This window comes from Streptomyces microflavus (assembly GCF_014650075.1).
GTDB lineage: Bacteria > Actinomycetota > Actinomycetes > Streptomycetales > Streptomycetaceae > Streptomyces > Streptomyces microflavus.
The window spans coordinates 1,111,130-1,151,546 of sequence record NZ_BMUG01000001.1 but is presented as its reverse complement, the minus strand read 5'-3'; the positions used below and the strand labels follow the sequence as shown (position 1 = coordinate 1,151,546).

Annotated in this window: 37 protein-coding genes (1 of these 37 only partly in view); 11 read left to right on the top strand and 26 right to left on the bottom strand. The window is 71.4% G+C overall.

Going from position 1 to position 40,417, the window contains the following annotated elements; genetic code table 11:
• From IE264_RS05035 to hisD, 10 genes are all read right to left on the bottom strand, one after another.
• The coding region (locus tag IE264_RS05035) for an ATP-binding protein (RefSeq protein ID WP_229887380.1) at positions 1-1,356 on the bottom strand (1,356 nt) is incomplete at its 3' end.
• A 166-nt stretch (positions 1,357-1,522) separates the two neighbouring features.
• On the bottom strand, positions 1,523-2,449 hold the full coding sequence (gene bdeA, locus IE264_RS05030) for a bis(hydroxyethyl) terephthalate hydrolase (protein ID WP_032759472.1): 927 nt from the start codon (positions 2,447-2,449) through the stop codon (positions 1,523-1,525).
• A gap of 201 nt (positions 2,450-2,650) precedes the next feature.
• Positions 2,651-3,406 (bottom strand): imidazole glycerol phosphate synthase subunit HisF, encoded by a 756-nt coding sequence (gene hisF, locus IE264_RS05025; protein WP_015607959.1) that lies wholly within the window; start codon positions 3,404-3,406, stop codon positions 2,651-2,653.
• Positions 3,403-3,816, bottom strand: coding sequence for a RidA family protein (locus tag IE264_RS05020; protein ID WP_015607960.1), 414 nt, complete (start codon positions 3,814-3,816; stop codon positions 3,403-3,405). The genes hisF and IE264_RS05020 overlap by 4 nt, the downstream gene beginning before the upstream one ends.
• Positions 3,813-4,538: a bifunctional 1-(5-phosphoribosyl)-5-((5-phosphoribosylamino)methylideneamino)imidazole-4-carboxamide isomerase/phosphoribosylanthranilate isomerase PriA gene (priA, locus tag IE264_RS05015; protein WP_032759473.1), complete on the bottom strand. Its 726-nt coding sequence runs from the start codon at positions 4,536-4,538 to the stop codon at positions 3,813-3,815. The genes IE264_RS05020 and priA overlap by 4 nt, the downstream gene beginning before the upstream one ends.
• Positions 4,538-5,182 carry an imidazole glycerol phosphate synthase subunit HisH gene (gene hisH / locus IE264_RS05010; protein WP_015607962.1) on the bottom strand — a complete coding sequence of 215 codons (645 nt, stop codon included), beginning with the start codon at positions 5,180-5,182 and terminating at the stop codon, positions 4,538-4,540. Before hisH ends, priA begins: the two co-directional genes overlap by 1 nt.
• 13 nt (positions 5,183-5,195) lie before the next feature.
• Positions 5,196-5,363, bottom strand: a complete 168-nt coding sequence (locus tag IE264_RS05005; RefSeq protein ID WP_003969742.1) for a CG2302 family histidine operon protein — start codon at positions 5,361-5,363, stop codon at positions 5,196-5,198.
• Positions 5,360-5,956, bottom strand: a complete 597-nt coding sequence (gene hisB, locus IE264_RS05000; RefSeq protein WP_015607963.1) for an imidazoleglycerol-phosphate dehydratase HisB — start codon at positions 5,954-5,956, stop codon at positions 5,360-5,362. The genes IE264_RS05005 and hisB overlap by 4 nt, the downstream gene beginning before the upstream one ends.
• The gene (locus IE264_RS04995; RefSeq protein ID WP_032759474.1) at positions 5,953-7,083 is read right to left on the bottom strand and encodes a histidinol-phosphate transaminase; all 1,131 of its coding nucleotides are present in this window, start codon (positions 7,081-7,083) and stop codon (positions 5,953-5,955) included. The genes hisB and IE264_RS04995 overlap by 4 nt, the downstream gene beginning before the upstream one ends.
• Entirely contained in the window at positions 7,080-8,402 is a 1,323-nt protein-coding gene (gene hisD / locus IE264_RS04990; RefSeq protein WP_032759475.1) for a histidinol dehydrogenase, read from the bottom strand. Before hisD ends, IE264_RS04995 begins: the two co-directional genes overlap by 4 nt.
• A gap of 159 nt (positions 8,403-8,561) precedes the next feature.
• Between hisD and IE264_RS04985 the strand changes: the two genes are divergently transcribed.
• The 4 genes from IE264_RS04985 (at position 8,562) to ybaK (ending at position 12,714) form a co-directional block, all read left to right on the top strand.
• Positions 8,562-10,163, top strand: a complete 1,602-nt coding sequence (locus tag IE264_RS04985) for a hypothetical protein (protein WP_015607966.1) — start codon at positions 8,562-8,564, stop codon at positions 10,161-10,163.
• A 222-nt stretch (positions 10,164-10,385) separates the two neighbouring features.
• Positions 10,386-11,426: a hypothetical protein gene (locus IE264_RS04980; RefSeq protein ID WP_032759476.1), complete on the top strand. Its 1,041-nt coding sequence runs from the start codon at positions 10,386-10,388 to the stop codon at positions 11,424-11,426.
• Between the two features lie 5 nt (positions 11,427-11,431).
• Positions 11,432-12,196: an LON peptidase substrate-binding domain-containing protein gene (locus IE264_RS04975; protein WP_031122046.1), complete on the top strand. Its 765-nt coding sequence runs from the start codon at positions 11,432-11,434 to the stop codon at positions 12,194-12,196.
• Between the two features lie 17 nt (positions 12,197-12,213).
• The gene (gene ybaK / locus IE264_RS04970; protein ID WP_032759477.1) at positions 12,214-12,714 is read left to right on the top strand and encodes a Cys-tRNA(Pro) deacylase; all 501 of its coding nucleotides are present in this window, start codon (positions 12,214-12,216) and stop codon (positions 12,712-12,714) included.
• Positions 12,715-12,850: 136 nt separating this feature from the next.
• Here ybaK and IE264_RS04965 read toward each other — a convergent pair whose 3' ends face one another.
• The 4 genes from IE264_RS04965 to IE264_RS04950 all read right to left on the bottom strand — a co-directional run bounded on the left by IE264_RS04965 (position 12,851) and on the right by IE264_RS04950 (position 17,018).
• On the bottom strand, positions 12,851-13,630 hold the full coding sequence (locus IE264_RS04965; RefSeq protein WP_032759478.1) for a hypothetical protein: 780 nt from the start codon (positions 13,628-13,630) through the stop codon (positions 12,851-12,853).
• Between the two features lie 60 nt (positions 13,631-13,690).
• Positions 13,691-14,536: an ABC transporter permease gene (locus IE264_RS04960; protein ID WP_032759479.1), complete on the bottom strand. Its 846-nt coding sequence runs from the start codon at positions 14,534-14,536 to the stop codon at positions 13,691-13,693.
• 103 nt (positions 14,537-14,639) lie between these two features.
• Positions 14,640-15,623, bottom strand: a complete 984-nt coding sequence (locus tag IE264_RS04955; protein WP_031122050.1) for an ABC transporter ATP-binding protein — start codon at positions 15,621-15,623, stop codon at positions 14,640-14,642.
• Between the two features lie 129 nt (positions 15,624-15,752).
• Complete coding sequence (locus IE264_RS04950) at positions 15,753-17,018, bottom strand: NYN domain-containing protein (protein ID WP_015607974.1); 1,266 nt, start codon at positions 17,016-17,018, stop codon at positions 15,753-15,755.
• Positions 17,019-17,308: 290 nt separating this feature from the next.
• On the opposite strand from IE264_RS04950, the gene IE264_RS04945 reads away from it, so the two are divergent.
• Positions 17,309-17,488, top strand: a complete 180-nt coding sequence (locus IE264_RS04945; RefSeq protein ID WP_031122052.1) for a hypothetical protein — start codon at positions 17,309-17,311, stop codon at positions 17,486-17,488.
• A 90-nt stretch (positions 17,489-17,578) separates the two neighbouring features.
• Here IE264_RS04945 and dnaE read toward each other — a convergent pair whose 3' ends face one another.
• Positions 17,579-21,115, bottom strand: a complete 3,537-nt coding sequence (gene dnaE / locus IE264_RS04940; protein ID WP_015607976.1) for a DNA polymerase III subunit alpha — start codon at positions 21,113-21,115, stop codon at positions 17,579-17,581.
• Between the two features lie 214 nt (positions 21,116-21,329).
• Between dnaE and IE264_RS04935 the strand changes: the two genes are divergently transcribed.
• The 4 genes from IE264_RS04935 to IE264_RS04920 all read left to right on the top strand — a co-directional run bounded on the left by IE264_RS04935 (position 21,330) and on the right by IE264_RS04920 (position 26,167).
• Positions 21,330-22,655 (top strand): DUF2252 domain-containing protein, encoded by a 1,326-nt coding sequence (locus IE264_RS04935; protein WP_032759480.1) that lies wholly within the window; start codon positions 21,330-21,332, stop codon positions 22,653-22,655.
• Positions 22,656-22,735: 80 nt separating this feature from the next.
• Entirely contained in the window at positions 22,736-23,464 is a 729-nt protein-coding gene (locus tag IE264_RS04930) for a hypothetical protein (RefSeq protein ID WP_032759481.1), read from the top strand.
• Between the two features lie 63 nt (positions 23,465-23,527).
• The gene (locus IE264_RS04925; protein ID WP_032759482.1) at positions 23,528-24,343 is read left to right on the top strand and encodes a DsbA family protein; all 816 of its coding nucleotides are present in this window, start codon (positions 23,528-23,530) and stop codon (positions 24,341-24,343) included.
• Positions 24,344-24,475: 132 nt separating this feature from the next.
• A complete protein-coding gene (locus IE264_RS04920; protein WP_032759483.1) occupies positions 24,476-26,167 on the top strand; it encodes an alkaline phosphatase D family protein in 1,692 nt (563 codons plus the stop codon).
• 7 nt (positions 26,168-26,174) lie between these two features.
• On the opposite strand, the gene IE264_RS04915 is transcribed toward IE264_RS04920, so the two are convergent.
• Positions 26,175-26,753, bottom strand: coding sequence for a dienelactone hydrolase family protein (locus tag IE264_RS04915; RefSeq protein WP_015607981.1), 579 nt, complete (start codon positions 26,751-26,753; stop codon positions 26,175-26,177).
• Positions 26,754-26,790: 37 nt separating this feature from the next.
• On the opposite strand from IE264_RS04915, the gene IE264_RS04910 reads away from it, so the two are divergent.
• Positions 26,791-27,942 carry a mechanosensitive ion channel family protein gene (locus tag IE264_RS04910; protein WP_032759484.1) on the top strand — a complete coding sequence of 384 codons (1,152 nt, stop codon included), beginning with the start codon at positions 26,791-26,793 and terminating at the stop codon, positions 27,940-27,942.
• Between the two features lie 45 nt (positions 27,943-27,987).
• On the opposite strand, the gene IE264_RS04905 is transcribed toward IE264_RS04910, so the two are convergent.
• The 5 genes from IE264_RS04905 to IE264_RS04885 form a co-directional block, all read right to left on the bottom strand.
• Entirely contained in the window at positions 27,988-29,574 is a 1,587-nt protein-coding gene (locus tag IE264_RS04905) for a Na+/H+ antiporter (RefSeq protein WP_032759485.1), read from the bottom strand.
• 216 nt (positions 29,575-29,790) lie between these two features.
• A complete protein-coding gene (locus IE264_RS04900; RefSeq protein ID WP_032759486.1) occupies positions 29,791-30,276 on the bottom strand; it encodes a GNAT family N-acetyltransferase in 486 nt (161 codons plus the stop codon).
• Positions 30,273-31,214, bottom strand: a complete 942-nt coding sequence (locus tag IE264_RS04895) for an RluA family pseudouridine synthase (RefSeq protein ID WP_015607985.1) — start codon at positions 31,212-31,214, stop codon at positions 30,273-30,275. Before IE264_RS04895 ends, IE264_RS04900 begins: the two co-directional genes overlap by 4 nt.
• 43 nt (positions 31,215-31,257) lie before the next feature.
• Positions 31,258-31,848, bottom strand: coding sequence for a signal peptidase II (gene lspA, locus IE264_RS04890; RefSeq protein WP_015607986.1), 591 nt, complete (start codon positions 31,846-31,848; stop codon positions 31,258-31,260).
• 58 nt (positions 31,849-31,906) lie between these two features.
• Positions 31,907-32,713, bottom strand: a complete 807-nt coding sequence (locus IE264_RS04885; RefSeq protein ID WP_032759487.1) for a TraR/DksA family transcriptional regulator — start codon at positions 32,711-32,713, stop codon at positions 31,907-31,909.
• Between the two features lie 577 nt (positions 32,714-33,290).
• On the opposite strand from IE264_RS04885, the gene ileS reads away from it, so the two are divergent.
• Positions 33,291-36,434, top strand: a complete 3,144-nt coding sequence (gene ileS, locus IE264_RS04880) for an isoleucine--tRNA ligase (protein WP_032759488.1) — start codon at positions 33,291-33,293, stop codon at positions 36,432-36,434.
• Between the two features lie 318 nt (positions 36,435-36,752).
• On the opposite strand, the gene IE264_RS04875 is transcribed toward ileS, so the two are convergent.
• The 5 genes from IE264_RS04875 to pgeF all read right to left on the bottom strand — a co-directional run.
• The gene (locus tag IE264_RS04875; RefSeq protein WP_032759489.1) at positions 36,753-37,901 is read right to left on the bottom strand and encodes a DivIVA domain-containing protein; all 1,149 of its coding nucleotides are present in this window, start codon (positions 37,899-37,901) and stop codon (positions 36,753-36,755) included.
• A 49-nt stretch (positions 37,902-37,950) separates the two neighbouring features.
• The gene (locus IE264_RS04870; protein WP_006123846.1) at positions 37,951-38,235 is read right to left on the bottom strand and encodes a YggT family protein; all 285 of its coding nucleotides are present in this window, start codon (positions 38,233-38,235) and stop codon (positions 37,951-37,953) included.
• 90 nt (positions 38,236-38,325) lie between these two features.
• The gene (locus IE264_RS04865) at positions 38,326-38,955 is read right to left on the bottom strand and encodes a cell division protein SepF (protein ID WP_015607990.1); all 630 of its coding nucleotides are present in this window, start codon (positions 38,953-38,955) and stop codon (positions 38,326-38,328) included.
• A 125-nt stretch (positions 38,956-39,080) separates the two neighbouring features.
• Positions 39,081-39,800 (bottom strand): YggS family pyridoxal phosphate-dependent enzyme, encoded by a 720-nt coding sequence (locus IE264_RS04860; RefSeq protein WP_015607991.1) that lies wholly within the window; start codon positions 39,798-39,800, stop codon positions 39,081-39,083.
• A 6-nt stretch (positions 39,801-39,806) separates the two neighbouring features.
• Positions 39,807-40,417, bottom strand: the 3' portion of a protein-coding gene (gene pgeF / locus IE264_RS04855; RefSeq protein WP_078657587.1) for a peptidoglycan editing factor PgeF. Its footprint extends 130 nt past the window's final position; the window shows 611 of its 741 coding nt (coding positions 131-741); its start codon lies beyond the right edge, outside the window; it ends in the stop codon at positions 39,807-39,809.

The window sequence follows — 40,417 nt, the reverse complement described above, 5'->3', positions numbered from 1 at the left end:
CCCTTCACCGGAGCGCACCGGGCGGGCCGACGAGGTAGCACAGGAGCCGGAGTCCGGCGTCGGGCCAGGCCCTTCGCCGGAGCGCACCGGCGCGCCCTGCGGGGCGGAGTGGCCACCGCAAAGCGGCGACGCGGCAGCGGCGATGGCGCGGCCCCCGGTCTCCGCCAGCAGGGCGGCGAGCAGTTCGTGGGTGGCGCGGCGGCGGGCGGGCGGGGCGTGGTGCAGGACCGCGCGGGCGAACAGCGGGTGGCTGAAGTGGACCCGGCTGCCCGCCCGTTGGAGCAGGCCCTCGGTCGCGGTGGAGCCGAACAGGACGCCGTCCAGGAAGTCCCGGGGCAGCCCGGTCCGGGTGCCCGCGCGCAGCAGGAGCAGGGCATCCGCCCCCGCCCCGGCCGGCTCGTGCTCCTGGGCGGCGGCGGCCAGCAGGAGCAGCCCGCGGGTGTGCGCCGGAAGCCCGTCAAGGCGGTCCGCGTACGCGGTCAGCACGCCCTCGGCGCCCGGCAGCGGACAGGGCAGCGGGGTGCGCCCGGCGAGCTGGTCCGGGGTGAGGCGGCCGGTGAGCCCGGCCAGCAGGCGGGGGTTGCCGGCCGCCTCCCGGAGGAGCTCGGCGCGGACGACCGGGTCGAGTCCCTCCGTACCGCCGGAAAGCCTGTGCGGGCGACGGCCGGGGCCCTCCGTACCGCCGGAAGGCCACACGCCGCCGGCAAAGCCCTCCGCACCGCGGGGAAGTCCCACGCCACCGGCAAAGCCCTCCCCCGCGCGGCCGCCGAACCCCTCCGCACCGCCGGAAACCCCCGTGAGCCGGTCCAGCAGCGCGGCCGCCGCGTCGTCGTCCAGTGGGCCGAGGCGGAGTGCGGGCAGTCCGGCGAAGGTGGGGCCGTCGTCCGCTGCGATCAGGACGGCGACCCGGCTGCCCGCGCCCAGTCTGCGGGCCGCGGAGTTGAGGGCGGTCCGGGAGGCCGGGTCCCAGGCGTGGGCGTCGTCGGCGCAGACCAGCAGCGGGCGTTCCCGGCCCAGCTCCCGCAAGCGGGCGAGCAGCGCGTCGGGGGTGAGGCCGGAAGGGGGGCGCGGCATGGGTGGCGGGCCCGGGGCCGGGCAGAGCAGGACGTGCAGGCCGCTGTGGGGCAGGGCGCGTTCGGCGGGGGCGGCGGTGGCGTACAGCACCGGGCCCCGGGGCCGGTGCGCGGCGGCCGCCTCGCGCAGCAGCGCGGTCCGGCCGAGGCCGGGCGGTGCCGTCAGCACGAGGGCGCCGCCGTCGCCCTGCCGCAGCCGGGCCAGCATGCCGTGCAGGATGGCGAGTTCACCGCTGCGGCCGTACAGCCGGGGCGGACTGTGCACGGTCGTCGATGAGGTCACATCGGCACGGTAGGACCGTGCGAGCGGGGGCGGAAGGTGCGCGTCCGGCCGCCCGGCCGGGGCGGTGCGGGCTCCCAGCCGCGCGGCTCCGGCGCTGTGCGCGGGCACAGTGCCGGAGCCGCCGGAAGAACGGTTCCGCGCCGGTTCCGTACCGGCTGCGCGGGTTCTACGAGGAGTGCGGGCAGTTGCCCCGGTACTCCGCGATGGTGAGGCTCGGCTGCGGGATCGGGCAGAGGAACTGCTCGTAGCGGGTGTCGTTGTCGATGAATCGCTTCAGCCACGAAATGCTGTACTTCGCGATCGTGGTGTTGGACGAGTTCGGGGTGAAGTGCGAGGCGCCCCGCAGTTCCAGGTACGCCTTGTCCAGCGAGCCGGGCAGCGACTGGTAGAACGGCTCGGAGTGGGTGGCGACGGGCGCGACCGTGTCGCCGTCCGCTCCGACCACCAGGGTGGGCGTGCGCAGTTCGGGCCAGGTCTTGTCGGTGTTCCAGCCGGTCAGCGGGATCGCCGCCTTGAGGGACGTACGGCTCTTCGCCGCTTCCAGTGAGCCGCCGCCGCCCATCGAGTGGCCCATCACGCCGAGCCGGGTGGCGTCGACCCGCGTCCGTACCGAGCTGCGCTGGGTCAGGTAGTCCAGGGCGGAGAGCAATTGGCGGCCCCGGCTGTCGGGCTGGTCGACCGTGGTGTTGGTGTCGATGGTGAAGACGACGAAGCCCTGCGACGCCAGGCGCGGCCCGAGCCAGGCGATGGAGGACTGGTAGGCGGTGAAGCCGGGCGAGATGACGACCGCGCCGAAGGTGCCGTCGGCGGTGGACGTCGGGTAGTAGATGGTGCCGCCGCCGAATCCGCTCACGGCGAGCGAGGAGACGGAGGTCTGGGAGGTGGCGTACGAGCCGCGGCTCGCCTCGATGGAGGCGTTGGTGGGGGCCGGTCCGCGCTCGTAGGGGTTGGCGGCGGCCTGGGCGCCCGGGACCAGGGCGGTCATCAGGAGGCCGGCGGTGGCCGCGGCGGCGGTCAGCAGGCCTGCGAGCGTACGGGGGCGGCTCGGGCGTGGGGAGTGCTGCTGTGCGGGGAGGAGGAGGTGCTGCTGCACGGGGGGATCCTCTCGGTGGTGGCGGGAACCACACCACGCGAGGCCCACGAGCCCGTCGTCCGGGGGCTGTCGGGGGTGCACCGCGTGGCTGCCGTCGTCGTCCGTCGGCGGTCGCCACTCTCACGGTGCGTCCCGTGGTCACGCATCGGCGGTATCACCGGTCTCGGCAGACCGGTGATACCGCCTCGACTGCTCAGCCGCTCAGCGGACCGGGTGTCCCGCTTCCCTCAGCGCGCCCTTGACCTCGGAGATCCGCAGGTCGCCGAAGTGGAACACCGACGCGGCCAGCACCGCGTCGGCGCCCGCCTCGATGGCCGGGGCGAAGTCGGCGAGCCGGCCCGCGCCGCCGGAGGCGATGACGGGGACGGTGACGTGCTTGCGTACCGCCTCGATCATCTCGGTGTCGTAGCCGTCCTTCGTGCCGTCGGCGTCCATCGAGTTGAGCAGGATCTCGCCCGCGCCCAGCTCGGCGGCCCGGTGCGCCCACTCGACGGCGTCGATGCCGGTGCCCTTGCGGCCGCCGTGCGTGGTGACCTCGAAGGTGCCCTCCGGGGTGCGGCGGGCGTCGACGGAGAGCACCAGGACCTGGCGTCCGAAGCGTTCGGCGATCTCGCGGATGAGGTCGGGGCGGGCGATGGCGGCGGTGTTGACGCCGACCTTGTCCGCTCCGGCGCGCAGCAGCTTGTCGACGTCGTCGGGGGTGCGGACGCCACCGCCGACGGTGAGTGGGATGAAGACCTGCTCGGCGGTGCGGCGGACCACGTCGTAGGTCGTCTCGCGGTCGCCGCTGGAGGCGGTGATGTCCAGGAAGGTCAGCTCGTCGGCGCCCTCGGCGTCGTACAGCTTGGCCATCTCGACGGGGTCGCCCGCGTCGCGCAGGTTCTGGAAGTTGACGCCCTTGACGACCCGGCCGTTGTCGACGTCCAGGCAGGGGATGACGCGTACGGCGAGAGTCATCGGGAGCCTCCCCGGTAGGCCTCTACCTCTACCTCGACGACCAGGCTCGGGTCGACGAACCCGGACACGATGATCATGGAGGCGGCGGGGCGTACGGCGTCGAACAGCTCCTTGTGGGCGCGGCCGACGTCGTCCACGTCCCGGGCGTGCGTGATGTACATCCGGGTGCGGACGACGTCCTCACGGCCGAGTCCCACCTGCTCCAGCGCCGCGAACGCGACGTCGAAGGCGGTGACCGTCTGCTCGTACGGGGAGCCTCCGGCGATCTGGCCGTTCACCACGGAGGTGCAGCCGGCCACCAGGACGAGGCCGTTGGGGAGCTCGACGGCGCGGGAGTAGCCGAACTTGTCCTCCCAGGGGGCGCCGGTGGAGATCCGGCGTACGGAGGCCGAAGCGGTGGGCTCCGTCATGCGGCTACCGCCTTGAGCGCCTCTTCCAGCGTGAACTCCTTCGCGTACAGCGCCTTGCCGACGATGGCGCCCTCGACGCCTTCGGGGACGAGGAGGGAGATCGCGCGGAGGTCGGCGAGGGAGGAGACGCCGCCGGAGGCGACGACCGGGCGGTCGGTGACGGCGCAGACGTCCCGCAGGAGGCCCAGGTTGGGGCCTTCGAGGGTGCCGTCCTTGGCGATGTCGGTGACGACGTAGCGGGCGCAGCCCTCGGCGTCGAGGCGGGCGAGGGTCTCGTAGAGGTCGCCGCCGTCGCGGGTCCAGCCGCGGCCGCGCAGGGTGGTGCCGCGGACGTCGAGGCCGACGGCGATCTTGTCACCGTGCTCGGCGATCACCTTGGCGACCCACTCCGGGGTCTCCAGGGCGGCGGTGCCGAGGTTGACGCGGCGGCAGCCGGTGGCGAGGGCGGCGGCGAGCGAGGCGTCGTCGCGGATGCCGCCGGAGAGCTCGACCTTGATGTCCATGGCACCGGTGACCTCGGCGATCAGGTCCCGGTTGTCGCCCGTGCCGAAGGCGGCGTCCAGGTCGACGAGGTGCAGCCACTCGGCGCCGGCGCTCTGCCAGGCGAGGGCGGCCTCCAGCGGGGAGCCGTAGGAGGTCTCGGAGCCGGACTCGCCGTGCACGAGGCGGACGGCCTGGCCGTCACGGACATCGACGGCGGGGAGCAGTTCAAGCTTCGGCATTACAGCGTCTCGATCCAGTTGGTCAGCAGCTGGGCGCCGGCATCGCCGGACTTCTCGGGGTGGAACTGGGTGGCCCACAGCGCGCCGTTCTCCACGGCCGCCACGAACCGTTCGCCGTGCGTGGCCCAGGTGACCTTGGGGGCACGGATCTTGGCGTTGGTGACTTCGAGGGACCAGTCGTGCGCCGCGTAGGAGTGCACGAAGTAGTAGCGCGCGTCGGCGTCCAGGCCCGCGAAGAGCCGGGAGTCCTCGGGGGCCTCGACGGTGTTCCACCCCATGTGCGGAACGATGTCGGCCTTCAGGGGTCCGACCGTACCGGGCCATTCGTCCAGGCCCTCGGTCTCCACGCCGTGCTCGATGCCGCGCTCGAAGAGGATCTGCATCCCGACGCAGATGCCCATCACGGGGCGGCCGCCGGAGAGCCTGCGGCCCACGATCCAGTCGCCGCGGGCGCGCTTCAGCCCGTCCATGCAGGCGGAGAAGGCGCCGACGCCGGGGACGAGCAGCCCATCGGCGTTCATCGCGCGGTCGTAGTCGCGGGTGATCTCGACGTCCGCGCCGACGTGGGCGAGGGCCCGCTCGGCGGAGCGGACGTTGCCGAAGCCGTAGTCGAAGACGACGACCTTCTTCTGGTTCTCACTCATGACGTACCTGTCCTCAGTCCCACAGGCCCTGGATCCGCAGGATGCCCGCCACCAGGCACATCACGGAGCCGATCGACAGCAGCACGATGACGCCCTTGGGCATCCCCTGCTTGGCGAAGGAGTAGACGCCGCCGGCCAGGAAGAGGCCGACGACGATCAGGATGGTGTTGAGGCCGGTCACAGGGCGCCCTTCGTGGAGGGCAGGATGCCGGCGGCGCGCGGGTCGTGCTCGCTGGCGTACCGCAGGGCGCGGGCGAGCGCCTTGAACTGGCACTCGACGATGTGGTGGGCGTTGCGCCCGTACGGCACGTGGACGTGCAGGGCGATCTGCGCCTGGGCCACGAACGACTCCAGGATGTGCCGGGTCATCGTCGTGTCGTACTCGCCGATCATCGGCGCCATCTTCTCGGGCTCGGTGTGCACGAGGTAGGGGCGGCCGGAGAGGTCGACGGTGACCTGGGCGAGCGACTCGTCCAGCGGGACGGTGCAATTGCCGAAGCGGTAGATGCCGACCTTGTCGCCGAGGGCCTGCTTGAAGGCGGCGCCCAGGGCGAGGGCGGTGTCCTCGATGGTGTGGTGGCTGTCGATGTGCAGGTCGCCCTCGGTCTTGACCGTGAGGTCGAAGAGGCCGTGGCGGCCGAGCTGGTCGAGCATGTGGTCGTAGAAGCCGACCCCGGTGGCGACATCGACCTTTCCGGTGCCGTCGAGGTTGATCTCGACCAGCACGGACGTTTCCTTCGTGGTGCGTTCCACGCGGCCTACGCGGGGGCTCATGCGTCGTGCTCCTTCTTCAGTTCGCGTACCGCATCGAGGAACGCGTCGTTCTCTGCCGGGGTTCCTGCGGTGACCCGCAGCCATCCCGGTACGCCGTTGTCCCGGACCAGGACGCCCCGGTCGAGGATCTGCTGCCAGACGGCGTGGCTGTCGTCGAAGCGGCCGAACTGGACGAAGTTGGCGTCCGAGTCGGTGACCTCGTAGCCGGTGGCGCGCAGCTCGGCCACCAGCCGGTCGCGCTCGCTCTTGAGCTGCGCGACGTACCCGAGCAGCGTATCGGTGTGCTCCAGGGCGGCGAGCGCGGTGGCCTGGGTGACGGAGGAGAGGTGGTACGGCAGCCGCACGAGCTGGACCGCGTCGACCACGGCCGGGTCGGCGGCGAGGTAGCCCAGGCGCAGCCCGGCCGCGCCGAACGCCTTGGACATGGTCCGGGAGACGATCAGGTTGCGGCGGCCCTCGATCAGCGGGAGCAGCGAGGGGTGGTGGCTGAACTCGCCGTACGCCTCGTCCACGACGACGATCGAGGGCCCGGCGGCCTGGGCGGCGTCGTACAGCGCGAGGACGGTCTCCGCGTTCACCGCCGTGCCGGTCGGGTTGTTGGGCGAGGTGATGAAGACGACCTCGGGGCGGTGCTCGGCGATGGCGGCGCGGGCGGCCTCGACGTCGATCGTGAAGTCCTCGTTGCGCGGCCCGGAGATCCAGCCGGTGCCGGTGCCCCGGGAGATCAGGGCGTGCATGGAGTACGAGGGTTCGAAGCCGATCGCGGTGCGGCCGGGCCCGCCGAAGGTCTGGAGCAGCTGCTGGAGGACCTCGTTGGAGCCGTTGGCGGCCCAGACGTTGGCGGCCGTCACTTCGTGCCCGGCGGTGCGGGTGAGGTAGCGGGCCAGCTCGGTGCGGAGCTCGACGGCGTCCCGGTCGGGGTAGCGGTTGAGGCCGCGGGCGGCGGCGCGGACCCGCTCGGCGATGCGGTCGACCAGGGCCTCGGGGAGCGGGTAGGGGTTCTCGTTGGTGTTGAGGCGTACGGGGACGTCGAGCTGGGGCGCCCCGTACGGGGACTGGCCGCGCAGCTCGTCGCGGATGGGGAGCTCGTCCCACGGGTTACGGGGGGTGGTGCTGCCGTTCGTCACTGCTGCGGAACCTTCCAGCCGAACCTTGCCTTGAGCGCTGCGCCGTGGGCGGGGAGGTCCTCCGCCTCGGCGAGGGTCACGACATGGTGGGTGACCTCGGCGAGCGCGTCGCGGCTGTAGTCGACGATGTGGATGCCGCGCAGGAAGGACTGCACGGAGAGGCCCGAGGAGTGGCAGGCGCAGCCGCCGGTGGGCAGGACGTGGTTGGAGCCGGCGCAGTAGTCGCCGAGCGAGACGGGCGACCAGGGGCCGACGAAGATCGCTCCGGCGTTGCGGACCCGGTCGGCGACGGCGGCCGCGTCCGCGGTCTGGATCTCCAGGTGCTCGGCGCCGTACGCGTCGACGACCTTGAGGCCGTCCTCGATGGAGGAGACCAGGACGATCGCGGACTGGCGGCCGGCCAGGGCGGGCTCGATGCGGTCCTTGATGTGCTTGGAGGCGGCGACCTGCGGGGCCAGCTCGGCCTCGGTGGCGGCGGCCAGCTCCGCGGAGTCGGTGACCAGGACGGCGGCGGCCATCGGGTCGTGCTCGGCCTGGCTGATCAGGTCGGCGGCCACGTGCACCGGATCGGCGGTGGCGTCGGCCAGGATCGCGATCTCGGTGGGCCCGGCCTCGGCGTCGATGCCGATGCGGCCCTTGAGGAGGCGCTTGGCGGCGGCGACGTAGATGTTGCCGGGACCGGTGACCAGGTTGACCGGGAGGCAGTCCTCGGTGCCGTACGCGAACATCGCGACGGCCTGGGCGCCGCCCGCCGCGTACACCTCGTCGACGCCGAGCAGGGCGCAGGCGGCGAGGATCGTGGGGTGCGGCAGCCCGTCGAAGTCCTTCTGCGGCGGGGAGGCCACGGCGATGCCCTCGACGCCCGCCTCCTGGGCCGGGACGACGTTCATCACGACGGAGGAGGGGTAGACCGAGCGGCCGCCGGGGACGTAGAGCCCGACGCGCTCGACGGGGACCCACTTCTCGGTGACGGTGCCGCCGGGGACGACCTGGGTGGTGTGGGTGGTGCGGCGCTGCTCGCGGTGGACGAGGCGGGCGCGGCGGATCGACTCCTCGAGGGCGGCGCGGACGGCCGGGTCCAGCTCCTGGAGCGCCCGGGTCAGGGCGTCGGCGGGCACCCGGACCGACGAGATCCGGACACCGTCGAACTTCTCCCCCCACTCGATCACTGCCGCGGAGCCACGATGGCGTACGTCCTCGCAGATGGGCCGCACCGTTTCCAGGGCGGCTTCCACGTCGAACTCGGCACGGGGCAGCAGGTCGCGCAGGGCAGCACCCTCGGGGAGGGTGTCGCCGCGCAGATCGATTCGAGAGATCACACCGCAATTCTCGCAGACCGCTCAGGAGCGCCGGTCGCCCGTATCACTGGCTGATACATGTCTCGGCCAACTCCCGCTGTCACTGCTGACCGATAGCTTTCATACCGTCACACAGAGGGAAGAACAGCACTACAGCATGTGTGCACGGAGGGAGCGGCCGTGACCGAGCCGCACGAAGGCGATATCCCGGACGGCCTCAGCGCAGCGGAGCTGGGCATGTGGCAGTCCTTCCGCAACGGGACCACCTACGACTTACGCACCTACGACTCCGCCCGCAACGATCCGTTCGGCCCTCATGTGTGGGGGCCCGAGCGGAGTGTCGGTGCGCGGACGGTGGCGCGGCTGCTGCTGAGCGGGCCGCCGGCGAGACCGGGCCGGGTGGCCGCGCTCAAGCTCCGGGGGGTGCGGATCACCGGAAAGCTGGACCTGGCGGGCGGCCGGGTCTCTCCGTACGTGGAGCTGACGGGGTGCCGCTTCGAGCAGGAGGTGGTGCTCCCGGAGTGCCACTTCACGACGTTGCGGATGGTGGGCTGCCTGCTGCCCCGGCTGGAGGCGGCCCGGCTGCACACGGAGGGCGATCTGCATCTGCCGCGCTGCCGGGTCGACCGGGGCATCCGGCTCACCGACGCCCAGATCGGTACGGACCTGCTGATCAACCAGCTCAGCGCCGGGCCCGACCGGCACGGCCGGGCCTTCGTCGGGGACGGCATGTCGGTGGCGCAGGACCTCCAGGCCGAGATGATCGAGACGCACGGGGAGCTGAGCCTGCGGGGGGCGAAGGTGGGCGGTTCGCTGAGTCTGCGCGGCAGCCATCTGCGCGCCGCGGAGGACCGCCGCGCGCTGAACGCGCCGCAGCTGACGGTGGAGCGCACGCTCTACATGACCGAGGCGTGGGTGAGCGTCGACACCGGGAACCAGGGCACGACACCCCCGTACGGCGTGGTCTACGCCCCGACCCCGGCGCGCGGGACCCGGTCGCAGATCTTCGAGTGCAAGGGCGGGGTGCGGCTGGACGACGGGCGGTTCGGGGACGCGGTGGACCTGCACAAGGCCCGGTTCGCGATGACCCGGCAGGAGGAGCTGTCGCTGCGCCGGATCGTCACGCCGGAGCTGCGGTTCAACGCGGAGCGCCCCGAGGAGGGCCGGGTCGTGCTGAACGGGGCGAAGGTGGTGACCCTGATCGACCTGTCGACGAGCTGGCCGGGCCCCGGCGGTCTCGCGATGGGCGGTTTCGTCTACGAGAACCTCGTCCCGTACGGCCACTTCCCGCTCTCGCGGCGGCTGGAGTGGGTGCTGGCGGCGACCCCGGAGTACGTCCCCGAGCCGTACGAGCGGCTCGCGACGGTGCTGCGGGGCAGCGGCGAGGACGCGGACGCGCGCGAGGTGCTGCTGGCCAAGCAGCGCCGCCGCCGCGAGACGCTGCCGCCGGCCGCGAAGGCGTGGGGGTTCCTCCAGGACTGGACGGTGGCGTACGGGTACCGGCCGGGGCGGGCGGCGGTGTGGATGGCGGTGCTGTGGGCGGCGGGCACGGCGGCGTTCTCGCAGTACGACCCGGCGTCGATCAAGAACGACGAGTCCCCGCTGTGGAATCCCGCGCTCTACGCGCTGGACCTCCTCATCCCCGTGATCAACCTCGGCCAGGACGGCTACTGGCGGATGGAGGGCGGCTGGCAGTGGGCCGCGGCCGGTCTGGTGCTCGTGGGGTGGGTTCTGGCCACGACGGTGGCCGCAGGAGCCTCCCGGCTGCTGCGCAGGGGCTGACGGAAAGGGCAGCTGGAACCAGGTGCGGCCGCCCGGGACCGGCGTATCAGCGGGCGGGACGGGGCTCCTGGGCCGACAGCGACGAGGTGACGAGCAGGTCGCATTCAAGCCACCCCCGGGACGTTTCCTTTGCCCTTTCTTGACCCGGCCCGATACAACCCATTCACTCGGCACAGAAGCTTCACAGCACACCCCTGGCGCGGCCCTCACCAGCGCTTTTCAATGGTCTGCACCATGGCCTTCCTTCGTGCTCTGCTCAGTACCGCGCGCATGATCCGGCACAGCCCTCCGCTGTCCGCCGGACTGCCCGCGGATGACGCCGTGCTGCTCGACGCCCCCGACGAGCAGCTCTCCCCGGCGCTGGTGGCCGCTGCCCTGGGCGACCACGAACCGGCCGCCAAGCTGCTTGCCACCACCCGGTCCTCCGCCGACTGGGAGAACCGCGACCGCTACCTCGGCCGGCTCGTCACCTTCGCCCGCCACCGCGACGGCTGGCTCACCGACTGGCTGGCCGCCGACCCGCGCGACCCCGACGCCCTGCTGGTCAAGGCGGAACTCGCGGTCCGCCGGGCCTGGGAGTCGCCCGCCCGCGCCGAGCGGCTCCACGAGGTCGGCCCGATGATCACCGCCGCCGCCGAGGCGGACCCGCGCGACCCGGTGCCCTGGCGGCTCGCCCTGGACCACGCCCGCGGCACCCACGCCACGCACACGGCCTTCGAGTCGCTCTGGGAGCAGGCGATACGGCGCTCCGCGCACCACTACGGCTGCCATGTGGCGGCGCTGCGCTACCTCTCCGCCGCCTGGTACGGCTCGCACCGCGAGTGCTTCGACTTCGCCGAGCGGGCCGCCGAGGACTCCCTGCCCGACTCCCTGGTGCAGGCCCTCCCGGCCCGGGCGGCCTTCGCCCTGCTCCTGGACACCCAGGCGCTGGGCCGGACCACCTCCGTACTGGAGGAGCGGATCGACGCGGCGGCCGACGCGGCCATCAGGCTGTCGGCCGCCTACCGGCCCGGCGACCCGTGGCCCGCCGAGGTCCGCAACCTCCTCGTGTACGTGCTCCTCGCCCGCGGCCGCTGGGCCGAGGCGCTGGAGCAGTTCACGCTGATCGGGCAGCACGCGACGTCGTTCCCGTGGTCCTCGGTCTCCGACGACGCCCTCGGCCGGTTCCTCGACGCACGGGACGGCGCACGGCTCCAGGTGGCCTCCGCGACCCCCTTGCGCAACCGGGCAGACCGCGGACGTCCGCGTGGCCATTACGCTTGAGCGTTGTGACCACCGCCCGTCTTCCCCTTTTCCCGCTCAACGCGGTGCTGTTCCCCGGCCTCGTGCTGCCGCTCAACGTCTTCGAGGAGCGTTATCGCGCCATGATGCGGGAGCTGCTGAAGAGCGACGAGGACGAACCTCGCCGCTTCGTCGTGGTCGCGATCCGCGACGGCCGCGAGACCGCGGTGACGGGCACCGGCATGCCGGACCCCGTCGCCTCCGCACCCCCCGCCGAGCGCGCCCCCGCCGAGGGCTTCGGCCCCGACCCCATCCAGACCTTCCACCGGGTCGGCTGCATCGCCGACGCGGCGACCATCCGCGAGCGCCCGGACGGCAGCTTCGAGGTCCTGGCCACCGGCACCACCCGGGTCAGGCTGCTCTCGGTCGACGCGAGCGGCCCGTACCTGAGCGCCGAGGTCGAGGAAGTGGCCGAGGAGCCCCCCGCCGAGGACGAGGCCGACGAGGCCGGGGCCCTCGCGGAGGGCGTCCTGCGGGCGTTCCGCGCCTACCAGAAGCGTCTGGCCGGAGCGACCGAACGCTCGCTCGCCACCGGCTCCGAGCTGCCCGACGACCCCTCCGTCGTCTCCTACCTGGTCGCGGCGGCCACCGTCCTGGACGTCCCCACCAAACAGCGGCTGCTCCAGGCCCCGGACACCGCGACCCGCCTGCGCGAGGAGCTGACGCTGCTGCGCCGGGAGACCGCGGTCATCCGCCACCTCCCGTCGCTGCCCGCGCCGGACCTGACCCGCGCCCCCACCCACCCCAACTGAACAAGGACTCCCCACCGGTGGCGAAGAAGCCGAAGAAGCAGTCGGGCGGCACCCCCGCCACGGTCGCCCTGACCGCGGCGGGCACCGCCTTCACGGTCCACGCCTACGACCACGACCCGGCCTCCCCCTCCTACGGCGAGGAGGCCGCCGAGGCCCTGGGTGTCTCCCCCGACCGGGTCTTCAAGACCCTGGTCGCGGACGTCGACGGCGAACTGACGGTCGCGGTCGTCTCCGTGGCCGGCTCCCTGGACCTCAAGGCCCTGGCGGCCGCGGTGGGCGGCAAACGCGCCACGATGGCCGACCCGGCGGCCGCGGAACGCACCACGGGCTACGTCCGGGGCGGCATCTCCCCCCTGGGCCAGCGCAAGCGCCTGCGTACGGTGCTGGACGCGTCGGCACGGTCGCACGCGACGATCTGCGTGTCGGCGGGGCGCCGGGGCCTGGAGGTAGAGCTGGCGGCCACGGATCTGGCGGAGCTGACGGGGGCGGTGTTCGCGGAGATCGGACGGGGCGCTTAGGCCCCCCGCTCCTCAAGCGCCGGAGGGGCTACTTGTAGCCCCTCCGGCGCTTGAGGAGCGGGGTCCGGGGCAGCGCCCCGGTTTCGGGAAGGGGCGGGCAGGGGAACAGCCCGCCGCAGGCGCCCCACCCGCACCGCTAGGACACCCCCGAACCCCCAGGCGGCACAGGCGACGCCCCAGGCCCAGCAGCCCCACCGGACCCACCAGGCCCAGCAGCCCCACCAGGTCCCCCCTCAGACCCCTCCCCCGGCCCCCCGTAATACGACGACCACCCCGCCCCCGCCGCCCACTCCGGCTCAGGATCCCGAGGCCCGAACGCCGCGGTCAGCAGCAGATGCAGGGCCAGCGCCACGAACGGCCACACCAGCACCGCCACCGCCACCGCGTGCAGCTCCAGCGGCGCGTCGAACACGACGCCCTTGCCCACCTCCCGCGCGCGGGCCACCACGTCGGAGGACGGCCCCAGCCAGACCCCCACCCGCCAGGCCAGCAGCGAGCCGAGCACCGCGCCCAGCGCGAGACCCACCACCACGAAGACACCGCCCCGCCGCAGCCGCCAGAAGACCGCGGCAGCCGACAGCACGCCGAACCCGGCCGCCAGCAGGACAAACGTTCCGTCCGCCCCGATCGCCTCCTCGCCCTCACTGTTCCGCAGGAAGACGGCGCTGCCGTCGGAGACCAGCGGGACCCGGGGCGCGAGCCACAGCCACAGCAGCCCGAGCGCGATACCGGCGATCGCCACGAGCACGGTGACCACCGCGGCCTGGCGGAGCTCCGTCGCCGTGTCCGGGTCGTCGGGCGAGCCGAACGAGGGCGCGAGGTGGGACCCCGAGGGCGGGGCCTGCCACGGATCGTGGGGGTTCGGCTGGTGAGGCGGCGTCAGAGGTGCGGTCACCGTGCCATCGTGCCAGGCCACCCTGTGCCGCGCCTCACCGGATGCCGCACCCGTGCGTACGGGGCACACCGCCGGCGCCACCTACCGTACGGCGGCCCGCCGGTACGCCCACGTGGCCACGGCCAGCGACAGCACCCCCACCACCGCGCAGATCGCGAGGAAGAAGCCGATCATGCCCCAGTCCGGACGGTCGTCGAAGGAGCGGGCCAGCGCCTCGACCCCGTACGTCGAGGGCAGCAGGTCACGCGCCCACCCCACCGGCCCCGGCAGCCGGTCGGCAGGCAGCACCCCGAGCAGCAGGGCGGCGGACATGCCCAGCTGTCCGAGCAGGGTGGCCAGCTCCGGGCGCGGGGCGAGCAGCCCGAGGGCCGCCCCGAGACCGGCCAGGGCGGCGCCGGAGAGCGGGATCACGGCGACCAGGATCCACAGATGGGTCATCGGGAGCTGGAACAGCACGCTCCCGGTGATCGCCGTGAAGACCGTGCCGGGCACGGTGAACGAGGCGTACGCGCCCGCCGCCCCCAGCACCACCGCGGCGGGCGGCACCGGCAGGGTGGCGTAGTGGTCGAGCCCGCCGCCGGCCCGCAGCTGGCCGAAGTACTGGGCGAGCAGGTTGAGCGCGACGAACGCCACGACCAGCACGCTGGAGCCGGCGACCACCGCACGGGCCTCGGCCCCGCCGTCGACGACGCCCCGCATCAGGACCATGATCCCGACGGACTGGAAGGTCGCCACGAAGAGCAGCGGGATCCGGGCGACCCGCGCCCGGGAGAGCTGGGCGCGGTAGACGGCGGCCAGCGAGGGCAGCAGCCGGGCGCGCGGCGCGAGGGGGGCGGGCACGGTCCGCGCGGCGGAGCCGGGACCGGAGGGGCGGGGCAGGGGCCGGACGCGCGAGGGTGCGGTCCTGGCCGGAATGATGCTCGTCACCTGTGGCCGCTCTCCTTGCACCCGTCCAGCACATCCACCGCGCCCACCAGTACGTGCACCGCCTGTGCGGCGTTCAGAGCCCGCACCCCGCGTCCGTGGATCGTCACGCCTTCACCAGCCCCTTGGTCGCATTGGCCGCGTCTCCCCCGAGCGCCAGGTACACATCTTCCAGGCTGGGTGTGGCCAGGGTGAAATCGTCGAGCGCGGCGAAGGCCGCGCCGCCCGTCACCGCGGCGACCGCGGCCCGGGCCTCGTCGGGGCCCAGCCGCAGCACCCAGCGCCGCCCGGACTCCTGGGCGGACGGGCGCAGCGCCGCGACCTCCGGGACGTCCAGGGGCGCGCGCTCGCGCCACATGAGCTCGACGCGGACCTCTCCGGCGACCTTCTCCTTGAGCCCGGAGGGGGTGTCGCAGGCGATGACCCGGCCGCGTTCGAGGACGGCGACCCGGTCGAGGACGGTCTCGGCCTCGATGACATTGTGGGTGACCAGCAGGACGGTGGCGCCGCGCTCCGCCCGGCGGCGGTCGACGGCGGCCCAGACGGCCCTGCGGGCCACCGGGTCCATGCCGGTCGTCGGCTCGTCCAGGACCAGCACGGGCCGGTCCCCGACGAGCGTGGCGGCGAAGCAGGCGAGCCTGCGCTGACCGCCGGACAGCTTCTTCAGGGGCCGCCCGGCCAGTTCGGTGAGGCCGAGCTCCTCCAGTACGGCGTCGCGTTCGGCGCGCGCCTCGCGGACGTGGAGCCCGCGCAGCCGTCCGGTGGTCTCGGCGGCCAGGGAGACCGTCAGTTCGTCCAGGGCGGTGGATTCCTGGCCGAGGTAGCCGATCAGCCGGGAGGCCCGCTCGGGGTGGCGTACGAGGTCGTGGCCGAGGACTTCGACGGAGCCGGAGTCGGGGCGCATCAGCCCGGTGAGCTGGCGGACCAGCGTGGACTTGCCGGCGCCGTTGGGGCCGAGCAGGCCGAAGATCTCGCCGCGCTCGACATCGAGGCTGATCCCGTCGGTGGCGCGCACCTCGGGCGTCGCGGGTGCGCCTCGGCGGCCCCGGACGGCGGGATAGGTCTTGACGAGGTCACGCACCGCGCACACGGTGCCGGTGTCGCTCTGCGCCTGTGCTGTGCCCGTACTCACGAGGTACGAGGGTACGGGGTCACACGCCCCGGTTTGCGTCCGGGGCCGCCATGCGTCGCGGAGCCCGGCGCTGTCCGGGAAACAGCCCTACTCCCCCGCCGGTACGTGCTCGGCCGCCGCGCGCACATCGATCTCGCGCCAGAATCCCGCCCGGATCGCGTAGCGGTCGTGCTCGTCGATCTGGTCGTCCTTGTGGGCGAGGAGTCCGAAGCGGGCCGCGTACCGCAGGAGTTCGCCGTCGATGCGGTGCGGGATGCGCGGGTACATGGTGGAGAGCTTCTGCAGGTGGACGGTTTCCGGGAGCCGTTCCATCCAGCGCCGGGCGAAGACCTGGCCCACTTCGAAGGGGTCGCCGCCGACGGTGGTGATGTCCTCCTCCCGGTCGGCCCAGCGCTGTTCGGCGCTGGTGAGCTGGGCGAGGGTCGGCAGAGAGGCGGTCTCGGCGGGCTCGCCGAGGGGGCCGCCGCGCTCCACCCAGCCCCGGTCGGAGGACCAGCGCAGGGTGGCGTTGGCGGGCTGCGCGGCCTGGGCGGCCGTCCGGTCCGGGTGGGTGCTGTGGGCGCGGAGTGCGGCGAGGTCCTTGGGGGTGGGGACGCCCTTGTGGCCGGGTGCGGGCGGGGTGTCGTCGGAGGGGCCGGTGTCGGGGGGCGCCGGGGGGCCGTTGCGGGCGGCGGCGGCCTGGGCCTCGGAGGCGCGTTCGGCGGAGGCTGCGAGGGCGGCCTCCGGCAGCGGGGCGGAGAGGATGGCGGCGATCTCGGGGCGCGGGGCGGGCGGCGGCGGGCAGCTGCCGCCGGTGTCCTTGGCCCGTACGGCCTTGGTGATCCAGGCCCGGTCGAGCACGCGCCGTTCGTCCGCCTCGGCGACGAGGTCCTCGGACTGGTTGTAGTCGCCGTCGGCGGCCTGGACGGCCCACAGGTGGACGGCGACCCCGTGTTCCTTGGCGGACATCAGTCCGGGCAGCAGATCGCCGTCGCCGGTCACCAGGACCACATCCGAGCAGGCCCGGTTCCTGGCCAGTTCGGTGAGCTCGGCGTGCATGGCGGCGTCCACGCCCTTCTGGGCCCAGCGTCCGTCGCTGCGGGTCAGGGCTCCCAGCCGTACGGTCACCCGGGGCATCACCCGGAGCCTGCGGTGCTCGGGCTGGGGTACCCGGTCGGGGGCGCCGTCGAACCAGTAGATCCGCAGCAGCGGCTGCTGCGTATCGGCTTCGGCCCTCTCGCGCAGCCCCTGGATGAGGGCCGCGTGGTCGACGGTGATGCGGGACCGGGCGGGCTCTCCGGCCAGCAGGCTCGCGGCTGCGCCCAGCAAGTAGCCGGCGTCCACCAGGACGACGCAACGGTCCACGCGTTCCACCCTCTTCCAGGAATTCGGGAACGGTTCAGCGGCCCGTCCCTCGATGGCCGGGTCCGCTTACCCAGGGTTTCCTTCGAGTCTGCCCGACCACGCAAGGGTTAACGGCCGGAACTCGATCATCGGCGTGGCGAATCGGGAAAGGGCTGGAAAAGGTCTGGGGCGGCTGCACAGGCCAGGGTCACCGCGGATACCACTACGCACGGTAATGATCCAACATGCACTGTTTGCGGCGCTATGTGAGTCTGGCAACGGTCCTGGCCCCCCAGGATTCCCCACAGGAGGCATTCACCATGGCCAAGAACAAGAACCGCAAGCAGGGCAGCCAGCACGATCGCGCGTCCGAATCGGAGCGTGGTTCGGAGCAGGCGAAGTCGACGGCGTTCGAGTCGCAGACCCAGCCGCAGTCGCAGTCCCAGGGCAGCCCGTCGGACGTGGCGCGCAAGCACCAGCGGCGCTTCGGTCACAACTGACGCGTCGGCCGCTCGCGGTCATGCACGAGAGGGGCGTCCCGCACCAGGCGGGACGCCCCTCTCGTCGTTTCCGTAGGTACGCCCCGGGGCTCAGCCGGCCAGGCAGGCCGGGCCGAGCAGCACCTTCAGATCGCCGAAGAGGGCCGAATCCGCCTTGACCCGGTGCCGGTCGAGCCGCAGGACGGTCGTCTTGCGGGGGCCCTGGAGCTTGATCCGTACCTCGGTGTCGCCCCGGTGGTGGCTGAGCACCTCGCCGAGCCGGGTGACCATCGGCGGGGTGATCTTCACGGTGGGGATGGTGAGGATGACGGGCGCGTTGGTCCCCGCGTTGGAGATGTCGGGCACCTGCATCTCCATCGCGACGAGCCGGGGCACGTCCTCGCGCTTGTCGAGCCGCCCCTTGACGAAGACGACGGTGTCCTCGACGAGCTGGGTGGAGACCAGCTGGTACGTGGCGGGGAAGAACATGCACTCGATGGAGCCCGCCAGGTCCTCCACGGTGGCGATGGCCCAGGCGTTGCCCTGCTTGGTCATCTTGCGCTGGAGGCCGGAGATGATGCCGCCGACGGTGACGATCGCGCCGTCCCCGTAGTCCCCGCTCATGAGCTGGGAGATCGAGGAGTCGGCCTTGTCGGACAGCACGTGCTCCAGACCGAACAGCGGGTGGTCGGAGACGTACAGGCCGAGCATCTCCCGCTCCTGGGCGAGCAGGTAGGACTTCTCCCACTCCAGGTCGGAGAACTCCACGTCGAGCCCGAATCCCGGCTCGCCGCTCTCCTCCTCGCCGCCCCCGAAGAGGTCGAACTGCCCCTCGGCCTCCTTGCGCTTGACCTGCACCACGTTGTCGATCATCGGCTCGTGGTGGGCGACGAGGCCCTTGCGGGTGTGGCCCATCTCGTCGAAGGCGCCGGCCTTGATCAGTGATTCGACGGTGCGCTTGTTGCAGACGACCGCCTCGACCTTGTCGAGGAAGTCCGGGAAGGAGCTGTACTTCCCCTTGGCCTTGCGGGACCGGATGATCGAGTCCACGACGTTCTGGCCGACGTTGCGGATGGCGGTCAGGCCGAAGAGGATCACGTCGTCGCCCTGGGCCGCGAAGTTGGACAGCGACTCGTTGACGTTGGGCGGCAGTACCTTGATGCCCATGCGGCGGCACTCGTTGAGGTAGACCGCGGACTTGTCCTTGTCGTCCTTGACCGAGGTCAGCAGGGCGGCCATGTACTCGGCGGGGTAGTTCGCCTTGAGGTAGCCGGTCCAGTAGGTGACCAGGCCGTACGCGGAGGAGTGCGCCTTGTTGAAGGCGTACCCGGCGAACGGGACCAGCACGTCCCACAGCGCCTTGATCGCGGCGTCGGAGAAGCCGTTCTTCTTGGCACCGGCCTCGAAGAGCACGAAGTTCTTCGCCAGCTCGTCGGGCTTCTTCTTGCCCATCACGCGGCGCAGGATGTCGGCCTCGCCGAGGGAGTACCCGGCGACGATCTGGGCGGCCTTCTGGACCTGCTCCTGGTAGACGATCAGACCGTAGGTGAGGCCGAGGACCTCCTTGAGGGGCTCCTCCAGCTCCGGGTGGATCGGAGTGATCTCCTGGCGGCCGTTCTTGCGCTCGGCGTAGTTCGTGTGCGAGTTCATGCCCATCGGGCCCGGCCGGTAGAGGGCCGAGACGGCGGAGATGTCCTCGAAGTTGTCGGGCTGCATCTGGCGCAGCAGGGAGCGCATCGGCCCGCCGTCGAACTGGAAGACGCCGAGCGTGTCACCGCGGCAGAGCAGTTCGTACGTCTTGGGGTCGTCCAGCGGCAGGGAGAGCATCTCCAGGTCGATGCCCTTGTTGGACTTCACCATCTTGATGGCGTCGTCCATGATCGTCAGGTTGCGCAGGCCGAGGAAGTCCATCTTCAGCAGGCCGAGCGACTCGCACTGCGGGTAGTCCCACTGCGTGATGGTGACGCCGTCGGTGTGCCGGACCCAGACGGGTGCGTGGTCGACGATCGGCTCGCTGGACATGATGACGCCGGCGGCGTGCACGCCCATCTGCCGGACCAGGCCCTCGACGCCCTTCGCGGTGTCGATGACCTTCTTGACGTCCGGCTCGCTCTCGTACATCCCCCGGATCTCGCCCGCCTCGCTGTAGCGCGGGTGCTTGGGGTCGGTGATGCCGTTGAGGTCGATGCCCTTGCCGAGGACGTCGGCGGGCATGGCCTTGGTGAGGCGGTCGCCCATGGCGTACGGGTAGCCCAGCACCCGGGCCGAGTCCTTGATGGCGTTCTTCGCCTTGATCTTGCCGTAGGTGCCGATCATGGCGACCTTGTCGGCGCCGTACTTCTCGGTCACGTACCGGATCACCTCGACGCGCCGGCGCTCGTCGAAGTCGATGTCGACATCGGGCATGGAGACGCGCTCGGGGTTGAGGAACCGCTCGAAGATCAGCCCGTGCTCGATCGGGTCGAGGTCGGTGATGCCCATCGCGTACGACACGATCGAACCGGCCGCCGAACCACGTCCGGGGCCGACCGCGATGCCGTTGTTCTTGGCCCACATGATGAAGTCCGCGACGACCAGGAAGTATCCCGGGAACCCCATCTGGATGATGATGTCCATCTCGTACTCGACCTGCTTCTGCCGGTCGTCGGGCACACCGTTCGGGAAGCGGCGCTGCATGCCCTTGCGCACTTCCTCCTGGAACCAGGTGATCTCCGTGAAGCCGTCCGGGATCTCGAACTTCGGCATGAGGTTCTTCGCCTCGAACATGCCGGTGGTGTCGATCTGCTGGGCGACCAGGAGGGTGTTGGCGCACCCCTGCTGCCAGGCGTCGGAGGAGTCGACGGCGTACATCTCGTCCGTCGTCTTCAGGTAGTAGCCCGTGCCGTCGAAGCGGAAGCGATCGGGGTCGGAGAGGTTCTTGCCGGTCTGGATACAGAGCAGGGCGTCGTGGGCGGTCGCCTCGTGGGCGTACGTGTAGTGGGAGTCGTTGGTGACCAGCGGCGGGATGTCCAGCTTCTTGCCGATCTCCAGCAGCCCGTCGCGGACCCGGCGCTCGATCTCGATGCCGTGGTCCATCAGCTCCAGGAAGTACTTGTCCGCCCCGAAGATGTCCTTGTAGTCGGAGGCCGCCTGCACCGCCTCGTCGAACTGGCCGAGCCGCAGCCGGGTCTGCACCTCGCCCGAGGGGCAGCCGGTGGAGGCGATCAGGCCCTCGGACCACTGGGAGATGGTCTCCTTGTCCATCCGGGGCCACTTCTGGAGCCAGCCCTCGGCGTACGCGTCCGAGGAGAGCCGGAAGAGGTTGTGCAGCCCGGTCTTGTTCGACGCCCAGATCGTCTTGTGGGTGTACCCACCGGATCCGGACACATCGTCGCGCTTCTGGTGCGGCTGTCCCCACTGCACCTTGCGCTTGTGTTTGCGCGACTCCGGGGCGACGTACGCCTCGATGCCGATGATCGGTGTGACGCCCGCCTTGGTCGCCGAGTGGAAGAAGTCGTAGGCCCCGTGCAGGTTGCCGTGGTCGGTCATCGCGATGTGCGACATGCCCATCTCGTTGCACGCCTCGAACATGTCCTTGAGCCGCGCCGCACCGTCCAGCAGCGAGTACTGGGTGTGAACGTGCAGGTGCGTGAAGGGCGGCTTGGTCACGGCGTCGGGCCTCCGGGAAGTCGGGCGATGACGGACGGGGGGACAGCGTGGAAGTCTACGACGTGATGGAGTCGGACGACGGGCACTCCCGGCTTCCGCCGAGCGTTGGAGAAGGCGGGACACGTGCCCGTTTTGTCATGCACTCAGTCACGCTCGGAGTCGAGCGGACCCCAGCCCGGCCAGGCACGCCGGCTACCGCAGGAGGCAGCAAGAAATGTCGGAAACGCAGACCGGCGCAGCGCAGCGCGGGGAGCAGATTCTCGCCGTTTTCGACACCGCCTTCGGGGAGCTGCTGGCCGCCGATCCGGCCGCTTTCCGGGTCAAGTTCCGCAAGATGGCGGGCTCGGCCTTCGCCTTCTACCGGGGCACGGCCGGCCTGTTCTACAGCGACCTGGAGCGCGAGCAGCGCGGCGGCCCGTATCTGGACGAGCGGACCGGCCGGGTCTGGATCCACGGTGATCTGCACGCGGAGAATTTCGGCACCTACATGGACGCCAACGGCCGCCTCGTCTTCAACGTCAACGACTTCGACGAGGCGTACGTGGGCCCCTTCACCTGGGACCTGAAGCGGTTCGCCGCCTCCGTGGCGCTGATCGGGTACGCCAAGGCGCTGAGCGACGAGCAGATCACCGACCTGGTCCGGATCTTCGCCGCCGCCTACCGGGAGCGGATCCACGCGCTGGCGACGGGCGCGAAGAACGACGAGGTGCCGCCCTTCACGCTGGACACGGCGGACGGCCCGCTGCTGGACGCGCTGCGCGCCGCCCGGTCGCTGACCCGCTTCTCGCTGCTGGACTCGATGACGGTGATCCGTGACTTCGAGCGCCGCTTCGCGGACGGCGGCGGCGCGATCGACCTGGACGCCGCCACGCGGTACAAGGTGCTGGCCGCGTTCGACGGCTATCTGGAGACGCTGCCGGAGTCGAGCCTGACCCGCCCCGACTCCTACCGGGTCAAGGACGTGGTGGGCCGCCGGGGCATCGGCATCGGCTCCGCCGGGCTGCCCTCGTACAACATCCTTCTGGAGGGCAACAGCGACGCCCTGGAGAACGATGTGGTGATCTACCTCAAGCAGGCGCAGACCCCGGCGGTCTCCCGGCACATCACGGACGCCGCCGTGCGGGACTACTTCCAGCACGAGGGGCACCGCACGGTGATCTCGCAGCGCGCGCTCCAGGCGCACGCCGACCCGTGGCTGGGCTGGACCGAGCTGGACGGCGCGGGCCAGCTGGTCGCCGAGGTCTCGCCGTACGCGGTCGATCTGGACTGGTCCGAGATCGACGAGGTGGACGAGATCGCGGCGGTCGTCGCCGATCTGGGCCGGGCGACCGCCACCATGCACGCGGCGGCGGACGACGAGAGCGGGCACTCGCTGGTGCCGTTCTCCACGGAGCGGGCGATCGACGCGGCCATCGCGGCCGACGAGGAGGGCTTCGGCGAGCTGCTGGTCGACTTCGCCCACAGCTACGGGGCCCGGGCGCGGGCGGACCACCAGATCTTCGTGGACCTCTTCCGCAACGGCCGGATCCCGGGTCTGTAGGCCTCGTGCCCGAGGGGGCACTGTGACTCTCAGCCTCTTTTAAGGTCCTCCTACCTCAGCACATGACACACTTTCCGGCGATGGACATCTCAGGTACGCAGCTCAGGGTGGCGCGCGCGGCGCTTTTCACCGCGCTCGTCGTCGTCCTGTCCACCGCGTCCCATGTGCTGCTCTCCGGGGTCCCGCTGCCGCTGACCGCGGTCGCGCTGCTCGCGGCGGTCGTCTTCGCCGTGGCGTACGCGCTGGCCGGCCGGGAGCGCGGCTTCGGCGCGATCGCGGGGCTGCTCGTTCCGCTGGAGCTGGCCGCCGACACGCTCTTCACCACCGGTCAGCACCTCTGTTACGGGGCGGCCGGCGGCCCCATCGCGGGCCCCCTGCGCTCGGTGGGCTTCGATGTGCTCTGCGGGGGCGGCGAGGCCGGGGCGGCCGGGGCCCGGCTCGCGGGCGTCGGCACGGTGGGTACCCCGCTCGCCGGGGTGACCGGTGCGGGCGACCGCGCGGCGGCCCTGCTGGCGCAGCCCGGACCCGCCGTGCCGTGGCTGCTGCTCGCCGCCCACGTGACCGTCGGACTGCTCGCCGCCCTCTGGCTGCGGCGCGGAGAGGCGGCACTGGCGCGGCTGCTGCGCACGGCGGCCCTGGTGGCGTTCCGGCCACTGCTCACCGCGGTCGCCGTGGTGGGCGGGGGCCTCCGGTCCGCTGCGCGTCTCCCCCGGGCCGCCGGGCGCGCGCACCCGCTGTTCCCGGCCCGCTTCCTCGTGCACTCCGTGGGACGGAGGGGGCCGCCGCTCACCGCGTACGCCGCTGCCTGAGGGCAGGACGGCCGACGCCGAGCAGCACCCCTTCCACTCCCCACGCATCCACGGAGAACGATCATGAGCAAGCGCAACACCCAGCAGAACAAGGCAGCGGCCCGTGACCGGCTGCGCGCCGAGCGCGAGGCCCAGGCCAAGAAGGACAAGACCCGCAAGCAGGTCGTCGTCGCCGTCTCGGTGGTCGCCGCCCTCGCCGTCGTCGGCGGTATCAGCTACGGCGTGATGCAGCTGAACAAGCCGGACGCCTGGGAGGCCGCCGCCGACGCGAAGACCGTCAGCGCGCCGAAGAACACCTCGGGCGCCGACGGCACCACCGTGGTGATCGGCAAGTCCGACGCCAAGAAGACCCTGGAGCTGTACGAGGACTCCCGCTGCCCGGTCTGCGCCACCTTCGAGCAGGGCGTCGGCGAGACCGTCGCGAAGGACGTCGAGGCCGGCAAGTACAAGGTCAAGTACGTCGGTGCGACCTTCATCGACAACACCGACAACGGTGAGGGCTCCAAGAACGCCCTCAGCGCGCTCGGCGCCGCGCTGAACGTGAGCCCCGAGGCGTTCATGGACTACAAGGCCGCGCTGTACTCCGCGAAGTTCCACCCGCAGGAGAGCGAGGACAAGTTCGCCAAGGACAGCTTCCTCATCGAGGTCGCCGACTCGGTGGACGCGCTGAAGGGGAACAAGGCCTTCCAGAAGGACGTCGAGGACGGTACGTACGACGCCTGGGCGATGAAGATGTCCAAGACGTTCGACAAGAGCGGGGTGCAGGGCACGCCGACGCTGAAGATGGACGGCAAGAAGGTCACCAGCGAGGGCAGCGACAACGCCCCGATGACGGCGGCCGACTTCACGGCGGCGGTCGACAAGGCGCTGAAGGCGTAACGCCCGCGGCGCGGCCGGATTGCGGCGGTCCCCGACCGGCGGACCACCTCCCGGCGACCGTTTCCCGACGGGCGGGCGAACTTCCTCTGTTCGCCCGCCCGTTCGCTGTACGCGCCAGTAGGGTCATGGGCCGTGACCAGTCGACACGTTCCCTCGCCGAGCCGCCGCACGGTCGTCCGGGCCGCCGCCGCGACCGCCGCCGCCGTCCCCGTACTCGCCGCCTCAGCCACCGCCACCGCCTCCGCCTCGTCGGAGGCGCCGGCCCCGGCCCCTGCCTTCCTGCACGGCGTCGCCTCCGGTGACCCGCTGCCCGACGGCGTCCTGCTGTGGACCCGCGTCACCCCCGAGCCCGGCGCGGAGCCCGGTTCGGGGCGCGGGGCCGATACACCGGTGCGCTGGGAGATCGCGGAGGACCGGGAGTTCACCGCGATAGCCGCGAGCGGTACGACGCACGCCTCGGCCGCCTCCGACCACACGGTGAAGGCCGACGTCCGCGGGCTGCGGCCCGCCACCTCGTACTACTTCCGCTTCACGGCGAGCGGCGGGGGCGGCGAGGGCGGCGGGACCACCGGGGTCCGCTCCCCCGTCGGCCGCACCCGCACGGCGCCCGCCACCGGGGCGAACGTCGCCGGGGTGCGCTTCGGTGTGGTGTCGTGCGCCAACTGGGAGGCGGGCTGGTTCTCCGCGTACCGGCATCTCGCCGCCCGGGCCGATCTGGACGCGGTGCTGCACCTGGGCGACTACCTGTACGAGTACGCGGCCGGCGGCTACCCGACCCAGGGCGCGGCCCTGCGCGAGCACCGGCCCGCCCACGAGATCCTGGACCTGGCCGACTACCGCCTGAGGCACGGCACCTACAAGACCGACACCGACCTCCAGGCGCTGCACGCCGCGCACCCGGTCATCGCGATCTGGGACGACCACGAGTTCGCCAACGACGCCTGGTCGGGCGGCGCGCAGAACCACACCGAGGGCGCGGAGGGGGTGTGGGAGCGGCGGGTGGCGGCGGCCAAGCAGGCGTACTTCGAGTGGATGCCGGTCCGCGCCTCCACCGAGGGGACCGTCTACCGGCGGCTGCGGTTCGGGAAGCTGGCCGATCTGCACCTGCTGGACCTGCGGAGCTTCCGATCCGAGCAGGCGTCCATCGGCAGCGGCTCGGTGGACGACCCGGAGCGCACGATCACCGGCCGGGCGCAGCTGGACTGGCTGAAGGCCGGGCTGGCCGGGTCGGACGCGGTGTGGAAGCTGGTCGGTACGTCGGTGATGATCTCGCCGGTCGCCTTCGGTGCTCTCCCCGCCCATCTGCTGAAGCCGCTGGCCGGGCTGCTGGGGCTGCCGAAGGAGGGACTCGCGGTCAACGTCGACCAGTGGGACGGGTACACCGACGACCGCCGGGAGCTGATCGCGCATCTGCGGGAGCGCGGGATCAGCGACACGGTGTTCCTGACCGGTGACATCCACATGGCCTGGGCCAACGAGGTGCCGGTGAGGGCGGCGACGTATCCGCTGTCGCCCCCGGCGGCGACGGAGTTCGTCGTCACGTCGGTGACCTCGGACAACCTGGACGACATCCTGAAGGTCGCGCCGCAGACCGTGTCGCTGGTCGCGGCGGCGGCCGTCCGTACCGCCAACCGCCATGTGAAGTGGGTGGACATGGACTCGCACGGGTACGGCGTCCTGGACGTCACCGCCGAGCGCTCACAGATGGACTACTACGTGCTCTCCGACAGGACGGCCAAGGACGCCACCTCCTCCTGGGCCCGCTCCTACCGGACGCGCCGGGGCACGCAGCGGGTGGAGCGGGCGGACCGCCCGGTCCGCTGAGGCGCCCCTACAGCGTGGCGAGGAAGCCGAGCGCGACCTTCCAGGTCTGCTCGGCGGCCGCCTGGTCGTAGTCGTGCAGATCGGGGTCGGTGAACAGGTGACCGGCCCCGGGGTAGCGGTAGATCTCCACGTCCGCACCGGTCCGCTGCATCTGGAGGTACCAGCTGTTCAGCCAGTCGTGGGACTCGAAGGGGTCCGGGTCCGCGACGTGCAGCTGGACCGGGAGCTCGTCCACCGTGGCGTTCTCCGCGATGTCCGAGGTGCCGTGGAGGAGCAGCAGCCCGCGCGCCTTCGCGTCGCCCAGGGCCAGGGTCTGCGCAGTCGCCGCGCCGAGCGAGAAACCGGCGTAGACGAGCCCCTGGTCGGAGTAGGGGGCTGCGGCCAGCACGGCGCGCTTCAGCAGCTCCTCCTTGCCGACCTCCTCCTTGAAGGCCATGCCCTCCTCCACCGTGTCGAAGGTGTGCCCCTCGAACAGATCGGGCACGCGCACCACGTGGCCGGCGTCCCTCAGACGTGCGGCTGCGGCGTGCACTGCGGGCGTGAGCCCGTAGGTCGAGTGGAAAAGCATGATGTTCATGAGGCCCATGGTGCCAGTTGTGCCCCGAAGCTTGGAGGACGAGGCAATGGAGAACGTGCTGCGCCCGCTGATCGTCATCGGCGGTTCCGTGGTGATCACCCTGCTGGTCGGCTGGCTGGTCGACCGGCTGCTGCGCAGGGCCGACAGCCGCCACCACGAGACCCCGCTGTGGGGTCTGCTGCGGCGCTGCCGGCCCCCGCTGCAGGTGGTGATCATCACCGCGCTGCTGCGCGGCAGTTACCGCCAGTCGGGCATCGCCTGGGTGTGGGAGCACCGGGTCGGGATCGGCCAGCTCCTCTCCCTGGTGCTGATCGGCGCCTCGGCGTGGCTGGTGGTCCGGGTCGCGGCGACGGTCGTCGAGTCCAGTTACGCGCGGTACGCGACGTCCACCCGCGATCCGGCCCGGGTGCGCCGGGTCCGTACGCAGGTGACGCTGATCCAGCGGGTCGTCATAGCGGTCGTGACGGTCGTCGCCATCGCCGCGATGCTGCTGACGTTCCCCGCGATGCGTGGCGTCGGCACCTCGATGCTGGCCTCGGCCGGAGTGCTCGGCATCGTCGCCGGTGTGGCCGCCCAGTCGACCCTCGGCAACCTCTTCGCCGGGCTCCAGATCGCCTTCGGCGACATGGTCCGGATCGGCGACACGGTGGTGGTGGACGGCGAGTGGGGCACCGTCGAGGAGATCACGCTGACGTTCCTGGCGGTACGGACCTGGGACGAGCGGCGGATCACGATGCCGGTCTCGTACTTCACCAGCAAGCCGTTCGAGAACTGGTCGCGCGGCGGGGTCCAGATGACCGGCACGGTCTTCTTCCACCTCGACCACGCGGCGCCGGTGGCCGCGATGCGCAAGAAGCTGCGGGACATCCTCGGTGACATCGCCGCCTGGGACGGCCGTGACTGGTCCCTCGCCGTCACCGACACGACCCCGACCACGATCCAGGTGCGGGCGGTGGTCACGGCGAAGGACGCGGACGACATCTGGACGGTGCGGTGCGCGGTGCGCGAGCAGCTGATCGGCTGGCTCCGCGACCACCACCCGTACGCGCTGCCGAGGGTCGCCACCTCCCCCGCCACGCTGCCGCCCGGCGAGCAGTGGGCGGACCTGACGGGGGCCAAGACCCGGCCCGGCCGCAACGGGACGGGCCCCTCCCACGGACTCGACGGCTCCAAGGCCCCCCGGACCGGGCGCGGCTGAGGCCCCGGGGCTCAGCGCAGGGACCGGCTGAGGGCCCCGGGGTGCTCAGCGCAGGGAGCGGAAGTCCAGGTAGCGCAGCACCCGGTCCACCACCTCGGGGTCGGAGCCGGGCTCGTTGCGGGCGGAGAGCACCTCGTGGCGGGCGGCCGACATCATCTCGCGCTGGACGCGGCTGACCGCCTTGAACCGCTCGGCCCGCTTCGCGTACGCCTCGCGCCGCTCCTCGTCCACCATCTCCGGATTGATCCGGGCCCCGATGTCGTACGCGGCCTTCTGGAGCCGCTCCACGACCTCGTCCGGGAACTCCTCGACCTCCTGGATCTCCTTGAGCCGGTGCTTGGCGGCCTTGGCGGCGCGCAGCGCGAGCTGCCGCTCCAGGGCCTCCTCGGCGTCGGCGTCGGCGCGCACACCGAGCTTGCGGACCAGCCAGGGCAGGGTGAGGCCCTGGAAGACGAGGGTGGCCATGATCACGGCGAAGGCGATGAAGATGATCTCGTCGCGACCGGGGAAGGGCTGCCCGTCGTCCGTCTCCAGCGGGATCGCCAGCGCCAGCGCGACGGAGGCCACTCCGCGCATCCCGGCCCACCACATGACGACGGTCTCCCGCCAGCTGGTCGGGATCTCCTCGCTGACGTCCCTCCGGGTGTGCAGCCGCTTGGCGAGCCAGGTGGCGGGCAGCAGCCAGGCCAGCCGTACCCCGACGACGACCGCGACGATCACGAGCCCCCAGCCGAGCATCTCGAACTCGCGCCCGTCGGAGGTGCCGAACACGCTGTGCAGCTCCAGGCCGATCAGCCCGAAGGCCACCCCGGTGACCAGGGTGTCGACGATCTCCCAGAAGGTACGTCCGGTGAGCCTGCCGAGCACGTCGTCGGCGTCGGCGGTGTGCTCGGCGAGGTAGAGCGCGATGGTCAGGACGGCGAGCACACCGGAGCCCATCAGCTCCTCGGCGAGGACGTAAGCCACGAAGGGCACCAGCAGGCTCAGCCCGACCTGGAGGGTGGCGTCGCCCAGCATGCCCATGAGCTTGATGGTGAGCCAGCCGAGCGCGAGGCCGACGGCGATCGCGACCACGGCGGAGAGGATCAGCAGTCCGAAGGCCTCGGGCACCGAGAAGGTGCCGCTCACCGCCGCGGCGATGGCCACGTGGTAGAGCACGATGGCGGTGACGTCGTTGAAGAGCCCTTCGCCCTCCAGGATCGAGACGAGCCTGCGCGGCAGCCCGACCGAGCCCGCGACGGCGGTCGCGGCGACCGGGTCGGGCGGGGCGACGAGTGCGCCGAGGGCGACGGCGGCGGCGATCGGCAGGCCGGGCACGACCGAGTTGGCGACGGCGGCGACGGCGGCCGTGGTGACGAAGACCAGGGCGACGGCCAGCAGGAAGATCGGGCGCTTGTTGGCGGCGAACTGCCGCCAGGAGGTGCGCTGCACGGAGGCGTAGAGCAGCGGCGGCAGCAGGGCCGGGAGGATGATCTCGGGCGGGATGTCGACGTTCGGCACGAAGGGCGCGAACGCCATCGCGACCCCGGCCAGCGTCATCAGGACCGGTGCCGGCAGCCCCAGGCGGGCGCCGAGCGGCACCGTGACCACGGCTCCGAGCAGCAGCAGGAGCAGGAGGGCCATTTGATCCACGGCGGGGCACCTTCCGGAGCGTGCGGTTCCGGGCCTTTCACCGGGCCGAAGCGCAGGTCACGGCTCTGCCGCGCCCGCGGGTCCGGCCGGAGTGAGAGGCCGTCAGGAGCCCGGCCGGAACGGCGGCCGAGCGGGCCTCCACCCTGCCACGCACGGCGCACGGCAGAGACGGGACCCCCCGCAGCCGCGATCGGACAGCGCGATCAGGCAGGGCGATCAGACTGGCTTGATCGTCCGTCGCATCGCCCGGTGCGGAATGCCCGCGTCTGGGAACTCGGGGCCGTACACGACGTATCCGAGCCGCTCGTAGAAGCCGAGGGCGTGCGTCTGTGCGTGCAGGTCCACGGCGGCCAGGCCGAGCAGGACCGCCTCGTCCTCGATGGCGCGCACCAGCGCCGCGCCGACGCCGAGGCCACGCGCCTGCCGCGTCACCGCGAGCCGGCCGAGCGAGCCGACGGTGAGGTCGCCGCCGGTCTTCCCCGCCGCGTCGGCGCCGTGCAGCAGCCGGCCCGTACCGAGCGCGGTGCCGTCCGCCGCCACGGCCAGGACGTGCACGGCGGTCGGGTCGTAGGCGTCGTACTCGATCTCCTCGGCCACGTTCTGCTCGCCGACGAAGACCTCCTTACGCACCTGGAAGCAGGCCGCCAGGTCGCTCTCCTCGGTCGCCCTGCGGGTGGTGTACGGGGGTGGAGCGGCGGTCACTGGCTCTCCGCGGAGATGGTGTCGAGGGCGTGCTGGAGGTCGGCCGGGTAGGTGCTGGAGAACTCCACCCAGCTCCCGTCGCTCGGGTGCTCGAAGCCCAGGCGCACCGCGTGCAGCCACTGCCGGGTCAGCCCGAGGCGCTTGGCCAGGGTCGGGTCGGCGCCGTACGTCAGGTCGCCGACGCAGGGGTGGCGGTGGGCGGACATGTGGACCCGGATCTGGTGGGTGCGGCCGGTCTCCAGCTTGATGTCGAGGAGGCTGGCGGAGCGGTACGCCTCGATCAGGTCGTAGTGGGTCACCGACGGCTTGCCCTCGGCGGTGACCGCCCACTTGTAGTCGTGGTTGGGGTGGCGCCCGATGGGGGCGTCGATGGTGCCGCTCATCGGGTCCGGGTGGCCCTGGACGAGCGCGTGGTACTTCTTGTCGACGACCCGGTCGCGGAACTGGGCCTTGAGCAGGGTGTAGGCGCGCTCGGACTTGGCGACGACCATCAGGCCGGAGGTGCCGACGTCGAGGCGGTGCACGATGCCCTGGCGCTCGGCGGCGCCGGACGTCGAGATGCGGTACCCGGCGGCGGCGAGGCCGCCGATGACGGTGGTGCCGGTCCAGCCGGGGCTGGGGTGGGCCGCGACGCCGACCGGCTTCATGATGACCACGATGTCGTCGTCGTCGTGGACGATCTCCATGCCCTCGACGGGCTCGGCCACCACCTGGACGGGGGCGGCTGCCTGGGGCATCTCGACCTCCAGCCAGGCGCCGCCGTGCACGCGCTCGGACTTGCCGGCCACCGAACCGTCCACCTGGACCTTCCCGGCAGCGGCCAGCTCGGCGGCCTTGGTGCGGGAGAAACCGAACATCCTGGAGATGGCGGCGTCGACACGCTCGCCTTCCAGGCCGTCCGGTACGGGCAGGGTGCGGATCTCGGGGTGCGTACTCACCTGTCGAGTATGCCTTGCGCGCAACGCTTCCCGCGCAGCCCGGTCAGTCCTTGTGGACGGTCCCGTCGGGGTCCAGGCCCTTGAAGGAGAGGATGACGATGAGGATGCCGCCGCACACGATGGCGGAGTCCGCGAGGTTGAAGACGGCGAAGTGCTTGGGGGCGATGAAGTCGACCACGGCCCCTTCGAACACGCCGGGCGCCCGGAAGATGCGGTCGGTGAGGTTGCCGAGCGCACCGCCCAGGAGCAGCCCCAGGGCGATGGCCCAGGGCAGGCTGTAGAGCTTGCGGGCCAGGCGGATGACGACCACGATCACACCGGCGGCGATGATGGTGAAGATCACCGTGAACGCCTCGCCGAACCCGAACGCGGCACCGGGGTTGCGGAGCGCCCGGAACTGCAGCCAGTCACCGATGATGTCGATCGGCGGCTGGTGCTCCAGCTTGGCGACCACGATCAGCTTGCTGACCAGGTCCAGCAGGTAGGCGACGACGGCGACGCCGATGAGCACCAGGATCTTGCGCTTGCCCGTGCCCGCGTTCACCGCGGCGTCGGCGGCCGTGGAGCCGCCGTCGTCCGCGTGCTCGGCCTCGGGATTGTCCGGCGTACCGATGATGCGCTCCGCCTCTGCCACGTGAGTCCCTCAACCTAGGTGCCTGACTGAGGACGAGGGTACGACACACCTGTGCGGATCAGCCGCGCCGCTCCTGCTTCTGTTTGTCCTCGACGCAGAGGGTGGCGCGGGGGAATGCCTGCATCCGTGCCTTGCCGATCGGTTTGCCACAGATCTCGCAGAGCCCGTAGGTCCCCGCTTCGAGCCGGGCCAGCGCCCGCTCGGTCTGCTCCAGCATCTCCTGGGCGTTGGCGGCGAGCGACAGCTCGTGTTCCCGCGTGATGTTCTTGGTGCCCGTGTCGGCCTCGTCGTCGCCGGCGCCGTCCCCGGAGTCCCGCATCAGCCCGGCGAGCGCCGCGCCGGAGGCCTCCAGCTCGCTGCGGAGCCGCATGGTCTCGCTGGTCAGCAGAGTGCGGGCTTCGGTGACCTCCTCGGGCGTCCAGGGGTCCTCCCCCGGCCGTACCGCCAGTTCGCCGGGAGCGGTCGCGGCGGCCCGGGCGGGCGGCACGGCCGCCTCTTCCCGGCCGGCTGCGGGACGACTCGCGCTCTTCTTGGCTACCACCGTGTGGGCTCCCGTCTCCTCGGCGGCCGCAGCCGCCCCCGTGGCCGTCTGTGCGGCCGTCTTCGAAGCCTTCTTGGCCACGCTTTTCTTCGTGGTGCTCGTGGTGCTCGTGGTGCTCTTCTTGGCAGCGGTCTTCTTGGCCGCCGCCTTCTTAGTAGGCGCTTTCTTCGCGGCCGCCTTCCTGGCCGCTGTCTTCTTCGCCGCTGTCTTCTTCGCGGGCGCCTTCTCGCCAGCCGCCTCGTCCGGGGATGTCTCGTCGGCCGGTGGCTTCCCGTCGGCCTTCTGCCCGGCCGCGGTCTCTTCCGCCGTCTTCTTCGCCACCATGGCCGCGGCCCCTTCACATATTGTGATCTTGCTCGCGAATCGTGCTGGGACGATAAATCGACCCCGGCTCCGCGGCAACGGGGCACGCCGCTCCTCCGCCCCTCCCCGTACCCGGTCGTGGCGCGCCTGCATCCGTTGTTCCCAGCTCCCCGCCCGGTAATCCAGCCCCCGGACGCCCCCGCACCCCCGCGGCCAACTCCGTACGCCCCCGACTGGCCATTCGGGTCACGCCACGGGCCACGGTTAAACCGGTCGGCCGTCAGCCGTACGGGCCCGTACACTGGGCCCAGCGAGAGGCATGGATGGGACGAGTAGCGCCGTACGCAGCCAGCAGCGACCCGGGGACGGTGGGAGCCCGGGGGCGAGCGCGTCGTGAAGATCACCCCGGAGCCGCCGGAAGAACGTCTCGGCCCATGGGCACCGCCCACGGACTCCGAGGCAGGTAGACCCGGCATCGCTACCCCAATGAGGGGGCCACGGGCACACGCCCCGGGGCCAAGGAGGGTGGTACCGCGGGAGCCGAGACGCTCTCGTCCCTCCGACGGAAGTGGAATACGTCCGCCGGAGGAAGCCGCACATGACATCGCCGCAGTACCACCAGGTACCCGCCCAGGTCGACCTGCCCGCGCTGGAGCACGCCGTGCTCGACTTCTGGCGCGAGAACAAGGTCTTCGCCAAGAGCCTGGACCAGTCCGAGGGCCGCCCGGAGTGGGTCTTCTACGAGGGCCCGCCCACCGCCAACGGCATGCCCGGCGCGCACCACATCGAGGCGCGCGTCTTCAAGGACGTCTTCCCCCGCTTCCGCACCATGCAGGGCTACCACGTGGGCCGCAAGGCCGGCTGGGACTGTCACGGCCTGCCGGTCGAGCTCGCGGTGGAGAAGGAGCTGGGCTTCAACGGCAAGAAGGACATCGAGGCGTTCGGCATCGCCGAGTTCAACGCCAAGTGCCGCGAGTCCGTGACCCGGCACACCGACGCCTTCGCCGAGCTCACGACCCGTATGGGCTACTGGGTCGACCTGGACGACGCGTACCGCACGATGGACCCGGAGTACGTGGACTCCGTCTGGTGGTCGCTGAAGGAGATCTTCAACAAGGACCTGCTGGTCCAGGACCACCGCGTCGCCCCCTGGTGCCCGCGCTGCGGCACCGGCCTCTCCGACCACGAGCTGGCGCAGGGGTACGAGACGGTCGTCGACCCCTCGGTCTTCGTCCGCTTCCCCCTCACCTCCGGCCCGCTGGCCGGCGAGGCTGCCCTCCTGGTGTGGACGACCACCCCCTGGACGCTGGTCTCCAACACGGCGGTCGCCGCGCACCCCGAGGTCCGCTATGTCGTCGCGACGGACGGCGAGGAGAAGCTCGTCGTCGCCGAGCCCCTTCTGGAGAAGGCCCTCGGTGAGGGCTGGGAGGTGACCGGCCAGTCGTTCACCGGCGCCGAGATGGAGCGCTGGACCTACGAGCGCCCCTTCACGCTGGTCGACTTCCCGGCGGAGGCCCACTACGTGGTCAACGCCGAGTACGTGACGACCGAGGACGGTACGGGTCTGGTCCACCAGTCCCCCGCGTTCGGCGCCGACGACCTCGTGGTCTGCCGTGCGTACGGCCTGCCGGTGGTCAACCCGGTCCGCCCCGACGGCACCTTCGAGGAAGACCTGCCCCTGGTCGGCGGCGTCTTCTTCAAGAAGGCCGACGAGGCGCTCACCGCCGACCTGGACGCCCGCGGCAAGCTCTTCCGCCACGTCCCGTACGAGCACAGCTACCCGCACTGCTGGCGCTGCCACACGGCGCTGCTCTACTACGCGCAGCCGTCCTGGTACGTCAGGACGACCGCGATCAAGGACCGCCTCCTTGAGGAGAACGAGAAGACCAACTGGTTCCCGGAATCGGTCAAGAACGGCCGCTTCGGCGACTGGCTGAACAACAACGTCGACTGGGCGCTCTCCCGCAACCGCTACTGGGGCACGCCGCTGCCGATCTGGCGCTGCGAGGACAACCACCTGACGTGCGTGGGCTCAAGGGCGGAACTGACGGAGCTGACGGGCACGGACCAGTCATCCCTGGACCCCCATCGCCCCTTCATCGACGAGATCACCTTCACCTGCACGCACGAGAACTGCCAGCTGGAGGCGTACCGCGTCCCGGAGGTCATCGACGCCTGGTACGACTCGGGTTCGATGCCGTTCGCGCAGTGGGGCTACCCGTACAAGAACAAGGAGATCTTCGAGAGCCGCTACCCGGCGCAGTTCATCTCGGAGGCCATCGACCAGACCCGCGGCTGGTTCTACACGCTGATGGCGGTAGGCACGCTGGTCTTCGACAAATCGTCCTACGAGAACGTCGTCTGCCTGGGCCACATCCTCGCCGAGGACGGCCGCAAGATGTCCAAGCACCTGGGCAACATCCTCCAGCCGATCCCGCTGATGGACCAGCACGGGGCGGACGCGGTGCGGTGGTTCATGGCGGCGGGCGGCTCCCCGTGGGCGGCACGCCGGGTGGGCCACGGCACGATCCAGGAGGTCGTCCGCAAGACGCTCCTCACCTACTGGAACACGGTCGCCTTCCAGGCCCTGTACGCGCGCACGTCGAACTGGGCCCCCTCGGCGGCCGACCCGGCCCCGGCGGACCGCACGGTCCTGGACCGCTGGCTGCTGAGCGAACTGAACGCGCTGGTCGACCAGATGACGGTCGCCATGGAGGGTTACGACACCCAGCGCGCCGGCAAGCTGCTCTCCGCGTTCGTGGACGACCTCTCCAACTGGTACGTACGCCGCTCGCGCCGCCGCTTCTGGCAGGGCGACAAGGCAGCGCTGCGCACGCTGCACGAGGTCGTCGAGACGGTGACCCGGCTGATGGCCCCGCTGACCCCGTTCATCACCGAGCGGGTCTGGCAGGACCTGGTCGCGCCGGTCACGCCGGACGCCCCGGAGTCGGTCCACCTGTCCTCCTGGCCGAAGGCGGACCTGGCGGCGATCGACCCCGCCCTCTCCTCCCAGATGGCGCTGGTGCGCCGCCTGGTGGAGCTGGGCCGGGCCACGCGCGCCGAGTCGGGCGTGAAGACCCGTCAGCCGCTGTCCCGCGCCCTGGTCGCGGCGACGGGCTTCGAGTCGCTCTCCCCCGAGCTGCGCGCACAGATCACGGAAGAGCTGAACGTCTCCTCGCTGGCCTCGCTCTCCGAGGTGGGCGGCTCGCTGGTCGACACGACGGCGAAGGCGAACTTCCGGGCCCTGGGCAAGCGGTTCGGCAAGGGCGTGCAGGCGGTGGCCAAGGCCGTGGCCGACACCGACGCGGCGGCCCTCTCCCTCGCCCTGCGCGAGGGCACGGCAGCGGTGGAGGTCGACGGTGAGCGGATCACCCTCACCCCGGACGAGGTCATCATCACGGAGACCCCGCGCGAGGGCTGGTCGGTCGCCTCGGACTCGGGTGCGACGGTCGCCCTGGACCTGGAGATCACCCCGGAACTGCGCCGCGCGGGCCTGGCCCGTGACGCGATCCGCCTGATCCAGGAGGCCCGCAAGAACAGCGGCCTGGACGTCGCGGACCGCATCGCCGTCCGCTGGACCTCGACGTCCCCCGCGACGGTGGAGGCCCTCACGGAGCACAAGCCGCTGATCGCGGACGAGGTCCTGGCCCTGGACTACGCGGAGGGCGAGGCGGACGACACGTACGGCGCCCCCTTCGAGGACGAGGGCCTGGAGCTGGTGTTCCGCCTGCGCAAGCAGTAGGTCCGTACGCCTGAGGGCCCGGCCGGACACGTTCCGGCCGGGCCCTTCGCCGTACCCCTCAGGGGCTCCGCCCCCGAACCCCCGCGCCTCAAACGCCGGCGAGGCTGCTTATAGCCCGTCCGGCGCTTGAGGACGAAAGGGGGCCCGGGGCGCAGCCCCGGTTTCGGGAAGGGGCGGGTAGGGGAACAGCCCGCCGCAGGCGCCCCCACCCGCACCCCCTCACCCCCAGGCGCCCACGCCAAAGGGCCGGGCCCCGGGAAATCCCGGGGCCCGGCCCTCAGCCTGCCGACGGCTACGCGCTCAGCGAGCGCGAACCGCTCAGTTGTCGTCCTCGTCGATCAGAAACCCACGCATCGGCGACGGAGCCTGCTGCATCGGCTGCGGCGCCTGAGGCCGAACCGGCGCCATCGGCTGCGTCATCGCGGGCGACATCTGCTGCTGCCCACCGTAGGACGGCGCACCGCCCATGGACTGACCGCCACCCATCTGCTGGCCACCATGGCCACCGTGGTTGGAGCCACCCATGGAGTGACCCATCGCACCCGCACCGGCCGGAGCCAGCGAGGGCGACGGCGGCAGCGAAGCGGCGGCCGGGGTCCGCGGCGGGGCGAGCGAGTCGTCCGCCTGGGTCTCCAGCTGACGCAGCTGGCTCTCCAGGTAGGACTTCAGCCGCGTGCGGTACTCGCGCTCGAAGCCACGCAGGTCCTCGACCTTGCGCTCCAGCGTCGCGCGGGCCGACTCCAGCGAGCCCATCGCCACGCGGTGCTTCTCCTGCGCGTCCCGCTCCAGGGCGTCGGCCTTGGCGCGCGCGTCGCGCTCCAGGCCCTCGGCACGGCTGCGCGCCTCGCCGACGATCTTGTTGGCCTCGGAACGGGCCTCCGCGATCGCCTGGTCGGCGGTCTGCTGCGCCAGCGAGAGGACACGGGCGGCGCTGTCGCCACCGGGGCCCTGACCCTGCTGCTGCATCTGCGGCTGCTGCATCTGCTGCATCTGCTGCATCTGCTGCTGCTGGGGGTGCTGACCCATGGGGCCGCCCATCGGGCCACCCATGGGACCGCCCTGCATCGGGCCGGGGCCCTGCGGGCCGCCGTGGCCGCCCTGGGGGCCGTGGCCGCTGGGACCGGCAGGCAGCTGCGGGGCGCCACCGGGCAGCTGGGGCGGACCCATCTGCGGGGGCTGCTGCTGCTGCGGCGGTCCGGATATGGCGGCGGGGACGGGTCCAGGCCGGTCCTGCTGCTCCGGGGGCTTGCGCATACCCTGCTGCTGCTGTTGCTGCTGCTGGTTCTGCGCGGCGGCGCGCGTCGCAGCGGCCAGCTTGGCGCGCAGGTCCTCGTTCTCACGGAGCAGACGGGTCAGCTCCGATTCGACCTCGTCGAGAAAGGCATCGACCTCGTCCTCGTCATAGCCTTCTCGGAGGCGGACGGTCGTGAACTGCTTGTTCCGCACGTCCTCGGGGGTCAACGGCATCTCTTCTTCACCTCTACGTAGTCGTCGGCAGTCGGCAAGACCGTATCGCTCACAACCTGACCACAACGCTGATCAGGATGTAGACGATGATCATCAGAACGAAGAAGGACAGGTCGAGTGCCACGCCCCCGAGACGCAGCGGCGGAATGAACCGCCGCAGAAGCTTGAGCGGTGGATCGGTGACAGTGTAGGTGGCCTCAAGTACGACCACCATCGCCTTGCCGGGTTGCCATGAACGTGCGAACTGGAAGACATAGTCCATGACCAGCCGGAAGATCAGCACGATGAGGAAACACATCAGCGCGATATAGACCACATCCAGTGCGACGCCCATGTCCCGCGCTTCCCTCTCCCCTGGCTCTCGTAGCTCCGGCCTCGCGGCCGGCACCGGCCTCTCGGCCGGGTTGTTCCCGGTGTCGTGTTCTCAGCTCTGGTTAAAGAATCCGCCCTCTGCGATGCGGGCCTTGTCCTCCGCCGTGACATCGACGTTAGCAGGCGACAACAGGAACACCTTCTGCGTCACGCGTTCAATGCTGCCATGGAGCCCGAAGACGAGTCCTGCGGCAAAGTCGACAAGTCGCTTCGCGTCCGTATCGTCCATCTCCGTGAGATTCATGATCACCGGAGTGCCCTCACGGAAGTGTTCCCCGATGGTACGGGCCTCGTTGTAGGTCCTGGGGTGGAGCGTGGTGATGCGGTACGGCTCCCGCTCGGACACGACCTTGGGCATGATCACCGGTGCGTTCTTCTCCATGTTCGGGCGTTCAGGTGTGATGGATGCCACGGGGGCGATTCGGGCGGGTCGCCCGCTTTCCGCGGGGAGCTGAACCGGTTCGCGCTGGGCGGGTGGCTGCACCACTCGTACCGGTTCGTCCCTTTCGCGATCGCGCTCGCGCTCGCGTTCCACCTGGTGCGGGGGCTGATGCCGCCGCCGGTCGCGCTCAGGCTCCGGCTCAGGTTCGAATTCGTCATCGGGGTCGAACCCCGGACCGTCGTACCCATCGTCCTCCACGAGGCCGAGGTAGACCGCCATCTTGCGCATCGCGCCGGCCATGCTCCGAGTCCTCCGCTCTGTGGTGGATCGGCATTCGTCACCAAGTGCCCGCGATCCACTGTGGTCTGCCCGTTGTGCTAGGGAATGACCATATTTTCTGCTGTGGTCCGACTTGCTTCGCGACGTTACCCGAGCCCGGGTCGGACTCCGAGTACCGCCGTACCGACGCGTACATGTGTCGCTCCGGCCGCCACCGCGTCCTCCAGGTCCGCACTCATGCCTGCGGAGACCATGTTCGCAGCCGGATGACCGGCGCGCAGGCGGGTGGCCAATTCCATCAGCCGGTCGAAAGCGGCCCGTTGCCTTCCGGCAAACGGTCCGGCCAGCGGCGCCACGGTCATCAGACCGTCGAGCCGCAGACCCTCCGCCGCGTCGACCGCGGCCGCCAACTCCTCGATCCCGTCCGGCGCGACCCCGCCCCGCTCGCCGCGCTCCCCGCTCTCCGCGTCCAGGGCGACCTGGATCAGACAGCCGAGCTCGCGGTCCGCGCGGACCGCGGCGGCCGAGAGGGCCGTGACCAGCTTGGTCCGGTCCACCGACTGAACGACATCGGCATAACTCGTCACAGAACGAACCTTGTTCGTCTGCAGTTGTCCGACAAAGTGCCATGTCAGGGAAAGATCCGCACAAGCGGTGGCTTTCGGTGCCGCGTCCTGGTCACGATTCTCCGCGACATGACGTACTCCCAGTTCGTGCAGGATCCGCACATCGCTCGCGGGATAGGTCTTGGTGACCACGATCAGGGTCACTTCCTCGCGCTTGCGGCCGGCCGCGGTGCAGGCGGATGTGATCCTTTCCTCCACCTGTGCCAGATTCGCCGCGAGTTGTGCCTTACGGTCCGTCATGCCCTATCAGTCCAACCAGACATATCCGGCGAGCCGCCCGGTGGTGCGGTCGCGGCGGTACGAGAAGTGGTCGCCCGATTCACGGGTGCAGACCGGCGAACGGTGCAGGTCGCTCACCCCGAGGGCGGCGAGCTGGGCGTGGACTCCACCGGTGACGTCGACCGCCGGGGTCCCCCAGCTCGTCTCGGACCAGGTGCCGGGGACGGCCTCGGCGACCTCGGCCCGCATCTCCTCGGGCACTTCGTAGCACCGTCCGCAGACGGCCGGTCCGGTGTGCGCGGTGATCCGGGACGGGCGTGCGCCCAGCGCGGTCATGGCCTCGACCACCGCGGGGACGACTCCGGCGACCAGCCCCGGCCGCCCGGCGTGCGCCGCCCCGACGACTCCGGCGACCGGGTCGACGAGGAGGACGGGGGTGCAGTCGGCGGTGAGGACCGCGAGTGCCAGTCCGCGCCGGGTGGTCACCACCGCGTCCACGGCCGGAATCTCCGCCTCCGCCCCCCAGGGTCCGTCGACCACCGCCACGTCCCGGCCGTGCACCTGGTTCATCCAGACGACGGAGGCCGGGTCGAGGCCGAGCCGGCGGGCCGCGCGCTCGCGGTTCGCGCCGACGGCGG

Coding starts and splice junctions, on each gene's coding strand:
- IE264_RS04925 (WP_032759482.1), top strand. CDS start 23,528: ATGAGCAAGCGCAACACCCAGCAGAACAAGGCAGCGGCCCGTGACCGG.
- IE264_RS04980 (WP_032759476.1), top strand. CDS start 10,386: ATGGTCTGCACCATGGCCTTCCTTCGTGCTCTGCTCAGTACCGCGCGC.
- ileS (WP_032759488.1), top strand. CDS start 33,291: ATGACATCGCCGCAGTACCACCAGGTACCCGCCCAGGTCGACCTGCCC.
- IE264_RS04945 (WP_031122052.1), top strand. CDS start 17,309: ATGGCCAAGAACAAGAACCGCAAGCAGGGCAGCCAGCACGATCGCGCG.
- IE264_RS04915 (WP_015607981.1), bottom strand. CDS start 26,753: ATGGGCCTCATGAACATCATGCTTTTCCACTCGACCTACGGGCTCACG.
- hisH (WP_015607962.1), bottom strand. CDS start 5,182: ATGAGTGAGAACCAGAAGAAGGTCGTCGTCTTCGACTACGGCTTCGGC.
- priA (WP_032759473.1), bottom strand. CDS start 4,538: ATGCCGAAGCTTGAACTGCTCCCCGCCGTCGATGTCCGTGACGGCCAG.
- IE264_RS04875 (WP_032759489.1), bottom strand. CDS start 37,901: ATGCCGTTGACCCCCGAGGACGTGCGGAACAAGCAGTTCACGACCGTC.
- IE264_RS04935 (WP_032759480.1), top strand. CDS start 21,330: ATGTCGGAAACGCAGACCGGCGCAGCGCAGCGCGGGGAGCAGATTCTC.
- IE264_RS04865 (WP_015607990.1), bottom strand. CDS start 38,955: ATGGCCGGCGCGATGCGCAAGATGGCGGTCTACCTCGGCCTCGTGGAG.
- IE264_RS04885 (WP_032759487.1), bottom strand. CDS start 32,713: ATGGTGGCGAAGAAGACGGCGGAAGAGACCGCGGCCGGGCAGAAGGCC.
- IE264_RS04910 (WP_032759484.1), top strand. CDS start 26,791: ATGGAGAACGTGCTGCGCCCGCTGATCGTCATCGGCGGTTCCGTGGTG.
- hisB (WP_015607963.1), bottom strand. CDS start 5,956: ATGAGCCCCCGCGTAGGCCGCGTGGAACGCACCACGAAGGAAACGTCC.
- IE264_RS04930 (WP_032759481.1), top strand. CDS start 22,736: ATGGACATCTCAGGTACGCAGCTCAGGGTGGCGCGCGCGGCGCTTTTC.
- hisF (WP_015607959.1), bottom strand. CDS start 3,406: ATGACTCTCGCCGTACGCGTCATCCCCTGCCTGGACGTCGACAACGGC.
- IE264_RS05020 (WP_015607960.1), bottom strand. CDS start 3,816: ATGACGGAGCCCACCGCTTCGGCCTCCGTACGCCGGATCTCCACCGGC.
- IE264_RS04860 (WP_015607991.1), bottom strand. CDS start 39,800: ATGACGGACCGTAAGGCACAACTCGCGGCGAATCTGGCACAGGTGGAG.
- IE264_RS04870 (WP_006123846.1), bottom strand. CDS start 38,235: ATGGGCGTCGCACTGGATGTGGTCTATATCGCGCTGATGTGTTTCCTC.